The following is a 56,134-nucleotide window of genomic DNA, read 5'->3' on the forward strand; positions in this document are numbered from 1 at the left end:
TTCCGTTCAGAATGCCTTGGAGGTCGCGCACATTCTCACGCAGGCCGCGTCGGGTGATGAGGATGCTGAGCGGGGCGGGATCGGGAGGCGGCGCAACGATCTCCTGAACCTTCGGTATCCGGATCGAAGTCACATCGTTCGTCGCAACCTGCAGCGATTGTCCCTGAGGCAGGAAGCTCGCGGTCATCGGACGAAGCTCGATGCCGGAGAACAGTGCTGGCGGAGGCGCTGCTGGCGGCTGGAACAGCGTTGCGTTTTCGAAAGGCTGAGGCACCAGCGGCTGATCGGCAATCACCACATGCACGCCGCGCTCGGTCATCTGGTAAAGCATCTCGGCAAAGGCTTTCGGCATGCGCACGCATCCGTGAGATGCCGGATAATTCGGAACCGAATTGGATTCGTGCAGCGCTATGCCCGACCAGGTCAGTCTTTGCATGAAAGGCATGGGCGCAGCCGAATAGAGATTGGACTCGTGATAGACCTTCTTTTCCAGAATGGAGAAGATTCCGCTCGGCGTTGTGTGGCCACGCTTGCCTGTCGAAACCTTCGACGTCGCCACCACCTGGTCGCCATCATAGACAGCAAGCGATTGCCTGTCTTTCGATACGACGATCTGCAGGGTGCGGGCATCCGGTGCGGCAAAGACAGGCTGGGAAAGGGCGGTGGCTGACAAAAGACCAAGCCCAAGCAACAAAAACGGCTTCATAGACACAAACCAAAACGCAATACTCGTAGTGCCCAAGGTTAGACTTCGAAGTTTAAGGAAGACTTGCCGAGAGGCTGCGCCTTGTTGCTCTGATGAAAGCGTCTGTCTGCTTGGTCGTCGCCAAATGCAGCATTGCCGAAGCGGAGCGCCAGGCTCGGCTGCGGCAATGGCTGAAACGTTGACCTCTGCGGATCAATGGGCGCTCGAGGCTACCCAGTTGTGCCAGTCCTGCTCGCTGCCATGGAAGGCGTTGAGGTCGATCTTGCCGTCGACGCCATGGGAGACACCGGAGCCGGAATACTGCCAGAACAGCCATTTACGGCCGGGATAGACCTTGGACGGATGGGCAGCAACGGCCCGGAGCCAGAAGGGATAGTTGAGCAGTTCGCCGCTCAGATTGTCGCGATAGAAATCGGGCGCCGTGTAGACGATCGGACGCTGGCCGTAATGCTTTTCCAGCCTGTCCAGGAAGACCTGCATCTTGGCAAGCACCTGCTCGCGCGAGGGGCGACGCTTGCAGCTCGATTCACCGTTCCACTCCACGTCGATAACAGGCGGCAGCGCGCCGGCTTCTCTCGGGACGTTGCGGATGAACCAATCGGCCTGTTCGCCGGCCGTCCGGCACCAGTAGAAGAAATGGTAGGCACCGTGCTTCAGGCCGGCCTGCTGAGCAGCCCGCCAGTTCTTCTTGAACATCGGATCGAGATGATCGCCGCCATCCGTCGCCTTGATGTAGACGAAGTTCGCACCCTGGGTGCGCAGCGTGTCCCAGTCGATCTCGCCCTGCCAGCGCGAAACGTCGACGCCATGCACAGCGAGCTTCCGGGGCGAGGTGGATGCGCCGAAGTTGATCGGCTTGGCATCGCGGAAACGATGGCTATAGATCTGCATCGGTTGCTGCCGCAGGGCGCGGGGCATAGGGTTTGATGGCGCGAGCATGGCGAGTGGCCGCTGCAGCGGCACAGGAGCGTCGCCATCGCTCTGGTCGGAAGGCATGAGCCCCTCCGGACGCAGATTCGTCGGCATCGCGACCGCAAGAGCCTGCTGTCGCTCGACATGTGAAACCGTTTCGCCGATTTCGACCGACGGCGTCGGCCTGCTGGTCTTTGCGATGGAGCCGGTCAATTCCTTGGAGGGTGGGGCGGCCTGCGCGGCTTCGCGCTCACCTCGGGCGGCGCAGCCTGAAATTGCCAAGCAGGCGAGAAAAATGGTCGATACAGCCGATAGACGCATAGGAACCCGTACGCAAAACACAATCGACGGCGGATCCGCGCCGTTCGGAAGTTACAGAATCCGAGTCCTAATGGAAATTTACCAAAAAAGTTTGAATCCGAGCTTTCTCGTGCACGGAATCGCGCGCGTAGCGTAATTTTCTTCGATCCGGCAAAATGTCACCGACTGGTGATTATTTGTGTAAGCTACTGTTATTTATGGTGTTTGTCGCCGAATGTGTAGCCGGTCTCGACGGTCTTGTTGCCGAATTTTTCTCGCAGCTTGTCCATGGCGGCCTCGGCAGCCGCTCGTCGTGAGGCCTGTACGTCGATGAGATCGGGTGGGTCCGCGCGCCCGGCATCGCCAAGATCGGTGACGCCGATACCAATGAGGCGGAACTTCGTGCCGTCAGTCTCGTGTTCGAGCATGCGCAATCCCGTACGGAAAATCCTGTCTGCGAGTTGCGTCGGATCCTCCAGGCGACGGTTACGTGTTCGGATCTTGAAATCCGAGGTTTTCAGCTTCAGCACCACCGTCCGGCCAGCGATGCCGCTGCGCTTCAGTCGGCGCGAAACTTTTTCCGCAAGGTCGCGCAGGATCGGTACGAGGTCGTCATGGCGGGAGATATCGTCGAAGAAGGTGGTTTCGGAAGATACGCTCTTTGCCGCTTCGTTGGGATGCACGGTTCGGTCGTCGATCCCTCGCGAGAGGCGGAAAAGCCGCTGCCCGATGACGCCGTAGCGGCGCATCAGATCGCCTTCCTCCATGGCCTGCAACTGGCCGATGGTGCGGATGCCATCTCTTTCGAGCGTTGCCGCGAAGGCTTTGCCGACGCCCCAGATGGTCGTGACCGGCCTCGGCTCCAGAAAAGACAGGGCTTCATCGCGGCCGATGACGGAGAAGCCTCGCGGCTTCTGCAGGTCGGAGGCCACTTTGGCGAGGAACTTGCAATAGGAAAGGCCGATGGAGATGGTGATGCCGATTTCCTGCTCCACCCGCTTGGCGAATTTGGCGAGGATGCGGGCCGGCGGATCGTGATGGAGCCGCTGCGTGCCGTCGAGCTCGAGAAAGGCTTCGTCGATCGAAAGCGGCTGAACGAGCGGCGTAAGCTCCTGCATCATGCCTCGAACCTCGCGGCCGACGCGGACGTATTTTTCCATGTTGGGACGGATGACGACGGCCTGCGGACACGCTTCCAGCGCCTTGAACATCGGCATGGCGGAGCGTACCCCATGGATGCGGGCGATATAACAGGCGGTGGAGACGACGCCGCGCTTGCCGCCGCCGACGATGACAGGCTTATCGGCGAGCTCCGGATTGTCGCGTTTTTCGATGGACGCATAGAAGGCATCGCAATCGATGTGCGCCAATGTCAGCCCATAGAGCTCCCGATGGTAGACGAGGCGGGGGCTGCCGCAGCTCCGACAGCGCGTGCGCGTGGCCGATTGCTCGCTCAAGCAATCGCGACAGAAGCCGGAGATCTTGTCGGGCGCATGGGTCATGGAATGAGAACAAAAATTGAACATCGCCACTTTATGTTCTAAGCTTGCGAGTCTCAAGCTCGAAAACTGCCGGGGAGGCGGGAGTGCAGAATTTAATCGTAGAGCCGTTGACGCCAGGCCGATGGGACGATTTCGAGGCGTTATTTGGGCCAAGCGGCGCCTGCTATGGTTGTTGGTGTACCTATTTCCGCGTCCCGACATCGCAGCGCAAGACGATGGATGCGGCAGCAAAGAAGCAGTTGATCGAGGAACGCATCGCGGTAGGGCCGCCGCCCGGGCTTCTAGGCTATATCGACGGGCAGCCGATTGCCTGGGTGCAGGTCGGTCCACGTACCGAGCTGCCGCAATGGAATTCGCCGAAAACAGTGTCGCGTCCGCTCGATCCCGCCGATGCGGAAGACAGCTCGGTCTGGGCGGTGAGCTGTTTCTTCATAAATTCGAAGGATCGCGGCAAGGGACACAGCCATCGCATGTTGTCGGAGGCCGTGAATTTCGCCCGTGCGTCCGGCGCGCGGCTGCTGGAAGGCTGTCCGATCGAGCGTACGAAACAGTCGAAATCCGTCGGCCTCTACGTCGGCTCGCAGCGCATATTCGAGGCGGCCGGATTTTCGGAAGTTGCGAAGCGCAAGGATGGCAGGCCTCTGATGCGCTTCGTGTTCTGAGGGTGGTTTGGGCGGCGTCAGCGCGTGATATGGGCCTGGATCAGCGGCGCTGCCTGGCTCCATTCGTTGGCTTCGGGAATGCCCGTCGGCGCCGCAGGCGCCATGCGATGAACGATGGAATCAGGCTTCAGATTGATCAGGAGGCACTCCGGAACATGCTCGCTGACCGAATGCAGATTGTGGGCCATGTCATCGACGAAGGCGACGGGCATCTCGCGCCGTCGATGCAGCGAACGCACGATCGGCCCCTTCGGCTGCAGCGACGCGAGCAACGGATAGGCAAGCTCGAGCCTGTCGAGGAGCCGTCGTCTCTGCTCCCAGAACTGCGGCGGCATGGCCGTGAGGAAAACGATGTCAGCGTCTTTCGAGAATTCGCCGAGCGTGTCGACGACGCGATCGAAAGGCGTCTGCCATTGCTCCTGCGCCTCGAAGAAGGCCTCGATCAGCCGGTGAACATCCTTTTCTTCCAGCGCAGAGCCATTGGCCTTGGAGACGATGTTGCCCGTCAGCCGGAAGGAACGCGGCAGGAATTCATGGCCTTCGGCGTCGATGAAGGTCAGGAAGGGCGCAAAGAAGTGCAAGACGACGTCGTCGACATCGCAAACGATCAACGGCCGCTCCTGCAGCCGGATATGCGACACGTCGAATTCGATCGGGGCATCCATGATCAGTATTCTCCAGAGGCAAGGCCGGGCGGCGAGAAATGTACCGACGCGGCAGCGACGGCCTCCGGCGGAATGCCGCTGGCCTCGCAGAAGGCCAGCAATGTCGGTTCGTGGTTCATGAGGAAATCGAGCATGCCGGCAAGAAAGGCGGGCTCGTTGATGGCGTTGCGTACCTGTGCCGGCTCCACGCCCGTCAGTGCCAAGAAGCGGCCGAACATATCCGGTTCATTGGCCAGCCAGCCGAGTGCGGCGATCGCAGTCTCTTGCGGGTCGGCCGCGCTCTTCTTCGGGTTCTTGAAGTTACTTTGCATTTTGAAGGGTGAGTTACCTATTTTTCAACCAAATGCCGGTAGTTTGCGATTCAACTATTTCTGGAATCGGTTCCTCGCGACCCTATATTTCGAGAGAATGGATGCAATACCGGATGCAGGGACAGCTTTCCATGCCTAAGCAGGTAATGATTGTAGAAGACAATGAGCTGAATATGAAGCTCTTTCGCGATCTGATCGAGGCTTCCGGCTACACGACGATCCAGACCCGCAACGGCATGGAAGCGCTCGATCTCGCGCGCAAGCATCGCCCGGACCTGATTCTCATGGATATCCAGCTGCCGGAGGTTTCCGGCCTGGAAGTCACCAAATGGCTGAAGGAAGACGACGATCTGCACGTGATCCCCGTGATCGCGGTCACCGCCTTCGCCATGAAGGGCGATGAGGAGCGCATTCGCCAGGGCGGTTGCGAGGCCTATGTTTCGAAGCCGATTTCGGTGCCGAAATTCATTGAGACCATAAAGACCTATCTGGGCGACGCCTGATGATGGGGAAGAGCTGATGACCGCACGCATTCTGGTAGTCGACGATATTCCGGCCAATGTGAAGCTTCTGGAAGCGCGGCTGCTTGCCGAATACTTCGAAGTGCTGACAGCCGAAGACGGCTTGAAGGCGCTCGCCATCTGCGCGAATACGCAGGTCGATCTCATCCTTCTCGATATTATGATGCCCGGCATGGACGGTTTTGAGGTGTGCGAACGCCTGAAGTCCGATCCTCGCACCGCCCACATCCCTGTCGTCATGGTGACGGCGCTCGATCAGCCCGCCGACCGTGTGCGCGGCCTCAAAGCCGGTGCCGACGATTTCCTGACCAAGCCCGTCAACGACCTGCAGCTCATCTCGCGCGTCAAGAGCCTGCTTCGCCTCAAGACGTTGAGCGACGAGCTGCATATGCGCAACGAGACCGCGCGCAATTTCGGTATCGATGATCTGATGCGGGCTGGCGACGGCCGCGCCGAGGAAACCGGTCAGGTACTACTGGTCGACGGCCGCGCCAATTCGCAGGAGCGCATAATCCGCACGCTCAAGCCGATTGCCCAGGTCGTCGCGATGTCCGATCCGCAGGCCGCTCTGTTCGAGGCCGCCGAACGGCCATTTGAGCTGGTCATCGTCAATTCGAATTTCGACGACTACGACCCGTTGCGGCTTTGCTCGCAGCTTCGTTCGCTGGAGCGCACGCGTTTTCTGCCCGTGCTGCTGGTGACGGAGCAGGGCGCAGACGACATGATCGTCCGCGCGCTGGATCTCGGCGTCAACGATTATATCGTCCGGCCGATCGATCCGAACGAACTCGTCGCACGCTGCCTCACGCAGATACGCCGCAAACGCTACAATGATCGCCTGCGCGCCAGCGTACAGCAGACGATCGAGCTTGCTGTCACCGACGCGCTCACCGGTTTGCATAACAGGCGCTATCTCGACAATCATCTCAAGGTGCTTTTCGACCGCTCCTTGGCGCGGGGCCGGCCTCTCTCGATATTGATTACCGATATCGATCGCTTCAAGACTGTCAACGATACCCATGGTCACGATGCCGGCGATGAAGTTCTCAAGGAATTTGCCGCGAGAATCCGTTCCACGGTGCGCGGCGCAGATCTCGCCTGCCGTTATGGGGGCGAGGAGTTCGTTGTGGTCATGCCGGATACGCCTGCCGATACGGCCGCCGCGGTCGCAGAACGCCTACGCGCTGCGGTAGAAAATATGCCGGTGAAATTACGCGAAAACGGTGTTGCGCTTAACATCACCGCATCCTTCGGAATTTCGTGCCGTTTGGAGACAATCGAGACGCCGGAGCAGTTGATGAAGCAGGCGGACCTTGCGCTTTACGAGGCCAAAAGAGCAGGACGCAACAGGGTTGTCGCTTCAGCGGCCTAGGGATGAATGGTCGAGAAGTGCGGTTACCCATGAATATTGAGGGTATTTTTCAGGTTTTGAACAACAATTCAAAATTTTTTGTTCTTTATCCTGCGGGCATAACCACATAGCGCTGTTTTAAAGAAACGTTGCATACTTATACTTTTGAATTTGGTGGATGCCTTCGCTTTTAGGGTGCTTTTGAAATATTCTTGTTATGCCGACATATAGTTTTGTTTTGTTGATTGCTTGTTGATGAGATGTCCGCTGAAAGGTGATGGATTAACTGAATGTAATTTGTATATTCAAATGCTCTTGAATATCTGTATTCGATCTTTTCTACCAAAGGAGGCGTTATCACTTTATGCTTGATGGTTTCTTGAGTTTATTTCACTAAGACTATCGGACATTCCTTTCCACCAAAGTCATGAATTTTAACCATCCGAGCAGACAAGCATTTTTTATCATTAAGAATTTGTTGATTTTCTTTCGATTTCGCGCGAATTTAGTCCCGTAGATGAACAACCCGCAAGGGTTCCAAGATACCCCATGATGCTCAGGTCCGCCGCATCTCCTGGGTCGTGGGGTCGGTCGGCTGGCAGGCAGAAGATAACGGTTCCTCGTGCCGTTTTGCAGGCTAGCCGGCCCCCAATTTAAAACGCCGCTCTTCGTTCATCGAAGGCGGCGTTTTTCTTTTAGCCGGGCAATTGCAAGCGGCCGGTATTGCAGCAAAATCGAGCAACGCTCGCACAAGCGTCGACAAAACAAAAAAGGCGCCAACCCGAGGGTTAAGCGCCTTTTTGTAACCTGAAGTTTAGGAAACTTACTTGATCTTCGTTTCCTTGAACTCGACGTGCTTCTTAGCGATCGGGTCGTACTTCGTCTTCGTCATCTTGTCCGTCATCGTACGGCTGTTCTTCGTCGTGACGTAGAAGAAACCGGTGTCGGCCGTCGACAGCAGCTTGATCTTGATGGTGGTAGCCTTGGCCATGGTCGTCCTGCCTTTAATAAAAATGAACGCCGTGGACGGCCAGTGCGGAGGTCCACGGCGAATTCTGGCGCGAAAATACAAATCGCGCCCGAAAAGTCAACCTCTGTTGCCCATGAAAAGCAGCCGTATCCCCGAAAGGAAGACATAAAGGCCGAAGAAAAACGCCACAGCCCAGGCAAAGCCGCTGGGATTGGCGAGATCCATGGCGGTGCCGATGGTCGGCGGCCCGAGAACCATGCCGACCGCGTAACAGAAGACGAAGGCCGCATTGGCCGCGACAAGATCGACTCCGGTCAGCCGAGTCCCGAGATGGCTGAGTCCGACCGTATACATGCCCGAAACGCAGCCACCCCAGAAAAGCAGGATGATTGCGAGAATGATCCAGTTCGATGACAGCGATGGCAGCAGGAGCGCGCCGACAAGCCCGATCGTGGCCATGATCGACAAAAGGGGGCGCTTGTCGCGCATGCGGTCGGCAAGCAGACCAAGCGGAATCTGGAAGACGAAATTGCCGACGCCCATGACGGTCAGTAGCAATGCGGCCTGAGACTCGTTGAAGCCGAGACGCGTCGCATAGCTGGTGAAGAGTGATCCGCCGCCGACGGTGACTGCGCCGAACACGAAGACCGCGGCCGTCGCCGTCGGCACCAGGAAGATGTAGCGGACGAAATGCAATTCCGGCTTCTCGTCGACGATCGGGCTTTCGTTGCGGGCGATGAAGATCGGGATGGCGGCTGCCAGGATAATGCAGGCGCCGATGATGAAGGGCATCAAGCCTTCGCTGCCGACAACGGAAAAGAGCAAGGGGCCGGCCGCAAAACCGAGCGAGAAGACGGTGGAATAGAGGCCGAGCACGAAGCCGCGCTTCGAGGGCGGCGAGGCGGCGTTGATCCAGAATTCCGACAGGATGAAAAGGGTCGTGGTCGCACCATGGAAAACGATGCGCAGCGGGAACCATAAAAGCAGGTTCTCCGCATAATAGAAGCCGAGCGAGCTCAAGGCCGACAGGAAGACGGCCCAGATCATCGTCTGCACGACGCCGAAGCGGTGCGCGAGCTTCGTGGTGATGACCGCGGCCAGCATCGAAGCGACGCCCATCATCGCGGTATTGAGCCCGATCAGGCTTGAGGGAACGCCGCGTTTTTCAAGAATGATGCTCAGAAGCGGCAGGCCAAGCCCGATGGCGATGCCGACGGCGGATACAGACGCTATGGCTGCGACGAGCGAAGGCCAGTGAATTTCTTCGACATGGCCGGCCTTGTCGTTCGTCGGTTCAAGCATAAACGGATTCCTGGAGCATGAGACGGTCGAATCGATCCGGACGCGGAACATAGAAAGGCACGGCTCGGCCAAATTCAGGTGACGGGTCGGCTTTCATGAGATCGGTCAAACCCTCCGGAATGGTCCCCTTGACGCGGGGCATGTTCAGACAAGAAATGTTGCCGATGTCAAGCCGTTGCTGATGAACGAGCTCGCGCGAATGGCGAATATCGGTCGAATCGACGACGATTCCCGATAGAAGAGTGTGATGTCGCGAGACAACTTCGGCCATGGGCGCTGGCCGGCTTCGAGGGTGGGCACCTATCGTCACGAACGATCGTTCCCCTGATCCCATTCCTCCGGGCTGTCATCATGGCCGCCGAAGCCATGCATGCGCAGCGCCCATTGCAGGCCGATGACGCCACCTTTAATCGGCTGGATGATGGCAAGCGCCGCGATAACGGTGATCGGCGCCCAGATGGCGAGATGCGCCCAGAGCGGCAGCTTGAAGGTCATGTCCGTCAGCATGTAGCCGCCGACGATGAGATGGCCGAGAACGAGGATCACCAGATAAGGCGGCAGGTCGTCGGCGCGCTGGTGGGAGATATCTTCGTCGCAGACCGCACAACGGTCGACAGGCTTCAGGAAAGCGCGAAAGAGCTTGCCGGTGCCGCAGCGCGGGCAGCGGTTCAGCATGCCGCGGGAAATCGACCGCCCGAGCGGACGTTCGCTCTCGTCTGAACCACCGAAACGGATAGGAGAGTCGGATGGGCTGCCCGTCATGAATACGCTTCCTCCGTGCCGGCAGCCGTCTTCTACCTGCGGCCGCGCGGCGGTCTCGTGCCCGGTGCCTTGCGGGCCTGGTTCTTGTTGCGGCGGGTCGCCTTGTGGAAGGAACGCACCGCCGTCGGCATAGGCTTACCATCGCTCAGCATTTCGAAGCGCAACGCTCCGGCAAGCGGCACAGCTTCCGCCAGCCTCACCGTCACATCGTCGCCGAGGCGATAGCCGAGCCCCGTTCTTTCACCTGTCAGCGCCTGATGCGCCTCGTCATAGATGAAGTAATCGGTGCCGAGCGTAGATATAGGGATGAAACCGTCGGCGCCATAGTCCGGCAGGGTGACAAAGAGTCCCGATTTGGTGACGCCGCCAACGCGCGCCTCGAATTCCGCACCAACCTGACCGGCAAGGTGATGGGCGATCAGCCGATCCACAGTCTCGCGCTCGGCAGCCATGGCGCGGCGCTCGAAGGTCGAGATTTCGGCGGCGATATCGTCGAGCGACGCCTCTTCATCAGGCGTGATCCCGCCTTCGCCGAGGCCAAGCGAGCCGACGAGGGCGCGATGTACGATCAGGTCGGCATAACGGCGGATCGGCGAGGTGAAGTGGGCGTACTTCATCAGGTTGAGGCCAAAGTGTCCGATATTGTCAGGGCTGTAGATCGCCTGGCTCTGCGAGCGCAACACCATTTCGTTGACCATGGTCTGATGCGCCGTACCCTCGGCCTTGGCGAGAATGCCGTTGAAGCTGTTGGCACGCACATTGCCGCCCTTGGCAAGCGATATGCCGAGGGTCGCCAGGAATTCGCGCAGCACTTCCTGCTTGGCGAGCGTCGGCCCGTCATGGATGCGGTAGATCAGCGCTTGCTTGCGCTTCTCCAGCGTCTCGGCGGCAGCGACGTTCGCCTGGATCATCATCTCTTCGATGAGCTTGTGCGCATCGAGGCGTGGCGGCACGACGACGCGATCGACAGTGCCATCCGGCTTCAGCAGAATCTTGCGTTCCGGCATGTCGAGCTCAAGCGGCTGACGCCGGTCACGGCCCTTCTTCAAAATCTCATAGGCGTGCCAGAGCGGCTTCAATATCGGCTCCAGCATCGGCCCAGTCTTGTCATCGGGCTTGCCGTCGATCGCCGCCTGCGCCTGCTGGTAGGAAAGCTTGGCCGCACTCTTCATCATGATGCGATGGAAGGTGTGCCCCGCCTTGCGCCCTTCCTTGGAGAAGATCATCCGCACGGCGAGAGCAGGGCGGTCGACGCCTTCCTTCAGCGAGCAGAGATCGTTGGAGATGCGCTCGGGCAGCATCGGCACGACACGGTCGGGGAAATAGACCGAATTGCCGCGCTTCAAGGCTTCGCGGTCGAGCGGCGAGTTCGGGCGCACATACCAGGAGACATCGGCAATGGCGACGGTGACGATCACGCCATCCGGATTGTCGGGCGAGGGGTCCATTTCGGCGTAGACGGCATCGTCATGGTCCTTGGCATCGGCCGGATCGATCGTGATCAGCGGCAGGCTGCGCCAATCCTCGCGGTGCGACATGGTGGCCGGCTTGGCGGCATCGGCCTCCGCAATCACGGGAGCCGGAAACACGTGCGGGATACCGTGCGCGTGAATGGCGATCATCGAGATCGCCTTTTCCGAGGCGACGGAGCCGACCACAGATAGAACCTTGGCGCGAGCAAGACCGAATCGGCCGAGACGGGCCACTTCGACCTCGACCAGATCGCCATCCTTGGCGCCGCCGGTATAATCCGGATCGATCACCATTTCTTCGCCGCGCCGCTCGATCGGCATCAGCCGACCGCCGCCACCGGGTGTCTCGCGGAAGACGCCCATGGAGGCGCCCTGTCGCTTGTCGATGACCTTGATGATGCGGGCCGTATAGGCCGGACCGCCACGATCGACCGCCGGGAAGATCTTGGCGAGAATGCGGTCGCCCATACCGGCGGCCGGGGCCTTGCCCTTGCCGTTACGGCCGGCCGGCGAGGAGGATTGCTTGATCATCACAGCGGGTGCGACGCCATTTTCCTCAGCCCATTCGGCTGGGCGGCCGATCAGTATGCCATCCTTGTCGCGGGTGGTGATATCGAGGACGGCGATCGGCGGCAACGCGCCGGGGCGGATGAGCGACTTGCGGCTCTTCTGCACCATGCCTTCTTGCTCGAGCTCGCGCAGCAATTCCTTCAGCGCGACGCGGCTCTCGCCCTTCAGGCCGAAGGCCTTGGCCAGTTCGCGCTTGGAAGCCTGCTGCGGGTGGTCGGCGATAAAGCGGAGAAGCACCTCGCGCGGCGGCAATTCGCCATGGACGATAGCCATCATCGGCTCGGCGTCACCGCCTGCCTTGCCGGCGCGGCCGGGTTTGCCGGAACGACGTTCCGACGATGGATTCCTGCCGCGCGGTTCTCTGCTCACTCTGCACTCTTCTTTTTCGCTGCCGTCTTGGCCGCAGGCTTCTTTGCAGCGGCCTTCGGCTTGGCGGTCGTTTTCGTCGCCTTGGTGCCGGCTGCCGCGGTCTTCGCTTTGGCAGGCGCCTTCTTGGTAGAGCCGCCGCTCTTGCCGGCCTTGGCGGCAATCAAGGCGAGAGCTTCCTCGACGGTGATTGCCTGAGGGTCCGTGCCCTTGGGCAGCGTCGCGTTGACCTTGCCCCAGTTGACATAGGGGCCGTATTTGCCGTCACGAACGGTAATCACGCCGCCGCCATCCGGATGCTCGCCGAGCTCCTTCAGTGCTGCCGGCGTGCCGCCGCGTGCCTTGCCGCCGGCAGCCTTGCTCTGCTTTTCGGCAATCAGCGTCACCGCGCGGTTCAGGCCGACGGTAAAGACATCCTCGACGCTTTCGAGATTGGCATAGCCGCCGTCATGTAGCAGGAAAGGTCCATAGCGGCCGATGCCGGAAGAGATCATCTTGCCGGTTTCCGGATGCTTGCCGATATCGCGTGGCAGCGAGATCAGCGCCATGGCCTTCTCGTAATCGATGTCCTCGGGCTTCCAGCCGCGCGGCAGCGAAGCACGCTTGGCGTCCTTGCCATCGCCGCGCTGGATATAGGGACCGAAGCGCCCCGAACGCAGCGTCAGCTCTTCGCCTGTTACCGGATCGGCGCCGAGCGCCTTCGGCTCGTTCAACCCGTTGGATTCCGCCTCAACGCCACCTTCCGACGAAAGCTGGCGGGTGTAGTTGCACTCCGGATAGTTCGAGCAGCCGACGAAGGCGCCGTATTTGCCGAGCTTCAGCGACAGGTTACCCGTGCCACAGACCTGGCAGATACGCGGATCGCTGCCGTCTTCGCGCTTCGGGAAGACGAGTGGCGCCAGCGCGTCGTTCAGGGCATCGAGCACGTTGGTGACGCGCAGTTCCTTGGTGTCTTCGATCTGGGCGAAGAAATCGCGCCAGAAGTCGCGCAGCACGTCCTTCCAGTTCAGCTCGCCGGCGGAAATACGGTCGAGCTTCTCTTCCAGATCGGCGGTGAAATCATATTCGACGTATTTGGTGAAGAAGCTTTCGAGGAAAGCCGTCACCAGCCGGCCCTTGGCCTGTGGCAAAAGCTTGCGCTTGTCGATGGTCACATAGTCGCGGTCGCGCAGCGTCGCGAGCGTCGCCGCATAGGTGGAGGGGCGGCCGATGCCGAGCTCTTCCATCTTCTTGATCAGCGACGCTTCCGAATAGCGCGGCGGCGGTTCGGTGAAGTGCTGGGTCGAGTTGATCTTCTGCTTGGCGAGATTTTCGCGGGCATTGATTTCAGGCAGACGGCCGCCTTCCTCGCTGTCGTCGCTCTGTTCGCCGTCTTCCTTCTGGTCTGTATAGGCGGCGATGAAACCATCGAAGCGGATGACGGAGCCCACGGCGCGCAGACCGGCCTTCTTGCCGGCGTTGTCGGCGAGGATCTCGACGGTCGTGCGCTCAATTTCGGCCGAAGCCATCTGGCTGGCGATGCCGCGCTTCCAGATCAGGTCGTAGAGCCTCAGCTGGTCGTCATCGAGGAACTTGCGAATGCGATCCGGCACGCGGTCGAAATCGGTCGGGCGGATCGCTTCGTGCGCTTCCTGGGCATTCTTTGCCTTGGTGGAATAGAAGCGCGCCTTTTCTGGCAGGTAGCGGTCGCCGAACTGGTTGGCGATGGCGCGGCGTGCCGCATCGATCGCTTCCGGCGCCATCTGCACGCCATCGGTACGCATATAGGTGATGAGACCAACGGTTTCGCCGCCGATATCGACGCCTTCATAAAGCTTCTGTGCCACCTGCATGGTGCGCGAAGCCGAGAAGCCGAGCTTCGAGGAGGCGGCCTGCTGTAGCGTCGAGGTGGTGAAGGGCGGGCTCGGATTGCGCTTGACCGGCTTTGCCTCGACCGTGTCGACGACGTAGGAGGCGCCTTCCAGCAGGGCCTTCAGCTTGCCGGCTTCCTCGCCGTTGCCGATCGCACGCGGCTGCAGGCGCTTGCCGTCGGCGGAAACCAGACGAGCTTCGAATTCATCGCCGCGCGGCGTCTTCAGGAGCGCCGAAAGGTTCCAGTATTCTTCCGAGATGAAGCGTTCGATCTCGGACTCACGATCGCAGACGAGACGAAGGGCGACGGACTGCACGCGGCCGGCCGAGCGGGCACCCGGCAGCTTGCGCCACAGAACCGGGGACAGATTGAAGCCGACGAGATAGTCGAGGGCGCGGCGGGCGAGATAGGCGTCCACCAGCGGCACGTCGATGTCGCGCGGCTCGGCCATGGCGTCGAGAACGGCCTTCTTGGTGATGGCATTGAAGACGACGCGCTTCACCGGCTTACCGTTGATCACGCGCTTCTTGTTCAAAAGGTCGAGCACATGCCAGGAAATGGCTTCACCCTCGCGATCCGGGTCGGTCGCGAGAATCAGGCCGTCGGAGGATTTCATCGCGTCGGCGATGTCCTTGATGCGCTTTTGCGAGGCACCATCGACTTCCCACAGCATTTCGAAATCCTGGTCCGGCAGCACCGAACCGTCTTTGGCGGGCAGGTCACGCACATGGCCGAAGGATGCAAGAACCTTATATCCGGGTCCCAGATATTTATTGATTGTCTTGGCCTTGGCAGGCGATTCCACCACTACAACGTTCATCATCAAGTCTCTGAATACGAGGTCGCGCCGGTATAAGACGCGGGAGATACCGGGTTTTTCCGTCTTCCCGGCCTTCCGACATGGACAGGGAAATCGTCGCGGTCAAGAGGCGAAGGCGATTTTTGCGCTTGGCGCGACGATGCGATGCTTAGAATTGGTACGCGTGTCACAGTTTTCAATCCAGCATGGAGATCGACACCAGTCCGCCGGGATGGCGATGCAGCCGGCCGGCCATATCCAATTCCAGAAGAACCGAATGGATTGCCGATATCGGCAGGCCGGTGTGCCGGACGATATCGTCGATTTCGACCGGTGTCGGACCCAGCGCATCGACAATGTGGTCGCGCTCGGCATCATCGGGCGGTGTCGAGAGCGGCTTGCTCCTTTCGACAGGTGCTTCCTTGGGCCTCGGGCGGAAGAGATCCGGCTCGGCGAGCGGCCTCAGCGCCTCGACAATATCATCGGGCCGCGTCACGATCATTGCACCGTCTTTCAGCAGGCCGTTGGTGCCTTCGCAGCGCGGATCGAGCGGCGAGCCTGGAACGGCAAAGACGAGCCTGCCGAATTCACCGGCAAGCCTGGCCGTGATCAGCGAGCCGGAGCGCGTTGCCGCTTCGACGATCACGACGCCGAGCGATATGCCTGCGATCAGGCGGTTGCGGCGCGGAAAGTCGCGCGCCCGTGGCTCCCAGCCAAAGGGCATTTCGCTGACGGCGAGCCCGTTGCCGTCCCATATCTCGTTGAGCAGGTCGATATTCTCGGGCGGATAGGGCTGGTCGAGGCCACCCGCCAGTGCGGCGATGGTGCCGGTTGCAAGGCTGGCGCGGTGGGCTGCCGTATCGATGCCGCGCGCCAGGCCGGAAACCACGGCATAGCCGGCTTCACCGCAGGCGCGCGCAATCATCGCGGTGAATTTGGCGCCGCTGATCGAAGCGTTTCGCGAGCCGACCATGCCGATTGCCGGCCGTCTCGCTGCCGGCATGCTGCCCTTGACCGCAAGCAGCGGTGGGGCGCCGTCGATTTCGCGAAGGGCAGGGGGATAATCCGGTTCGCCGATACCGACGAAGCGCGCGCCAAAGCGATGCGCCGCCTCTAGCTCCCGCAGGGCATCGCGCTCGTCGGCAATTCGGATGGCGCGCATTGCGCCGCCGCGCTGAGAAAGCTCGGGTAATGCGGCAAGCGCCGTTTCGGCGGAGCCGTAATGATTGACGAGATCGCGGAAGGTCGATGGGCCGACATTGTCGGAGCGGATGAGCCTGAGCCAGGCGATTCTTTGTTTTTCGGTCAGCGCAACTCCGGTCCGTCTTGCGCTGCCTGCGTCCATTATCCCTTTGCTCCGATCTTGCCTTCCGTTCCCGCGGTCAGCCTGGCGATATTGGCCCTGTGCTTGTACCAGGAGATGACGGTCATCAGCGCCATGACGGCGGCGATCTTGTCGACGCCCAATATCCACAATACAACCGGGATGACAAGGGTTGCAACCAGTGCGGACAGCGAGGAGTAGCGGGTGGTAAAGGCGATCGCCAGCCAGACGATGGCGAAAATCAATGCCATCAGCGGTGCGAGACCTAACAGGATGCCGAGATAGGTCGCGACACCCTTGCCGCCCTTGAAGCCGATCCAGACCGGGAAGATGTGGCCGATGAAGGCCGCGAAGCCTGCAAGCACGCCGGCATCTTCGCCGAAGAAATGCGCGGTGATAAGAACAGCGGCCGTACCCTTGAAGGCATCGAGCAGCAGGGTTGCGGCCGCAAGCCCCTTATGGCCGGTGCGCAGCACATTGGTCGCGCCGATATTGCCCGAGCCGATGTTGCGCACATCGCCGAGCCCGGCCATGCGGGTCAGGAGAAGGCCGAAGGGGATCGAGCCAAGCAGATAGCCAATGACGACGGCGGCCAGCGCGGTCTGCAGGGTAAGCTGCCAAGTCCAGAAATCAGCCATCACGTCTTATTCTCCGTAAACCCTTAGGTCCGCCCTAGAGACTGTGAACCAGCGTGCCGGCGACATAGGTTGCCACCGCCCGGCCGCTCATTCTTGCATCTTCGAAGGGCGTATTCTTCGAGCGCGACAGAAGCATGTCTTTGGCGACAAGCCAAGGCTCGTCAAGATCAACAAGCGCGATATCGGCCTTGGCACCGGGCTTCAGTGTGCCGGCGGGCAGCCCGAAGATCTGCGCCGGCCGCGTCGACAGCGCATCGACAAGCCGCATCAGGCTGACCTGGCCGCTGTGATAGAGCCGGAGTGCGGCCGGAAGCAGCGTTTCCAGGCCGACGGCACCATCTTCAGCCTCACCAAACGGCAGGCGTTTCGTATCGACATCCTGCGGATCATGCGAGGAGACGATGATGTCGATCGTGCCGTCTGCCAGCGCGTCGATCATGCCTGTGCGATCGTCCTCGGAGCGTAGCGGCGGGTAGAGCTTGAAGAAGGTCCGGTATTCGCCGATGTCGTTCTCGTTCAGCGCAAGATTGTTGATCGAGATGCCGCAGGTGACTTTGGCGCCGCGCGAGCGGGCAAGGCGGATCGCCTCGGCCGATTCCGGCACGGAGATCATCGCCGCATGATAGTGGCTGCGCGTCAGCGTCGCGATGCGGAGGTCGCGCTCCAGAGGAATCAGCTCGGCCTCTTTTGGAATGCCAGACAGGCCGAGCCAGCTCGCCAGCAGGCCCTCATGCATGACGCCGTTTGCGCCGAGATATTTGTCGCGCGTTTCGCAGGAAATCACTGCGCCGAATTCGCGCGCATAGGTCATGATGCGGCGGAGAACCTGACTGTCGTGGACGCTGGAATGCGCGTCGGTAAAGACAACCGCGCCGGCCTCCCTGAGCAGGCCGATTTCCGTCATTTCCTCACCGGCAAGTCCCTTGGTGAGAGCCGCTGCCGGATAGACATTGACGACTGCCGTGTCGCGCGCCGTCTTCCTGACGAACTCGACCAGGGCGATATCGTCGATGACCGGATCCGTGTCCGGCATCATGATGAAGGAGGTGACGCCGCCGGCTGCCGCTGCACGGCTGGCGGAGGCAATCGTTTCGCGATGTTCGCCGCCGGGCTCGCCGACATGGACGCGCACATCGACCAGGCCGGGGATGGCGACGAGGTCGCTGCAATCGCGAACGGTCGCGCCCTTCGAAGCGGCGGACGCCTTAGCATCCTTGCCGGAAGCAACGATCATGCCGTCTTCGACAATGATCGCACCGATCTCATCAAGGTTGCGGGAGGGATCGATGATGCGGACGTTCTGGAGGATGATCGAGTTGCTCATGCGCCCACTCCGTCGGTGCGAGGCCCTTGGTTTTGCGAAACGAGCAGCGTCTCCATCACGGCCATGCGTACGGCGACGCCCATCTCCACCTGTTCGGCGATGACGCTTTGCGGGCCGTCGGCCACTTCGGAGGCGATTTCGACCCCGCGGTTCATCGGTCCCGGATGCATGACAAGCGCATCCTCCTTGGCGGCCTTGAGGGTCTCAGCGTCCAGACCGTAGAAGTGATAATATTCACGCACCGAAGGCACGAAGGCGCCGGACATGCGCTCGCGCTGCAGCCGCAGCATCATGACAACGTCGGCGTCCTTCAGACCTTCTTTCATCGAATGAAAGACCTCGACGCCCATGTCGGCAATGCCGGCCGGCAGGAGCGTGGCGGGTGCGACGACGCGGACGCGCGCGCCCATGGCATTCAGAAGCAGGATGTTGGAGCGCGCCACGCGCGAATGCAGCACGTCGCCGCAGATGGCCACGATGATGCGCGAGAGCTTGCCTTTGGCGCGACGGATCGTCAGCGCGTCGAGCAGGGCTTGTGTCGGATGCTCGTGCTGTCCGTCGCCGGCATTGACGACCGAGCAGGAGACTTTCTGTGCCAAGAGCGCGGCGGCACCCGCGCTCGAATGGCGGATGACCAGCACGTCTGGCCGCATGGCGTTCAGCGTCATCGCCGTATCGATCAGCGTCTCGCCTTTTTTCACGGAGGAATTGCCGACCGACATGTTCATCACATCGGCGCCAAGCCGTTTGCCGGCAAGCTCGAAAGATGATTGCGTGCGCGTCGATGCTTCGAAGAAGAGATTGATCTGCGTCAGGCCGCGAAGCGTCGACGTCTTTTTCTCGCGCTGGCGGCTGATCTTGACCGCCTCGTCAGCCTTGTCGAGAAGATAGGTGATATCCTGCTCGGTGAGGCCCTTGATGCCAATGAGGTGGCGGTGGGGAAAGAAGACCATGAACCTGCCCTCTGGATTTCGTCAGGCGGTCTATAAAGAGGGAGCGTCGATGGGGCAAGCGGGGGTGTGCGCCGAGCGCATTTGTTCCCCATGCAATTTCGCCCGAATCCCGCTACAGGAGCTATGCCGGTGGGAGCCGTAACTTCCAGTTTCCCTTTGCAACCTACTTGCTCTACAAGCGATTCATGACCCAACCGACCCGGACTGACGACCCCTTTGCCGACCTGAACCAGCCGAGCCTCTGGACCGGCATCAATGCCTATCGGTCCGATCCGCTGATCGTCGATCTCACCTCCGGCCTGCCGCGTTCGATACGGGATGAGCTGGAGCAGCATGGTCGTTTCGTCACCTCGCACGAGGCGCAGGAACTGGCGCGCATGGCAAATCAGGGCACGCCGCAGCTGCGCACCCATGGCCCGCGCGGCGAACGTCTTGATGTCGTCGAATTCCACCCGGCCTGGCATGCGCTGATGCGCCGATCCATGGCGATGGGCCTGCATTCCTCGATCTGGGATGCGCAGGCCGATCCCGAGGCAAGGGGCCAGTCGCATAAGGTGCGCGCCGCCCGCTTCTATCTGACGGCCCAGCTCGAATGCGGCCATCTCTGCCCCCTCACGATGACCAGCGCTTCCGTCGCAGCGATGATGGCGTCGCCTGCCGTGCAGAAGGATTGGGCGCCGAAGATCCTCTCGCGCAAATATGATTCCTCCAACAAGCCCGCCATGCAGAAGAGTGCCGTCACCATCGGCATGGGCATGACGGAAAAGCAGGGCGGCACGGATGTGCGTGCCAACAAGACGAGTGCCGACAAGGTCAGCGAAGGAATCTACCGGCTTTCGGGCCACAAGTGGTTCATGTCGGCGCCGATGAGCGATGCCTTCATCATGCTTGCCCAGACCAAGGACGGCATGGGCTGCTTCCTGGTACCGCGGCTGCTCGAGGATGGTTCCGCCAACGGCCTGCACTTCCAGAGGCTCAAGGACAAGCTCGGCAACCGCTCGAATGCCTCTTCCGAAGTCGAGTTCACCGATACGTTCGGCTTCCTGCTCGGCACGCCCGACGGCGGCATCCGCACGATCCTCGACATGGTGACGCTGACGCGGCTCGATTGCGCGCTGGCATCCGCCGGCATCATGCGGGCGTCCCTGGCCGAAGCCGTGCATCATGCGCGCGGCCGCAGCGTCTTCGGCAAGATGCTGGTCAATCAGCCGATCATGACGCGCGTGCTCGCCGATATGGCGCTCGATGTCGCCGCTGCGACCGCGCTCGCCTTCCGTCTGGCCGAAGCCTTCGACAAGGCCAGCGGCAGCAGCGAGGATGCGGCCTATGCCCGCGTCATGACGCCGGTTGCCAAATACTGGTGCTGCAAGATCGCGCCGGCGCTGATCTACGAAGCCATGGAGTGCATCGGCGGCAGCGGCTATATCGAGGAGCGTCCGATCGCCCGCCATTACCGCGAGGCCCCTGTCAATGCGATCTGGGAAGGCTCCGGCAACGTTATGGCGCTTGATGTGCTGCGCGTTCTCAACCGCGGCAAGGACCTGTTCGAGACCGTCTTTGCCGGTCTTGCGAGGGATCTCGGCCCGGCGGGCAAGAAGACCATCGATGTCCTGCGCGCGGCCATGGCGCTTTGCGAGCAGGATGAGGGCGCCGCCCGCTTGCTGGTCGAGCAGATGGCGCTCGCTGCCGGTGCCGCCGAGCTTTATCGCCTCGGCGCCGGCAAGATTGCTGATGCCTTCATCGAAACGCGTCTGGCCGGCGGCTGGCGCGCCACCTACGGCATGCTCGATTCCCGCTTCGATGCCAGCTACATCGTAGATCTTCTTTATCCGCCGGCCACCTAGAACTGCGCTGGCGCTCCCGACGCGGCATCCTTGATTGATGCGATACCAATAATTATTATCTATTGGTATCGGCAGAGGAATGCTTCATGGCTCGCAACACATCTATTTCGCTGGGTGATCATTTCAGCGCCTTCATCGAAACTCAGATAAAGACAGGCCGTTATGGCTCTGCCAGTGATGTTGTTCGCGCGGGCCTGCGCCTGCTCGAAGAACACGAGGCAAAGGTTAGGGCTCTGCAGGATGCATTGATCGCCGGGGAAGAATCCGGGGAGGTTGCTTCCTTCGATAACGCCGCATTCCTCAAGCGAATGCACGCGACCTATGGTGAATAGGCCTCGCAAGTACGCTCTGTCTCCGCTTGCGGTTGCTGATCTTGAAGGTATCTGGCGATATACGGTCGAGAACTGGTCGGTAAGGCAAGCCGAGATCTACCACGCTGAAATCGTTGCAGCTTTCGAGGGGGTAGCGTCCGGTCAGAAAATTGGTCGCGCTACTGATATCCGCGACGGCATATTTCAAATATGCCGTCGGCTCCCATGTGATCTACTATCTCTTGCGGGATGCAGAGATCGCCGTCATCCGCATATTGCATCGGCGGATGGATGTCGGCCGGCACCTTTGAAGAGGTATCTGCAGTTTTGATCGATGTGGCCACCCGCAATTTTTACGCCCGCCTCCAGAGGTGCTTATGATCAATCTTCGCCCGGTTCTCCCCGAGGATATCGATCAGCTCTATGCCATCTCGCTCCTGACCGGCGATGCCGGCAAGGATGCGACGCCGCTTCACCGCGATGGCCACCTGATCGGACACATCTATTCCGCGCCCTACGTCGTGCTTCATCCTGAACTGGTGTTCGTCGCCGAGGATGATGAAGGTGTTTTCGGTTATATCGCCGGTGCCTTCGATACGATTGCCTTCGACGAGCGGCTGGAGCGTGAATGGTGGCCGCATCTGCGGCAGCGCTATTCAGATCCGGAAGGTGATCCGGCGTTGTGGGACGCCGATCAGAAACGCATATCGGCGATCCACCATCCGAAGCTGGCGCCGGCTATCCTTATCGAGCGCTTCCCTGCCCATATTCACATGAATCTCCTGCCGCGAGCCCAGGGTAAGGGCATAGGAACCGCGCTTCTCGATCGCTGGGTGACAAATGCCCGCGCTAATGGCGTCAAAGGCATCCATCTTGGCGCCAATGCCGGCAATCATGGCGGCATCCGGTTCTGGTCGTCCCGCGGCTTTGTTCCTGTCGAGCTTCCGTCGGGGCTGGCACCCGAAACCACAGTGTGGTTTGGTCAGTTTCTCTAATCTGTGGATTCGTCGGCTTTGATCCGCTTGGGTTCGGCGACCTTGTTGTTTGAGGCGGCTCGGCTTGCTATTCACCGCTCGGTGACAGATTGGAGTCGAGTCGATGGCCCCCGCAAACGCTGCCGTTAAAATCCCCTTGGAAATGCCTGCCGTGGAAAAGCGCGTGCGCAATCGTGCCGCGACCCAGCAAGCGATCCTCGATGCTGCCAAGCGGCTGCTGGCGGAGGAGGGGTTCCAGAATTTCGGCATCAATGCGGTTGCCCGCGGTGCTGGCTGCGACAAGCAGCTGATCTACCGTTACTACGGCGGCTTGAACGGCCTTGTGGAAGCGATCGGCGCTGATCTCGGCAGCTGGGTCACCGATCGCATTCCCGACGATACCGGCGGCATGTTCCTTTTGACCTATGGCGATCTGATGGAGCGGCTTTCGCTGCTATTTCTCGAAGCCTTGCGCGCCGATCCCCTCATGCGCCGCATCGTCGCCTGGGAGGTCTCCGAAAACAGCGAGCAGGTGCGCCGGCTGTCCGAGGCGCGCTCCAAAGCGCTTGCCGGCTGGATCGAACGCATGCGCGGCTCGCTGGTGCCGCCCAAGGGCGTCGATGCCCAGGCGGTCAATGCCATGATCTTTGCTGCCATTCAGCACATCGTCCTAGCCGCAGCCGTCAGCGACCAATGCGCCGGTCTTGCCCTGAAAAACGGCAAGGACTGGGAGAAGGCGGCAACCGCCTTGAAGCGGATCGTGCGCGGCGTTTACGGCTGATATCGGCCATCGGGCAGGGGATATCCACAGGCCCGCTCCGCCGTTAACCTTAACAAATGGTTTACATTGCGCCGTAGCGGTTAACTCGTCACTGTTAGAAGACGATTAGTTAACCATCAAGCGTGCTGTCATGGGGTTGAGACCCGCTAAATTAGTGTTTCTCGTTACGGCGGTGATGTTCTTTGCCGTGCTCGCACTAGATATCACGCTGCCGGCAATGGTGTTGAGCGCCATGGCGCTGTCGAACTGGCTCGTCCTTTCGGCTGGCACGACGCAATATCCGCGTCGAAGAGGTACCGCATGAAGTGGTTGTTGATTTGCTGGGCCGCCCCCGTCTCGTTTCTCGGGGCATGGTATTATTTGTCGTATTACGACATGAGCTTCGGCATCTTCATGCTGACGCGGCAGATGCACGATCTGGTCTTCGATATCTACGGCAAGATCCTCGGCATTCCGCCCGAGACCATTCCGCCGCTGGTGGCGCGTGCCATCGCTTTCGACAGCCTGCTGGTCTTTGCAATCTACGGCTTTCGCCGCCGGGCAGCCATCATCGGATGGTGGAAGCGCCGTCAGGAGGCGTCCGGATCGAGCAAGGCGGCCCTGCCGAGGGCCGACAGCCTGTCCAAGGCCCCTTGAAGAATGAAGCTTGCCGCCGCCGAGTCGATGCGCTCGGCGCGCTTGGCACGCGAGACATCCATTTCCAGCAGCGCTCGCTCGGCGGCAACCGTCGAAAGCCGCTCGTCCCAGAAGATAAAGGGAAGGGCGGTCTTTTCCGACATGCTGCGCACGAAGGCGCGGGTTGCCTGAACGCGCGGTCCGGCAGAGCCATCCATATTCATCGGGAGCCCTATGACGAAGGCCGCGACCTTTTCCTTCCCGGCGAAGGCGAGCAAGGTTTCGGCATCCTGCGTGAACTTCACCCGCTTGATCACCGGGCGCGGCGTGGCAAAGCGCCGCCCGAGATCGGACATGGCAAGCCCGATCGTCTTCGTGCCGAGGTCGAGGCCGGCAATCGGCTGACCGGGCAGGAGCATCACGGCTAGATCTTCGATGGTCAGCGTCGTCATCAGGGTCTTGCTCCTGTCAAAACAAATTGAAGTCCTAACCGCTTTTCTTTGTTGCGGTTTGAGATATTTCCTAGACACCAGCCTTCCATTTCAAATCAAGTCATAAGGAGAAATCCAATGAAGATCACCTGGCTCGGCCACTCCGCTTTTCGCATTGAAACGGCCACGGCAAAAATATTGATCGATCCTTTCCTGACCTATAATCCTTCCTTTGCCGCCGCCGGCCTCAACATCAAGGATGCCGCCGCCGGTGTGACCCATATCCTGCTGACGCACGGCCATGCCGACCATGTCGGCGATGCGGTTCAGATCGCCAAGGACACCGGCGCGGTCGTTCTCGCCAATGCCGATCTTGCCTCCTGGCTCAGCACCAAGGGTGTGGAGAAGCTGGAAATGGGCAATACCGGCGGCACCGTCGGCCTCGGCGGCTTCTCGGCCACCTTCACCAATGCGCTGCATTCTTCCGCCCAGATCACCGAGGATGGCGTTTCCCACGCGCTTGGCAATCCAAACGGGCTGATGCTGCATTTCGATGACGAGCCGACGCTGTTCCATATGGGCGATACTGACATCTTCTCGGATATGGCCCTCATCAACGAGCTGCATCAGCCCGATATCGGCATCCTGCCGATCGGCGACCGCTTTACGATGGGCGGGGCCGTGGCCGCACTTGCCTGCCAGCGCTTCTTCAACTTCAAGACCGCCATTCCCTGCCATTACGGTACGTTCCCGATCATCGACCAGACCCCGGAAAAGTTCATTGCCGGCATGGAAGGCTCGAAGACCGCGGTTGCCGCACCGAAGGTGGGCGAGAGCGTTTCTGCCTGACGATACCCGTTGCGTATGGCGGGCATGGTCTTTATAGCGATAGGAAAAATCCTATCCGGAGAGTGCCATGTCCGTCGATCTCGCCACTGTCAAACGCGTCGCCCATCTCGCCCGCATCGCCGTCAATGAAGACGAAGCGCAGCGGATGATGGGCGAGCTGAACGGCATTCTCGGCTTCGTCGAGCAGCTCTCCGAAGTGAATGTCGATGGCGTCGAGGCCATGACCTCGGTTACGCCGATGGCAATGAAGAAGCGTAGCGACGAAGTCACGGACGGCAACAAGGCCGCCGACATCGTCGCCAATGCGCCGAATACCGATCAGAATTTCTTCCTGGTGCCCAAAGTCGTCGAATAACGGTTCCTTCGAGCCTTTCCGACCCGTTGCCCAATTCCAGATCTGAAGCGAAACAAAATGAGCGAACTGACCAGCCTGACCATTGCCGAAGCCCGCGACAAGCTGCGCGCCAAGCAGATTACCGCCACCGAACTGACCGAGGCCTATATCTCGGCGATCGAGGCGGCCAATGCTCAGCTCAATGCCTACGTGAAGGTGACGCCGCAAAAGGCGCTAGCAATGGCCAAGGTGTCGGACGCCCGCCTTGCGGAAGGCAAAGCCGGTGCGCTGGAAGGCATTCCGCTGGGGATCAAGGACCTGTTCGGCACGGAAGGCATTCATACGCAGGCCTGCAGCCACATCCTGGACGGTTTTGAGCCGCACTATGAATCGACCGTCACGCAGAACCTCTGGAACGACGGCGCGGTCATGCTCGGCAAGCTCAACATGGATGAGTTCGCCATGGGCTCGTCCAACGAGAGCTCTTATTACGGTCCGGTCATCAACCCATGGCGCGCCGAAGGCTCGAACCAGCAGCTCGTTCCGGGCGGCTCGTCCGGCGGTTCGGCCGCTGCCGTTGCCGCGCATCTCTGCGCCGGCGCGACTGCCACCGATACCGGCGGCTCCATCCGCCAGCCGGCCGCCTTCACTGGCACCGTCGGCATCAAGCCGACCTATGGCCGCTGCTCGCGCTGGGGCATCGTCGCCTTCGCCTCGTCGCTCGACCAGGCAGGACCGATCGCTCGCGATGTGCGCGATGCCGCTATCCTCCTGAAGTCGATGGCAAGCGTCGATGCCAAGGATACCACCTCTGTCGACCTGCCGGTGCCGGATTACGAAGCCTCGCTCGGCCAGTCGCTGAAGGGCATGAAGATCGGTATCCCGAACGAATACCGCGTCGACGGCATGCCGGAGGAGATCGAGACGCTCTGGCAGCAGGGCATCGCGTGGCTGAAGGACGCCGGCGCCGAGATCGTCAACATCTCGCTGCCGCACACGAAATATGCGCTGCCGGCCTATTATATCGTCGCGCCCGCCGAAGCCTCCTCGAACCTCGCCCGCTACGACGGCGTTCGCTACGGCCTGCGCGTCGACGGCAAGGATATCGTCGACATGTACGAGAAGACGCGCGCTGCCGGCTTCGGCCAGGAAGTGAAGCGCCGCATCATGATCGGCACCTATGTTCTCTCGGCCGGCTACTACGACGCCTATTATCTGCGCGCCCAGAAGGTTCGCACGCTGATCAAGCGCGATTTCGAGCTGGCCTTCAACGCCGGCGTCGACGCTATCCTGACGCCAGCTACGCCATCTTCGGCCTTCGGCATTGCCGACGAGGATCTCGCTTCCGATCCGGTGAAGATGTACCTGAACGACATCTTCACGGTGACGGTCAACATGGCCGGTCTCCCCGGCATCGCCGTCCCCGCCGGCCTCGACCCGAAGGGCCTGCCGCTCGGCCTGCAGCTCATCGGCAAGCCGTTCGAAGAAGAAACCCTCTTCAAGACCGCCCACGTCATCGAACAAGCCGCCGGCAAGTTCACGCCGGCGAAGTGGTGGTAAGCCAAATCCTCTTGAGACCTATGACCGCGCCGATCATGATATGGTCGGCGCGGTCATAGGAAAGCACGGTATCCGCTGAATTCTTGATGGAATAGTCACCGCACTTCATATGTGAGCGTCTACGGGCTTCTCGCTTACGTATACAACCCATGACTGATCCCTTGTCCGCGAAGCCGGATGCGCTCAGCGATATAGTTTTGTCGCGCGCGTAATTCGAAAAGCTATCCAGGATCAATCAGGTGACGGTACCTCGATCTCATGTTTCTTCAAGCTATGCATAATGAACGGCGTTAGCTTTGTCGTTATTAGGCCAGCCATCTTTTCGATGGTCTCTTTTCCTAAGACTTCGCCCTCTTTTACCCCACAGTTTGCGAATGCAGACGCCACAGCTTCTCTTAGGACGCGGTCTTTTTCGCTCTCAAAGTGGCGTTTTAACGCGCCTGGTATAACGGAGGCAAAAGCTTGTTGCATGCCCTCGCTTGATGTCATCTGGTAGTCATAAATTGCTTCAATCTCGTCGGCTGTAAAATTTAGTTCAACTTTGAGGTCGATTGTTTTCCCTGAAGAAGGATCGAGGGAATAGCAACGGTTGATCTGCTTGCCTGCATAATTTCGACCAAGACATACGACGGCACGGTGCACACCAAAATATTCGACGTATGCCAAAATCAGTCCCGTTTTCGGATTTGCCCCAACGGCAACGCAATGAAGTGGCACACCGGGTGGCCGACCGAACACTATGTCGGACGCGTGATAGTAACCAAAGCAAGGTTCAGCCTTGATATCTCTCAAATAGCTGATCGCATCAGTACATTGACCGGCGGGGAGGCCCGCGCTGTGTGCGAGGGCAAGCGCGGATTTTACGATCGATCGCCCCGCCACTTCGCCGCCAATGCCAAGATCATGTTGGACCAAACCTTGAGGGTAAGAGGTCGAAATCTTTGCGCCGGCCAAGATCTGATTAATCGGGAGCGCAGGATGTTTTCTACGCAAGCCTCGCAGCATTTTGTGGGCTTCTTCGATCGTTCGAGCTTTGATTTCTATCGCAATGCCATCTGAAGTTTCCGCTTGTGAAAAGGACGGATGCGATGGCACAAACCCTCCTTTCGCCCTCAGTATTAGCTGCTCGCCTGCAGTTGTTGTTACTCTAAGATCCGGCGTGGTACCTCTTTGCCGCTTGACGCCAAACAGCAAGCGCAAAGGGTTCAATTGTGAAATCAGCTCTCCATCCCATGTCCGCCCAGCACCGCTGTTGCAAGGTCTGCATATGAAGTCCGTCGCCTCTCGCCGTCCGCCTATCGCTTCCGGTATTATATGCTCCTTAGTCTTTTTTTCTGCCGTGATCGGCTGATCGCAGATTGCACAAAGAGGTATCGCAGTCATGGTCGCCACCCTATTGCTGAACTAGATTCTGCCACCAACGTCCAAAAACATAGGGAGCGCGACGATGTTCGGTTTAGGCGCCCCCTCAATTGGTATTCGAATTTGCTCAATGTCATGCAGCGGCCTGGAAAATGCCTCCTCCATAAGATTGGAAATCAAGTAATAGAGAAGGTCATGGATCTGCTCATTTACCGAGTTCAATTCATCCATCGCGATCTCGCTGCCGCGCTTGATGCGCTCGGCGGAGGATAAGCTTGAGGTGTGGGCCACCACTTCGGCAATCTTCATAAAGATCGCATGGAAAACGAGCGCAGATCCGGCCTGGTAGAATGTGTTAACGGGATGCTGGGCAAGGTAAACTCTGCCTTCGGATGCATCTAGAATATCGACAGCTTCAGAGAGATTGATTTTGTCGTAGTGAAATGCGGTCTTGTCGCGGATAATACGAAGTGCGGCTGTTTTCGTGCCGAAATATTTTATGAGGCTATCTAATTTTTGCTTCTGATCGCCAGATAGATTTGAAATCAAGGGATCGGGAGGATTGGCCTTCAAGAAGCGATCATCGATTATTTTCCATGTTTCAAATAGTTTTCCAGCAAGAAGCTGCATCACCGTCCACATTTGAGTTCCTTGTAGGCTGTCATGAAGATCGCCATCGCCGACACCGTTTAGACTGAACATCAGTAGACGGTTGAGAAAGGTCAACTCGTTGTGTGCATGCATACAACCCACTAGTTGATTTCGCCTGGTGGCCGAAAGTGCGGTCAATGCCTCTTGATCGAGTTGTAGCTGAATAACTTGAAACTTAGCAGTCATGTCCATCCCTCAGATTTCTATTGCACCAAGAATTCATGAAGCTTCCCTTCGACCCTAAGTTTTATAGCCTCCTTATCGCCGTCCGTCGCTGTTAGCTGTTGCGAATAATCGCCATCACACTTTGGACCGAAATACGATCATAAATTGCAGCGAGCCGCTTGGTCTCGTCCTCTGCAACCGAATCGGAAGGTCTCTTCATGCTCAAGCAAGTCACGGCGATCCTGCTCCTCAGCGTGTCATGCCCAGCGATATCGCTGGCGGCCGACAATGGGGCCATTCGATCCATTACCCTGTCCTCGGGCGGTCTGGCCCAGGTTTCGCGATCGGCCGATATCAATAGCGATGGCATGATCCGGATCGAGGTGCCGCTCGATCAGGTCGACGACATCCTCAAAAGCCTTGTGGTCAACGGGTCCGTCGGCTCGGTGGCCGGCATGGCGCTGGCGGGGCCACAGCCTCTGTCGGAAACCTTCAAGGGCCTGCCGTTCAGCCTGGAAGCGCTTTCATCCGTGCCGTCGCTGCTGACATCGATGCAGGGTGCCAAGGTGGCGGTCACCAGCGGTGGCAAGACCGTTGAGGGAAACATTCTCGGCATCGAAGCGAGGATGGCCGACGAGAAGGCACCGACGACTTACCTGCTGACCGTTATCGATAAGGATGGGGCAGTGGAGACGCTGGCGCTTGGCCAAGATGCGTCCGTCCGGTTCGACGATCCTGACGTGAGAGCAAAGCTCGCCAAGGCGACGGCGGCTATTGCCCGCGGCAAGAACGATCGTACCCGCGCCATCGATATCAAGGTCAATGGCGTGAAGAACAGCGGTGATATCAGTCTCACCTATGTCGTGCCCTCGCCGATCTGGAAAACGGCCTACAAGGTGGTCATCGATGGAAATAACAAGGCGCGCCTGCAGGCATGGACGGTGCTGGAAAATGCCAGCGGCGAGGATTGGAAGGGCATCAAGCTGACGCTGACCTCGGCCGAACCGGTGACGCTGAAGCAGGGGCTGCACCAGCTTTATTGGAGGGAGCGGCAGGAAGTGCCCGTCAACACGGCGTCGAACAATGTTCCTGATCCTGATAGCGGCGATCTCTCCAACAGGCAGCGTCTGGCATCGGGCGCCGCGGCGCCCGCACCGGCAGGGGCAATGCAGTACGCGGCCAAAAGGGCAGCGGCTGCGCCGGCCTATGAGGCCGACGAATTGGCGCGGCCGGCAGAGCCGATGCAGGTTGCCGCCGGAAACCCGGCGGCCGCGACCGAAAGCGATATTTCCGCCACCTTCGAACTCCCGGGAGCCTACGATCTGGCCAATGGCGATACCTTGTCGGTGCCGATCATGGATGCGGATGTGGAAGCCGACATGGTGGATATGTATCGGGCCGGCAGCGCCTACCGGAATCCCATCGCCGCCGTGATGCTGAAGAACACCACGGGCGTCAGCATGCCGGCGGGAATTCTGACCCTCTACGACAGCGAGACCGGCTATATCGGCGATTCCCAACTGTCTGCACTGCCGAAGGACGACACGCGTCTCGCCAGCTTCGCAACCGATCGCAAGGTATCGATCAGCGAACAGCAGACGCCGACGGAGGAGATTGCCTCGCTGAAGGTTTCCGATGGCGTGATGAATGCCACCGTTAGATATCGCCAGACGACGACATACACCGTATCAGGCGCGCTCGACGGCGAAAGGACTGTTGTCATCGAGCACCCGATCCGGGATGGCTGGTCATTCTCCTCGGCCGAAGGCTTCGGCAAGACGGCAACGCACCAGCGGCTGAAGGCGGTCGTGCCGGCGGGTGCGGAAAAAGTGCTGACGGCTGTCGACGAGCAGCTTCAGAGCAACAGCTACGCCCTCATCGATGTCGAGCCGGACATGCTGCTCGGGTGGTCGGCCTCGACCAATGACAAGGCACTCACGGACAAGCTTACAAATCTCGCCGACGCGCGCAAAAGGCAGGTCGCCATCCAGAACGAACTGGCGAGCCTCGATAGCGAAATCGAGAAAACCGTCAATGAGCAGGAGCGGATAAGGCGCAATCTCGGCGCCGTTCCTGACAATAGCGATCTGAAGAAGCGCTATTTGAAGGCTCTGGCTGACAGCGAGGATCAAATCGCCTCGATGAACGAACGGCGCGATACGGTGCAGCAGGAAAGCGATCGTCGCGGCGACAAGGTGACTGACATCATCAGGACGTTCTGATCGCCATGTCAGCGACACCTATTGGAGAGAGCCGCCTTGTCGGGCGGCTCTCGTCTTTGTTTTACCGATTATCCAGCTGCGCCCTCACCAGCTTCAGCCCCTTTTCCGTAATCCGGTAGGGATGGCCGTCGGTGGACCGGATGGCTTTCAGGCGTCTAAGCCTGCGGAAGAGTTCAATACCGAAATCGGGATAGAGCCAGCCGTCGCGTGTGTAGCAACTGGCGGTCTCGATTTTCTTTTTCTCGGTGCGTTCGAGTTCGATGCGCCCGCCCTGGGCGAGCAGGTGGAGAATGCGCTGTTCCGCGCGTGAAATATCCATTGGAGTCAGAATCCGTAATGCGCCATAGGGCGCAACAAAACGATCCGAAGCTTCCCTCATGGGAAGTCGGGGCTTCGTTTTTCAGGCCCGGCACGCAAGAGAACTTGCGAGCGAGGCCTTTACCGGGTCTGACAAAAGGTGGACATCAAAACTCCATTGATGCGCTTCTCTAAAGCAGGTTGCGCTTCATAGTCAAGCTTCAACCCGGTTTCACCTTTTACCACTAGCTAAAATGATGTGTCTCACCGCTGGCAAAAGCCTTTCGCGGGTGCTTTACTGCCTTCAAATGGCGGAGGCCCGATGATCCACATTCGCAATGCCCATGAAGGTGAAACGGCGGTGTTGGCAAGCATCGGCCTGCGCTCCTGGCAGAAGGCGATGGCCGCGATCGGCGGCACCGGCGAGCTGCTGGAAAGCGCCAGCGAGGCCTTCTCCAATTTCACCCGCAATCTCTGGCTGACGATCACGGTGATCGAGCTGAACGGCGAAGCTGTGGGATGGGCGGCACGCGAGGCGCTGGACGAGGCGATCTCCGATTTCTGGATCGATCCGGATTTCACGAGGCGCGGCCTCGGCTCGGCGCTTCTGGCGCGGATCGAAGCGGATGTGCGCGAGCAGGGGCTGGAGAAGGTTTCGCTGCAGAGCCATGCGGGCAACACCGATGCCATCGCCTTCTTCAGGGCGCGCGGCTATGAGATCCGCTGGCTGTCGATCGTCTATTCCCCGAAGCTCGACAGCGACGTTCCGACAGTCGGGCTCTCCAAATCGCTAGTCGATGACAGCGACGGCGTCTATGGTCCCGGCATATAGCACGCGGGCAGTGCCGAAAGCCTTGCGCCATCCCGCCAATTGCTCTACCTCACAAAGTTCAGAAGAACAGCATTTCAAGAGCTTCCCATGACCCTTGTCGACGTCCGCACGCCAGATCCGAAACGCTTCATTCCCGGTGCCACCGGCGATTGGGAAATCGTTATCGGCATGGAAGTCCATGCCCAGGTGTTGAGCAATTCCAAGCTCTTCTCCGGTGCCTCGACCGAGTTCGGCAAGCCGCAGAATTCCAACGTCTCGCTCGTCGATGCCGCCATGCCCGGCATGCTGCCCGTCATCAACGAGGAATGCGTCAAGCAGGCCGTGCGCACCGGTCTCGGCCTGAAGGCGCAGATCAACAATCGTTCGATCTTCGACCGCAAGAACTATTTCTATCCCGACCTGCCGCAGGGCTATCAGATCTCGCAGTTCAAGGATCCGATCGTCGGCGAGGGCAAGATCGTGATTTCCCTCGGCCCCGATCGTCAGGGCCAATTCGAGGACATCGAAATCGGCATCGAGCGCCTGCATCTGGAGCAGGACGCCGGCAAGTCGCTGCATGACCAGCACGCCACGATGTCCTATGTCGATCTCAACCGCTCCGGCGTCGCGCTGATGGAAATCGTCTCCAAGCCGGACATCCGTTCGTCGGACGAGGCGAAGGCCTATATGACGAAGCTGCGCTCGATCGTGCGCTATCTCGGCACCTGCGACGGCAACATGGACGAAGGCTCCATGCGCGCCGACGTCAACGTGTCCGTGCGCCGTCCGGGCGGCGAGTTCGGCACGCGCTGCGAAATCAAGAATGTCAACTCCATCCGCTTCATCGGTCAGGCGATCGAGTACGAAGCGCGCCGCCAGATCGGTATTCTGGAAGATGGCGGCACGATCGACCAGGAAACCCGCCTGTTCGATCCGAACAAGGGTGAGACCCGTTCTCTGCGCACCAAGGAAGATGCGCACGACTATCGCTATTTCCCCGATCCGGATTTGCTGCCGCTCGAATTCGACGACGCTTTCGTTGCGGAGCTTGCCCAGCATCTGCCGGAGCTGCCGGACGACAAGAAGGAGCGTTTCGTCCGTGAACTCGGCCTGTCGATCTACGACGCTTCCGTTCTGGTCTCGGAAAAGGCGATCGCCGATTATTTCGAAGCGGTCGCCGCTGGCCGTGATGGCAAGATGGCGGCTAACTGGGTCATCAACGACTTGCTGGGCGCCTTGAACAGAACCGGCAAAGACATTGAAGAGACTCCGGTTTCGCCCGCCCAGCTCGGCGCGATCATCGACCTTATCAAGGCCGAGACCATCTCCGGCAAGATCGCCAAGGACCTGTTCGAAATAGTGCTCACCGAAGGCGGCGATCCCGCTGAGATCGTCGAAGCACGTGGCATGAAGCAGGTCACCGACACCGGCGCCATCGAAAAGGCTGTCGACGAGATCATCGCCGCCAACCCGGATCAGGTCGCCAAGGTCAAGGCCAAGCCGACCCTTGCCGGCTGGTTCGTCGGCCAGGTGATGAAGTCGACGGGCGGCAAGGCCAACCCGCAGGCCGTGCAGGCGCTGGTCAAGGCCAAGCTCGGCATCGAAGAGGAATAGTCGGTGTTCTTTGTGCGCACCGCCAGCGAGCAGGACCTGGAAAAGGTTCGCGCTCTGCTGGGCGAAACCTGGCATGCGACCTACGACCAGATCTACGGCCCGGAAAAGGTCAACGAGTTGCACGCCTCCTGGCATTCGCCGGCTTCGCTGAAGGCGCGGCTGGCGAACAAGAACTCCGAATTCCTGGTGGCAGATGACGGCCGGACGATCGGCGGCATGGGCTATGCCGCCATGTCCAAGGAGATGACGAAAACCGTCGTGCTCTACATGCTCTATGTCAGCCCAAAGCATCAGCGGGAGGGCATCGGCCGCGACATCTTCGCGGAGCTGGAAACCTGCTTTCCGGACGCTGAGATCATGCGCCTGGAGGCCGACCCGCAGAACGAGGCAGCGATTGCCTTCTACAAGGCCCATGGCTTCGTCGAGGTCGGCCACGCGGACAATAGCGGGCAGGGGCAATCGGGTTTGCCGACGTTGATCTTCGAGAAGCCACTCGTTACGCAGTAACCGATTGGCCTTCGGCCGCACTTCCATGTTGTTCGCGGAAGTTGACGATCAGCGCAAGCAGCTCTTCGCGCGTCACATTGAGATCTGCAGTGGCTATGTAAACCCGTTGCGTTCCATCGGCATTGTCGCGGATGCGGAGTCTCGCCGCCGGCGTCGTTTGCTCGATGTGTGTTCCGGAGCGAAGCCAGAGTTTGATGCGTCGCTTGTCGCGGTGCTCGGTCAAAGTGGGATTGCCGGGAATCGTGACCGCCCCGTATATTCCGGATGCGATAAGCAACCGCATCATACCGCGAAATAAAAAGCGATTCTGCTCAGCTTGCCAACTATTGTTCTCTGTCGCCGGAGTTAGATCGATGCGTTCGATTGCTGCCCAAGGGATCGTCACATGTCCAAATCGCTTATCGGTAAGGCCTTGTGGACTGGCGACTAGAACAGTTTTTCGTGTCCAAGAGGTGATTCTATAGAAGCCAAAAAAGGCGAAGAGAGCGCTGGCTGAAAAAGCCAGGAACAGGATGAGATATGCTTCCGCGCTACCTTTTGCGACCAGGGAAATAAAGCCAAAGAGGGCTGTTAAAAAAGTGAGGAGAGCAGTCTTTAGATGAACCTCCGGCATAAAATATTCAAACGTATATGTTTTGGTCGCCGCCATCTGGCATTTCCAATCTGCGCGTGGTCGCAGATTAAGATTTAGGTAGAATGCATTGCCCTCACAAGAACTACTTATCCGCGAAGCGAAAGAATCCGACCTTCCTTCCCTGATAGGCCTCTTTGCCGCCGACACTATGGGCGGCCACGGCGATACCAGCGATCCCTCGGCCTATGACGACTATGCCAGTGCCTTTCGCGAGATAGCCTCGTCCTCGAACCAGACGCTCTACGCCGCCGAGCTTGGCGGCGAGATCGTCGGCACCTTCCAGACGATCGTCGTCACCTCGCTGCACGCCCGTGGATCGTCCGTGATGATCATCGAGGCCGTGCAGACGCGTGGCGACATGCGCGGGCAGGGGATCGGGGCGGCGATGATCAATTTCTGCATCGACGAGGCAAAGAGCCGCGGCATGCGCATGGTGCAACTGACCTCGAATGCGGCCCGCAAGGATGCGCATCGCTTCTATGAAAGACTGGGCTTCAAGCCGACGCATCTCGGCTTCAAGATGACATTGAAATGAAGCTGTTTGCCTGCTGGAATCACTGGACAAGCCGGTCCGGTGGCGGCATAAGCAAGCTATCGAATTCTGGTATCGCTCGCCCCTCAGCGGGTATCGAGGAAAAGACATGTGGAATCTCATCGTACAAACCTTCACCTGGTGGAATGGTCAGACTATGGGGACGCGCTTCGCGACCTGGCGGTTTGGCAAGCGTGTCGGCGAGGATGAGTTCGGCAATGTCTATTACGAAGGCGGCATGTCCTCCTACGGCCTTCCGAAGCGCTGGGTGATCTACAAGGGTTATGCCGAAGCTTCCGCCATTCCTCCGGGCTGGCACGGCTGGATGCACCACCGCACCGACGTTCCTCCGTCCAAGGAGAATTACGTCGCCAAGGATTGGCAGAAAGAGCATCGCGCCAACCCGACCGGCTCGCCGCAGGCCTATCGTCCGCCAGGCTCTCTCGCCGTTGCCGGCGAGCGTCCGCGCGTGACTGGCGACTATGACGCCTGGACACCGGGCAACTGAGCACGAAGGCCGGCTCGTCCTTTGGCCACAATTGGGCCTTAGGCGCGAATTATGCCGGCTGAAGCTCGGCGCCTTGACCGAGACCAAGCGGAGAGTGGCGGATATGACGTTTTTCACGCGGAGCGCTTCTTTGCGTGCAATGGCGGGAGTGGGAATTGCCCTCTTTGCCAGCATCATGGCAGCTCCCACCGCTGAGGCTGCCCGCATCGCCAACCCCGTTGCCGTTTTCTCCGGCCTTGACAAGATCACCGGCCGCATCACCACTTTCGATGTCTATGTCAACGAGACCGTGCAGTTTGGCGCGCTCCAGGTGACGCCGCGTGCCTGCTATTCGCGAGATGATACCGAGCAGCAGAAGGTGGACGGTTTCGTCGAGGTCGACGAAATCACGCTTGATCGCCGCATCCGCCGCATCTTCACCGGCTGGATGTTTGCCGACAGCCCCGGCCTCAACGCCGTCGAACATCCGATCTATGACGTCTGGCTGAAAGAGTGCAAGCAGAAGTCGGACGTGCCGCCGCCCGATACCGCCGGTGCCCGCGCGAAGTAATTGCCTCCAAGACAGGCGCTGCAGCATTGGATAGCCCGCAGAAGACTTGCTCCTGCGGGCATTATTTTTATTCTCGCTCTGGATTGGCGGCGGCTTCACCTATTGCCTGGGCATCGGCGACATCGGTCAGGTCGAAAATGATCCTGATCCCGTCCTTGGGCCTGCAGCGAAGGAAGTCGCTGCGGGTTGGATGAGCTTTCAGTCTGCCTCTATCGTGGAGAGCCTGAAGCCGCGAGCGTGAGATTGGCAGTTCGGATGCCAGCAATCGGTCGAGGCGCAGGTTCACGGCAAACTCGGTTGCTATCTCGATCTCCAGCGCAGTCCAACCGATTGCCGCTCGGATCGTCTCCTTCCGCATGATCACATCAGGCGGCTCATCGATACGCTTGGCTTTTCGCCTCAACCCGTCCAGATCGAATTCCTGCGCCCGTACCCAGTCCGGATCGCTCCGCTGCAGCGCCTCGAGCGTGGAGGGGGTGAGGTCGTGAACGGTCCGGCGCTCGAAGAGCGTCCGGTTCCAGGTCTTGTCGCAATCGGTGCATTTATAGACGAGCCAGGCGTCGAGCCGCTTGCCATTGGCATTGAGCCTGATCTTGCCGCTCGATCGGAAGGGTTTTGGAGCTCCGCAGCCACTGCAGGCGATCCATGGTTGAGGCGCTGTTTTTGGCGAAATGGTCCAACGGACCTGAAGAATATTGCACATACCGTCTTGGTCTTCCGTCTGGAAGTCCACCAAGCTGGCGGTGAGACAAGCCCGTCAGGGCGCGGTATGGCGATGTTGCGGGGCGGCTGAAGAGCTGAGACAGCGGTGGCTGCATTAGGCGCGTTTTGACAATGCCAAACCGGTCTCAGGCCATCACCCGATGGACATGAACATGCATCGGACGGCGTTGCGCCGCCCCGGTGCACTGGGTGATTTGGATGAGACCGGTATTTACGACGGCAAAGTGGAACCTCTATGCACCCACGCTCTTCGCCGGGATGGATAGCAGACCACAATCAGGATTTGAAGTCGTAAAAAACTTCAGGCGCGGATTGCCTCAGGCGTCGCTATTCCCTTTGCGGCGAAACAGACCCAGGATCTTGCGGCCGGCCGCGACGACACCCGCCAGCACGACGATGAGGCCCTTCTTCAATGCCAGAAGGGCGACGCCGAAGCTCTTGAAGAAGCCGAGAACGACTGCAAGCAGGCCAAGCTTTGCCGCAACCTTCACGCCCGCACCGGCGGCGATCATGCCCGCCATGCTGTAGGCGGCGATCTTGTCGCCATTGGTGAAGTCGGCATAGCGCTTGCCGCTGTCATATTGCACGGTGTTGATGACGTTGGGGATAGCGGCGTTGATTTCCTGCAACTGATCCAGTCCGGCGACGAAATCGAGCTCGGTGACGCCCTCGCGCCCCAGTACGCGCACGGAATAGTTCAGCGTGTGGCCAGCATTGGGATCCTTGCCGAAAATCAGATCGCGCGCCCAGTGCAGGGCATGCGTCGCCTTATCGTAATGTGGCGGTTCTGCCCAGCCGACCAGCGTGATCGGATCGAAGCCCTGCTGTTCGCGTTCGGGATTCGCTTCCTTGATCGCGTTCTGGATCTTCTTCAAAAGATCGTCGTAATCAGTCGATGCGGCATCCTCATCGGAGACATAGCCGCTGCCGTCATAATCGATGACGGAACCCCAGGAATGTGGATCGGTCGGCGGATATTTGGCCGGGAAGATCATGCCGAGCGGATTACCGACAGAACTTTCTGGATTGCCCCAGAGCTCGACCAGCACCTTCTTCGCATCCTGCGGATTGAGATAGTAGAACTGGTCGGAGACATTCAGCGTGGCATTGGCGGTGGGGATCTTGATCGCGCCCTGCTGGAAATCCAGCGTTTTCAGCACGGCACCTTCATCGCCCGCCGGTGGCTCGGCTCCGAACATGTCGTGGAATGATTTGGCGTTGGCCTGCGTCGTGATCGTCAACGCGGCCAGAAAGATAATTGCAATATGATTCTTCACTATTCTACCCTCGGCTGTTGTGCCGAACTTAGGGCAGTCCGGAGTGGAATCAATTCATCTCGGGCAGATTTCCACCGTCGGAGAAGGTGAGATTAGGCGATTCCATCGCCTTCTCCAGCATCGTGGCATAGGCATCCTTCGGTACGTCGATAGCGCCGAACGTCTTCAAATGCTCGGTGGTGAACTGCGTGTCGAGCAGGGTGAAGCCGCGTTCGCGCAGCCGCTCAACCAGATAGACGAGACAGATCTTGGAAGCATCCGCGCGGCGGGAAAACATGCTTTCGCCAAAAAAGGCCGACCCCAGCGAAACGCCATAAAGACCGCCGACCAGCCGGTCGCCGTCCCATGCCTCGACGGAATGAGCATGGCCGATATGATGCAGTGTGGCATAAAGCGAGCGGATTGTATCGTTGATCCAGGTGCTGGGGCGATTGCTCGTCTGCTCGCCGCAGGCAGCGATCACTGCCTCGAAATCCGTGTCGAAGCGAATGTCGAAGGGATGTTGACGGATCTTCTTGGCGAGGCTCTTGGAGACGTGGAACGTATCCAGAGGGATGATGCCTCGTAATTCCGGCTCGACCCAGAAGATCTCCGGATCGTCTGCCGATTCAGCCATCGGGAAAAGCCCGATGGAATAGGCGCGCAGCAAAATCTCCGGAGTAATGCCGGGACGTTTGCCGCGCGCTCCGGGCACAGGCTAGGCCGATGTTTTCGCCAGGTAGTTTTCCAGCCAATGGATATCGTAGTCGCCATTGGCGATATCCTGATTGGAAACCAGATCCTGGAAGAGCGGCAGGGTGGTCTTGATGCCGTCCACCACGAATTCGTCAAGCGCACGGCGCAGGCGCATCATGCATTCGACGCGGGTGCGACCATGCACGATCAGCTTGCCGATCAGGCTGTCGTAGTAGGGAGGGATCTTGTAGCCCTGATAGGCGCCGGAATCGATGCGAACGCCGAGGCCGCCGGGCGCATGGAAATGCGTGATCGTGCCGGGCGAGGGCACGAAGGTGCGGGCGTCTTCGGCATTGATGCGGCATTCGATGGCATGGCCATGGAAATGCACCTCGTCTTGCGTCACCGAGAGGCCGCCGCCGGAAGCGACGCGGATCTGCTCATGCACGAGGTCGATGCCGGTGATGGCTTCCGTCACCGGATGCTCCACCTGCAGGCGGGTGTTCATTTCGATGAAATAGAACTCGCCGTTTTCGTAGAGGAACTCGATGGTGCCGGCGCCGCGGTACTTCAGCTTCTTCATCGCGTCGGCGCAGATCTTGCCGATCTTCATGCGCTGCTCGACGTTGAGTGCCGGAGAGTTGGCTTCTTCCCAAACCTTCTGGTGGCGGCGCTGCAGAGAGCAGTCGCGCTCGCCGAGATGGATGGCATTGCCTTCGCCGTCACCGAATACCTGGATTTCGATGTGACGCGGCTTGCCGAGGTACTTTTCCATATAGACGGATTCGTTGCCGAAGGCGGCTGCGGCCTCCGTACGTGCCGTCGACCAGGCTTCGATCAGGTCTTCCTCGGTGCGGGCAACCTTCATGCCACGGCCGCCGCCGCCGGCGGTGGCCTTGATGAGAACCGGATAGCCGATCTCGCGCGCTGTCTTCAGCGCCTCCTCCTCGGTCTTCACCTCGCCGTCGGAGCCGGGAACGACCGGAATGCCGAGCTGCTGTGCCGTGGTCTTGGCGGTGATCTTGTCACCCATGATGCGGATATGCTCCGCCGTCGGGCCGATGAAGGTGATGCCATGCGCATCGAGAATATCGGCGAACTTGGCATTTTCCGAAAGGAAGCCATAGCCTGGATGCACGGCGTCAGCGCCGGTGATTTCACAAGCGGCAACGATTTGGTGGATGTTGAGATAGCTGTCGCGCGACGGCGGCGGGCCGATGCAAACGCTTTCATCCGCCAGGCGCACATGCATCGCGTCGCCATCGGCGGTCGAATGCACCGCAACGGTCGCAATGCCAAGCTCCTTGCAGGCGCGCAGCACGCGCAGGGCGATCTCTCCGCGGTTGGCTATGAGAATCTTCGAAATAATGGGCATGGGCCGACCTTACTCGATGACGACCAGGGCTTCGCCGTACTCGACCGGACGGCCGTCCTGAACGAGGATTTCGGTAACCGTACCGGACTTCGGCGCCGGAATCTGGTTCATCGTCTTCATGGCTTCGATGATCAGCAGCGTCTGGCCTTCCTTGACGGCCGCGCCGACCTGAATGAAGGCAGCAGAGCCTGGTGCCGGCGCCAGATAGGCGGTGCCGACCATCGGCGCGTTGACGACGTTGTCGGGATTGCGGGTCTTGCCTGCGGGAGCGGCGGCGGCCGGCGCTGCTGCAGCGGCAGCAGGAGCTGCGTAAGCGGCCGGCGCGGCAATCGGCGCCTGGACATATTGGGTCGTGCCGGCACGCGACACGCGGATGCGCAGATCTTCCTGTTCGACTTCGATCTCGGTCAGATCCGTGTCGTTGAGGATGTTGGCGAGATCGCGAATCAGCGCCTGGTCGATACCCGATTTCTTTTCAGCCATTGGATTTCTTGCCCTGTATTTTTGTTATTGGGTGATGGATTTCAGCGCATGAAGCGCCAGGATGTAGCTATAAGGTCCGAAACCGCAGATCATGCCCTTTGCAGCGGGCGCGATCATCGATTTGTGCCGGAATTCTTCGCGTGCGTGGATGTTAGAGATATGGACTTCCACGACGGGAATGGAAATGGCGCGGATCGCATCATGCAGCGCGATCGATGTATGACCATAGGCACCCGGATTGATCGCGACGCCGGCAGCCTTGTCGCCAGCTTCGTGCATCCAGTCGACCAGCACGCCTTCGTGATTGCTCTGGCGGAAATCGACAATGAAGCCCAGGCTCTCGCCTGCGGACTTGCAATCGGCTTCGATATCCTTGAGCGTCTTGCCGCCATAGATGCCCGGCTCGCGCTTGCCGAGAGCATTCAAATTGGGTCCGTTCAGGACGAAAATAGTTTGCGCCATCAGAGGTTCCGTCAAAGTGCAGCGCAACCTATAGACTCCCAAGGCTCTGTAGGAAAGCCCTGGTGCGAAGGTTGCGTGCCTCTAGGTGTGGAAACGCCGCGATTTTGGCATTTTTGCGCCATGCCATGCCGCAACGCCGTTCCGAAGCTCTTAAAAAAAACGGATAGGCCCTTTGCCTACCCGCGTTTAAGGGTGGATTTTGCGCCGTTCAGCAGCTCGTTTTGCCGCAGCTGCAAACGTTGGCGATCTTCTCCTTGATGGCATCGAGCCCGATCGCGCCGGAAACCATCTCGTTGCCGATGACATAGGCGGGCGTGCCGTTGACGCCAAGATCGGTGGCAAGCTGGTAGGTCGCCTTGATCATGTCGGTGTTCGGCGCCTTCGCCATCTCGGCGCGGATGTCCGCTTCGCTGATACCGAGCGAGGTGGCCACATCGATGGCGGTGTCCTCCGAAGCGCGGCCGTCGCTGCCCAGCAGCTTGTGATGGAACTCGCCATATTTTTCAGGCGATAGCAGGCGGAACGCGCTGGAAACCCGGGAAGCGGCAACCGAATCCTGACCGAGGATCGGGAATTCCTTCAAGACGAAACGAACATTCTTGTCCTGCTGCAGAAGCTTGTCCATATCGCCGAGCGCGTGGCGGCAATAGGTGCAGTTATAGTCGAAGAACTCAACGACGGTGATATCGCCCTTCGGATTACCGATGGCCACATCGTTCTTGGAGTTGAAAATCGCATCCTTGTTCTGTTCGATCACCTGGGCCGACTGCGCGATGCGGGCTTCGTCCTGCTTCTTTTCGAGCGCCGCCTGAGCATCCAGCAGCACCTCCGGATGCTCGACGAGATATTCCTTGATGAAATCCCCGATTTCCTTCTTCTGCTGGTCGTCCAGCGCGGCGGCCGGCTGGATGGTGGCGAAGGATGCTGTCAGGGCAATCGCCGAAACCGTCAGCAGGCTTTTGAGAGAAAAGGTCATTGGGTCCTCGTTTGGATCTGGGCGGAGACGTCATTCTCGGATGCGCAATAGCATCGTCGGGTTAACATCCGCAAATAGGCATCGACAATTTACGGTGCGTCCTTACTTCCAGAAACAGGAATTTTCACGACAAAGCCGCAATCGCAGGATTGTGAACGAGCCGATATTGCGGCAAATGTCGCTTGCCAATCCGATCCGAGAGAGAATTGACCTTGTTTTCCCTATCCAAGCGCAGCGATGTCGAACCCTTTCATGCCATGGATGTGCTGGCGGAAGCGACGCGGCGTCGCCAGGCTGGGCATTCCGTCATTTCCATGGCGGTTGGGCAACCCTCGCATCCAGCACCACAAGCGGCGTTGGAGGCGGCGCGCACGGCCCTTGGCCACGGGCGCATCGGCTATACGGATGCGTTGGGAACGCTGGCCCTGCGGCAGGCGCTTTCCGCTCACTATCAGGCACGCCATGGCTTGAGCATCGACCCGAAGCGGATTGCCATCACGACAGGCTCTTCGGCGGGCTTCAATCTCGCCTTTCTGACCCTGTTCGATGTCGGTGATAGTGTCGCCATCGCCCGGCCGGGCTATCCGGCCTATCGCAACATCCTTGCCGCACTCGGCCTCGACGTCGTCGAGGTGCCTGTCACCGAGGAAACGCAGTTTACGCTGACGCCCGAGAGCCTGGAGGCGGCGCAGGCTGCAAGCGGCAAGCGCCTGAAGGGCGTGCTTTTAGCGAGCCCCGCCAATCCCACAGGCACCGTGACGGGCAGGGCGGCGCTGAAGGCGCTGGCCGATTATTGCGCGGATCGTTCCATCGCCTTCATCTCCGACGAGATCTACCACGGGCTGACCTTCGTCGGCGAGGAGACGAGCGCGCTGGAACTGACCGATGAGGCGATCGTCATCAATTCCTTCTCGAAATATTATTGCATGACCGGCTGGCGCATCGGCTGGATGGTCTTGCCGGAACGACTCGTTCGCCCCATCGAGCGCGTGGCGCAGAGCCTTTATATTTCCGCGCCGGAACTGTCGCAGATCGCCGCCGAAGCCGCGCTCGGCGCTGGCGCCGAACTGGATGTCTATCGCGAGAGCTACGGCCGCAACCGCGATTTCCTCATGCGTCGACTGCCGGAAATCGGCTTCCGCATTGCCTCGCCGATGGATGGCGCTTTCTACGCCTATGTCGATGTCAGCCGCTTCACGAACGACAGCATGGTCTTCGCGCAAAAGATGCTGGCAGAAATCAATGTCGCCGCCACGCCCGGCCTCGACTTCGATCCCGTGGAAGGACATCGCGCGATGCGTTTTTCCTATGCGGGTTCGAATGCCGAGATCGAGGAAGCCACTGAACGCATGGCCGCCTGGTTGAAATAGATTCTGCAATCAATGGCTTGAGCGAGTTCGCGAAAGCATTTTCGCAAGCCGGGTATTTGCGTGCCCAGCGCGCGTCTTGATCGCGGAGCTCCTTGCGCTTCAGGCCTTATCTCTCGCCTGCGATCATAGCAAAATCGCTGCATCTGTTTGCACGACATGCCTTGGCATGATTGGCGAAGGCGTCCGCAGGCGGAAACGAAAAATCCGGCCGCGTTGCCACGGCCGGATTTCTGTCAAATCATTCGTTATCGAGCTTCTTAAAAGAAGCCGCGGCGCTGCCACCAGCCGGCTTTCTTCGGCTTGGTCGGCTCTCCGTCGCTTTCAGCACCTTCATTGGCGCGGGTAGATTTCACCACCGGAGCAGAGGAGGAAACGTTGGATTCGCGGTTGGCGCGGGCCGGCTTGGCTGCATCCTCAACCGCTTCGGGCGCCGCCGCGTCTGCCGAATTGTCCATAACTTCGGCGATCTCGGCAACTGCTTCGATTTCGACGTCCGCTGCAGGCGCGTCCCCGACGGTGGGCGTCTCGACCGGCGATGCCTCGACAGTCTTTGCCTTGCGGCGACCGCGGCCCTTGGTGGGCTTGACGTCTTCGATGACGACGGCTGCCGTTTCGACCGCTGCCATGGCGGGCTGCGCCTCGACGGCGGCTTCGCCTTCGACAACCGCGATCTCGGCCACCGTTACGGTTGCTTCGTCGCCGTCTTCGGCATCATTCTCATCAGCTTCGCCGGAATCGGCTTCCTCGCCTGCGGCAGTCTGTTCGTTGCCTTCGTTTTCACGATTGCGTCGGCCACCACGCTTGCCGCGACGACGGCGCTTGCGCTTCTGCTGTGCGTCATCGTCGCTGCCGGCAGATGCGGCGTTTTCCGCACCGGCATCAGCCTCATCGTCGTCACCTTCTTCTCCGTCCGCATCCTCGGCGACATCGGCCGCCGAGCCTGCCTCGGAAACCGGAGAGGCTTGGGTATCGTTGCCACGGCCACGACGCCGGCGACGACGCTTGCGCTTGCGGTTGCCGTCATTGCCTTCGGAGCGGGCAGCAGGCTGTTGCTCGGCACTCACAGCCTTTTCTTCCAGCTCCTCGTCTTCCTCCTCGTCCGCTTCGATGACGATATCGTCGTCATCATCGTCCGGAATGGCAGCGAAGTTGAACAGGCTTTCGATCTTCACCGGATTGGCGACTGGCTCGCCACGATCGATCGCGAAGTGCTGTGTGCCAACGGCATTGTCGGCATCGATGACGATTGCGACGCCGAAGCGGCTTTCATAATCGATGATCGTCTGGCGCTTGTGGTTGAGCAGATAGAGCGCAATGTCCGGGGTCGTGCGCACGGTGATGTCGTGCGTCGTGTTCTTGAGCAGATATTCCTCGATGCCGCGCAGGACGTGCAGGGCAACGGAAGATTGCGAGCGAACGTGGCCGGTGCCGCCGCAATGCGAGCAGATCTGCGTCGTGCTTTCGAGAACCGAGGCACGGATGCGCTGGCGCGACATTTCCAGAAGACCGAAATGCGAGATGCGGCCGACCTGGATACGGGCGCGGTCGTTCTTCAGGCATTCCTTCAGCTTCTTCTCGACAGCGCGGTTGTTGCGCTTTTCTTCCATGTCGATGAAGTCGATGACGATCAGGCCAGCCAGGTCACGCAGGCGAAGCTGGCGCGCGATTTCCTCGGCAGCTTCCAGGTTCGTCTGGAGCGCGGTATCCTCGATCGAGTGTTCGCGGGTCGAGCGGCCGGAGTTGACGTCGATCGAAACCAGCGCTTCCGTCTGGTTCATGATCAGATAGCCACCGGAACGCAGCGTTACCTGCGGCTGCAGCATGCGGTCGAGCTGCGCTTCGATGCCGGAGCGCGAGAAGATCGGGTGAATGTCGCGGTAGGGCTGAACCACCTTGGCGTGGCTCGGCATCAGCATCTTCATGAAGTCTTTCGCTTCACGATAGCCTTCTTCGCCGGCAACGATGATCTCGCCGATATCCTTGTTGTAGAGGTCGCGGATCGAGCGCTTGATCAGGCTGCCTTCTTCGTAGACGAGGCAAGGCGCGGTCGAGGCCAGCGTCAGCGTGCGGACGTTTTCCCAAAGGCGCATCAGATATTCGAAGTCGCGCTTGACCTCGACCTTGGTGCGGTTGGCGCCGGCGGTGCGCAGGATCACGCCCATACCCTGCGGCACTTCGAGCAGCTTGGCGATTTCCTTCAGGCGCTTGCGGTCCTGCGGATTGGTGATCTTGCGGGAAATGCCGCCGCCGCGCGCCGTATTCGGCATCAGGACCGAATAGCGGCCTGCGAGCGAGAGATAGGTGGTCAGCGCTGCACCCTTGTTGCCGCGCTCTTCCTTGGCCACCTGCACCAACAGGATCTGGCGGCGCTTGATGACTTCCTGAATGCGGTACTGCTTGCGGGGCTTGCGCTGGGCGCGATCGGGAACTTCTTCCATCGCGTCTTCGGCGCCGACGGATTCGATCACTTCCTCTTCGTGGTCATGATCGTCATCATCGTCGTCGTCATCGTGGCGGCGCTTGGAGGTCGCGACGTCTTCGGAGATCGAATCGGTTTCGACCATCGCCGCCATTTCGCCGGACGGACCTTCTTCTTCCTCGCTCGGCGCATCGACGGCAGCCGTTGCTTCGGGAGCGGGCGTTTCTTCGGCGGGCGCGTCCGCTACTGCCTTCTTGCGGCTGCGGCGCGGCTTTGCCTTTTTGGCCGGAGCTGCTTCTTCGGCGGGCGCGGTTGCCTCTGCGGCAGGGGCCTCTTCGCCGATCGCAGCCGGCACCTCGGCTTCTTCGCCTTCCTTCGCCACAATGCCGATATCGGGCTGTTCCTGCTGCGAAAGATCGAGCGCCGTCTCGACATGCTCGACATCGTCGTCGCGGCGATGCTCTTCGGCCTCGGCCTTCAGCAGCGCCTGACGATCGGCAAGCGGGATCTGGTAGTAATCGGGATGGATTTCGGCAAAGGCCAGGAAGCCGTGCCGGTTGCCGCCGTAATCCACAAAAGCGGCCTGAAGCGAGGGCTCGACCCTCGTTACTTTTGCAAGATAGATGTTGCCGCGAATTTGCTTCTTGTGCTGTGACTCGAAGTCAAACTCTTCTATGCGGTTCCCGCGAACGACAACGACGCGCGTCTCTTCCTCGTGAGACGCATCGATAAGCATTTTGTCTGCCATGAAAGCTGTGCTCCTCGGCGCAGACAACCGGATGGGGGCCTGCCTGTCGCTGGGACAAGCCGGATATGATCCGCAATTGTTGCACCGGATAATGAAAGTCGCGATTGGTTCGGTGATGACAGCATCCAGACGACAGCCGGGGCATCATTTCCCTGGGGTCTGTTCACTTTCTGAAAAAGCTGCTGCGGTAGCATCCGTAACCAAGCGAGATCGACTATGCCTTAGACCCACAAATGGGTCCGATGAATGTGCTCTCTAAAGAGCGTTTGGTGGCTCTCCACCGATGAATTTCCCGTGTGAAACCGGAAATTCAGATATCCACTATTTCGAGCAGAAGTCCTGCAGACGTCGGATGAATGCCGCTTATTGGCGCCTGGTACTCGAGGCGGCTGCCTTTGCGACGACTCTATCCCGTCAACACTTCTACCCTAATATGCGTTGTATGTTTTATCTGTCACAATAGCAAGGGAAAAGCCAAGTATGCCATAATATTGATGGATTCGTCGGATGATGAGGACGCGGGAGGGTGTCTTGTCGATTCGTCTCCCGGCGCATCATCGATGCAGCCATCAGGTCAAACCTGGTTCCCGTTATTGGGACTTCAAAAACAACGTCGAAACCAATATGGGGCGCGTTGGGCACTTGGTAAAGGGATTGCGGCATGTGGCGGAGAGTGGCGTGAGGGCTTTGCGATTTGCGGCAGCGGCCTTCGCCCTGGTGATTCTGGTTTCGGTCTCGGCATTTGCGCCCGCAGCGGCGGCGGATGATTCCGTGCTCGCTTATGGCGCCCGCATTGCCGGTGACGATGCCCGCACGCGTATCGTCATCGACCTAGATCGGGCTCCGACCTTCACGGTTCACTACCTTGACAATCCCGTCCGCATCGTCGTCGATCTCCCGGCGACCGCATTCGGCTTTCCGGCCGCCAATCTCAAGCCGACCGGCCTCTTCAAGGATATTCGCTACGGCACGATGGATGCGGACAGCGCCCGCATCGTGCTGACGGCAAAGAAACCGGTAAAGCTGGTCACGGCCAAGGTGCAGGCCGATGAAAGCGGCAAGGGGCAGCGCCTCGTGCTTGATGCCGAGATGCTGCCGGCCGAACAATTCGCAGAGCTGGTGAAGAAGCAGAACTGGACGAGCGACGATACCGCCAAGGATGTCGGTCCGGTCGAGCCGACGCAGAAGGCCGATCCGAATGTATTCCTCGTTGCAGTCGATGCCGGTCATGGCGGTATCGACGCGGGCGCGACCGGTACGGACGGCGTCACGCAGGAAAAGGACATCACTCTCGCATTTGCGAAGATGTTTGCCGACAAGCTGAATGCGCAGCCCGGCATCAAGGCGTTCCTGACGCGCGACAAGGATCAGTATCTATCCCTGTCCGAACGCGTGACGATCGCCCGACAGAATCGCGCCTCGCTCTTCATTTCGCTGCATGCCGATACGCTGAAGCAGAAGGATATTCGCGGCGCGACCGTCTATACCATCTCGGACAAGGCGTCGGACCGGCTCGCCGGTGAAGTGGCCGATCGTGAAAACAACTCCGATCAAATCGCCGGCGCCGAGGCTCAGACGCAGCCGGCCGCCGTCAACGATATTCTGATGGATCTGACGCGCCGCGAGACCCAAGCCTTCTCCATTTCGCTGGCGCAGGATGTGCTGTCCTCGTTCAACGGCCAGATCTCCATGATCAACAATCCGCATCGCCATGCCGGTTTCCAGGTTCTGACAGCGCCGGATGTACCCTCGATTCTGCTCGAACTCGGCTTTCTCTCCAACAAGGAGGACGAGAAGCTGCTGCTCGATCCAGACTGGCGGCAGAAGGTTGCCGACCGGCTGACGGAGGCGGTGAAGCAATATCGCGTATCGATTATCGCAAACGGCGGCTGAGTGCACCGGATGGGGCGAGGCCGTGGCTTCCATGTAACAGCGATGCACTTTAGAATTGGATGAAATTGGAATACCGGCGGCGAGCCCTATTTTGCTCACATTCCCGCCGTTACAGCGAAGTATCATTTGCTCGCGTATGAAGCATGGCTTTGTCCCATTGCCGTCTTGCATTCACGCCGCGAGCGTGCAAAACGCCCGTGATTATGCGATGATCTCGCGCACGTGCCGCATGAAGAACAAGCACCGGTAGTATCAGATGATCAGATTGATTGGATATTTCTTTGGCCTCGGCTGCCTCCTGTTTCTGGGTGCAGCGGCTGCGGCTGCCATCTATCTGAGCGTGGTCTCGAAGGAACTGCCCGATTACGAGGTGCTTGCCAAATACGCGCCGCCGGTAACGACGCGCATTCACGCCGGCAACGGCGCGCTGATGAAGGAATATTCGCGCGAGAACCGGCTTTTCGTGCCGATCCAGGCCATTCCCGATCGCGTCAAGGCGGCCTTCCTTTCCGCTGAAGACAAGAATTTCTACAACCATCCCGGTGTCGATGTCGGCGGTCTCATCCGCGCCGTGGCCGTGAACCTGCAGAATATCGGGTCCGGCCGCCGCTTCGTCGGCGCCTCCACCATCACGCAGCAGGTCGCCAAAAACTTCCTGCTGTCCGCGGACCAGACCTTCGACCGCAAGATCAAGGAAGCGATTCTCTCCTTCCGCATCGAGCAGGCCTACAGCAAGGACAAGATCCTCGAGCTCTACCTGAACGAGATCTATTTCGGCCTCAATTCCTACGGCATCGCCGGCGCAGCGCTCACCTATTTCGATAAGTCGGTCAACGAACTGACCATCGCCGAATCGGCTTACCTCGCATCGCTCCCGAAGGGTCCGTCGAACTACAATCCCTTCCGCCGCGCAGAAGCAGCGCTCACCCGCCGCAACTGGGTGATCGATCGCATGGTCGAGAACGGCTATGTCAGCCAGAGCGACGGCGAAGAGGCGAAGAAGCAGCCGCTCGGCGTCGTTCCGCCGAAGAGCGGTCCTTCGCTCTTTGCTTCGGACTATTTCGCTGAGGAAGTTCGCCGTCAGCTGATCGACCAGTATGGCGAGAAGGCCCTTTATGAAGGCGGCCTTTCCGTTCGCACGTCGCTCGATCCGCAAATGCAGCTCGAGGCCCGCAAGGCGCTGCAGGATGGCCTGGTCGATTATGACGAGCGTCGCGGCTATCGCGGCCCGATCAAGCAGATTGCCACCTCGCAGGATTGGGGAGCCGAGCTCGCGAAGGTTCCAAGCCTGAGCGATGTGCCGGAATGGCAGGTCGCCGTCGTCCTTTCCGTATCGGATCAGGGTGTCGATATCGGGCTGCAGCCGCGCGTCGATGCCGCCGGCAAGGTATCGACGGAGCGGACGCGTGGCACGATCGCTCCCGCCGACATGCGCTGGGCTTATCGCTCGGCCGGCGGCAAGTCGGTCAAATCGCCAAGTGGCGTTTTGAGCCCCGGCGACGTGATTTACGTGCAGAAGAGCGGCAATGCCGATTCGAGCAGCTATCGCCTGCGTCAGCCGCCGAAGGTGCAGGGTGGTCTTGTTGCCATGGACCCACATACCGGCCGCGTGCTTGCCATGGTTGGCGGCTTCTCCTACGCGCAGTCAGAATTCAATCGCGCCACGCAGGCCAAGCGCCAGCCGGGCTCGTCGTTCAAGCCCTTCGTCTACGCGGCCGCCATGGATAACGGCTATACGCCGGCCTCGGTCATTCTGGACGATCCGCTGCAGATCACGCTCAGCAATGGCGATGTCTGGAAGCCGACGAACTACGAAGGCGAGGGCGGTGGCGTCCATACGCTTCGTTTCGCGATCGAACATTCGCGCAATCTGATGACGGTGCGTCTCGCTTCCGACATGGGCATGCCGCTGGTTGCCGAATATGCCGAGCGCTTCGGCATCTACGACCATATGAACCCGGTGCTCGCCATGTCGCTCGGTGCCGGCGAGACGACGGTCCTGCGCATGGTTTCGGCCTATTCGGTCATCGCCAACGGCGGCAAGCAGATCAAGCCGACGCTGATCGACCGTATTCAGGACCGTTATGGCAAGACCATCTTCAAGCATGAGGAGCGCGTCTGCGACAATTGCAACGTCAGCGCTTGGCAGAATCAGGACGAGCCCGTCATCGCCGACAATCGCGAACAGGTGCTCGATCCGATGACGGCCTATCAGGTTACGTCGATGATGCAGGGTGTCATCATCCGCGGCACGGCCGCCGGCAAGATCAAGCTCAACACTGACGTTGCCGGCAAGACCGGCACCACCAACGACGAGAAGGACGCCTGGTTCGTCGGCTTTACGCCGAGCCTCGTTGCCGGCCTCTATATCGGCTACGACACGCCCGCTACGCTCGGCCGCGGCGGCACGGGCGGCGCGCTTGCCGCGCCGATCTTCAACGAATTCATGCAGGCTGCCACCAAGGATGAGGCGCCTGAGAAGTTCCAGGTTCCGGCCGGCATGACGATGGTTGCGGTCAACCGCGCGACCGGCATGGCCGCCCAGCCCGGCGAACCGAATGCCATCATGGAAGCCTTCAAGCCCGGCACCGGCCCGGCCACCAGCCTGCAGGTCATTGGCGGCGGCGATGCTGCTGCGCAGGTGGCGCCTGAGGAAATTCTGCGGACCTCGCCGCAGGCGAACCAGGCTGTCACCTCCGGATCCGGCGGCCTCTTCTGATCCGACCCTATTTGTCTCATCGACATGCCGCGGGGCTTTACACCAGCGGCATGTATATCTATGTCACCAGCACTCCTAGAGCATTTCCGGGAAAAGTGCGCAGCGGTTTTCCATTAGGAATGCGTCAAGAAACAAAAGATTGAGCGTTTTCGCGATTCGAAGATAAGCGGAAGAGCTCCAGAATTGGATGACCGCTTGTCTTGAGCGGTGAACTGAAGAAGTGGGATTATGCGAGCCGAAATCGAGAAAGTAGTCGATGAAACCAAGCAGGCTATCACCCTGCTGAGGAGGCATCTTTGACTGGGACCAGGCGATAAGACGACTGGACTGGTTGAATAACAAGTCAGAGGATCCGACCCTCTGGAACGATGCTGCTGAAGCGCAGAAGCTGATGCGCGAGCGCCAGCAGCTTGACGATGGCATCAGCGGCGTGCGTGCGCTGGAACAGCAGCTTGCCGACAATGTCGAGCTGATCGAGCTTGGCGAAGAAGAGGGTGACGCCGATGTCGTCCGCGAGGCGGAAGAAGCGCTCAAGGGCTTGAAGGCGGAGGCCGCGCGCCGGCAGGTGGAAGCCATGCTTTCGGGCGAGGCCGACGGCAACGACACCTACCTCGAAGTCCACTCCGGCGCCGGCGGCACCGAGAGCCAGGACTGGGCGAACATGCTTCTGCGCATGTACACCCGCTGGGCCGAACGCCAGCGCTTCAAGGTGGAGCTGTTGGAAGTTCATGACGGCGAAGAAGCCGGAATCAAGTCCGCGACGCTGCTCGTCAAGGGGCACAATGCCTATGGCTGGCTGAAGACCGAATCGGGCGTGCATCGTCTCGTGCGCATCTCGCCCTATGACAGCAATGCGCGCCGTCACACTTCGTTCTCGTCGATCTGGGTTTACCCAGTCGTTGACGACTCGATCCAGATCGAGATCAACGAAAGCGATTGCCGCATCGATACTTACCGTTCGTCGGGCGCCGGCGGCCAGCACGTTAACACGACCGATTCGGCTGTGCGCATCACGCATATCCCGACCGGGATCGTCGTGCAGTGCCAGCAGGAGCGTTCGCAGCACAAGAACCGCGCCAAGGCGTGGGACATGCTGCGCGCACGCATGTACGAGGCCGAATTGATGAAGCGGGAAGAGGCAGCCAATGCCGAAGCCGCCTCGAAGACGGATATCGGCTGGGGTCATCAGATCCGCTCCTATGTCCTGCAGCCCTACCAGCTGGTCAAGGACCTGCGCACCGGCGTTGCCAGCACGGCACCTGGCGACGTTCTCGACGGCGATCTCAACGAGTTCATGGAAGCAGCCCTAGCGCATCGCATCAGCGGTGCTGCCGATGCCGTCATCGACGACGTCGAATAAGGTCGCATCCGTTCACGCATGAAAAAAGCCCCGGAGACGGGGCTTTTTTCATGCGCATTCTGCCGGGCTGCTCCCGCCTCCTTGGCTTGGCGCAGATATCTTGCTCAATCCGAGAATTGTTCCGCCAGAATCCTGTCAGACCAGGACCTGTCCGGATCGGATAGAATGCGAGCCGTCGTATCTTCGCTTTGGCGGATCTGAATGCCGAGGACCGATTTGACTTCGGTATTGTCGGCGGCGGCGTTGACCGGACGTTTCTCCGCTTCGAGCACGGTGATGTCGACCGTCACCTTGTTCGGCAGTAGCGCGCCGCGCCAGCGGCGAGGACGGAAAGCGCTGACGGGCGTCATGGCAAGTAGCGGCGCTTCCAGCGGCAGGATGGGGCCATGGGCGGAAAGATTGTAAGCTGTGGAGCCAGCCGGCGTCGTCACCATCAGCCCGTCGCAGATCAGTTCCGGCAGGCGGACCCGCCCGTCGATTTCGACCTTCAGCTTTGCCGTCTGATAGGACTGGCGAAATAACGAGACTTCGTTGATGGCGAGCGCGACGCAGGAGCTGCCATCGGCATTGCGCGTCGTCATCTGCAGGGGATGAAATGCGTTTTCGACGGCCGCCTCGATGCGCTCTGCCAGACCATCCGTGCGGTAGTCGTTCATCAGGAAGCCGATCGATCCACGGTTCATGCCATAGACGCGTTTGCCCGTATTCATCGTCTTGTGCAGCGTCTGCAGCATGAAACCGTCACCGCCGAGGGCGACGACGATATCGGCATCTTCCTGCGATGTCTGGCCGTAGAGGCGAGTAAGCTCCTGCTGCGCCGCTTGGGCCTCTGGCGCGGTGGAGGCGAGAAAACAAACGGATTGAAGACTGCGCGACATGCAATGTCCTTTGAATGGCGATTCTACGTAATGTCATTCCCTTGCCGCGACAAGACGTTTCGCTCGAACTGGTGAATCGCCGATCCCCAGCTTTGACGCGGATCGACCGATTTTCCCTTTACAGGATTTCAAAATCTGTTACTTGGCATGCCCATACGCCCTTGTAGCTCAGTTGGTAGAGCACCTGATTTGTAATCAGGGGGTCGCGGGTTCGAACCCTGCCGGGGGCACCAGATTTTTTCCTGAAAATTGCCGATCGTTTCATCTCCGGTATGGAAAACCGGCGGCAGCGACATAATATCTCGTTGCTAACGAGCTCCGAACGCTCGTAACAATCATCAATATTATATCCGTGTGCCTGGAACCATATGCCGAGCAAGCCCAACAAGCCTAAACTCGAACACTCCGAGCTTTCGGGTGAATTCACCGACGATGGCGTGACCGTCCTGGTCGATATCTTTCGTCCGGCCGGCACCAATGCCGACTGGCGGATGGAGGTCATCACGCCGGAAGAAGATCTGATCGAATGGGAGGAGCCCTTCGCGACCGACCGCGAGGCATTCGATGAGTTCCTGGCGACGATCGCTCGCGATGGAATCAGGTCGTTCTTCGACGAAGCTGACCCTGCCATTCACTGATCGCCCGTAAGCTCATTGGCGGCGATAGATGCGTTCGGAAAGAGCAACCTGTCGAAGGGGCTCGAACTCACATGGAAATGTCGGCCAATATCGGAAACGCGGCTATGTTTGCGATACGGCAGGCAGCGGCATGGCTCGGCTGCCTTATCTGCGGACCAGCAGCAGCGGTTCGCCTTCCTCTTCTTCGGACTTCTGGAAGCTGCCATCGGGCTTCATATCGAAGGAGAGCGAGGAGCCGTCATTGCCCAGCATGACAAGCCCGAAACCTTCTGTCGCCCAGAGAGAGAGTTTGAGATCGCCGACCTCGCTGGTGCAGTCGCCGCCTGGTGACATCTTGGCGGTGCCGTCCTGATCCTTGTCGGTGGTGAGTGTGATATCGCAGACGGGCTTGCCGTCCGGTGTCTGGATGCGCCAGGCGCCGGCAAGGCTTTCGGTGGTCGGCACGTGATCGACGTCCTCGAGTGCTGGGAGCAGCCAGGTCGGGTCGCCGCCTTCGCTCTCCCAGGGAGAGCCTTCCTCCTGCTGGAAGCGCATGAGCGGCTTGCCCTCGGCATCGGCGATGGCAAGCGAACCATCATCGGTGAAATTCCAGATCTTGGCCTTGGCAAGAGCGGGCAGGGGCGTCGCGCAGGCATCCGCGCCGGTAATTTCGTAGCCGCCGGAAACAGTGTTCGTTCCGAAGGTCAGGCGGCAGCCCTTGGCGCCGTTTTCGGGGGCGACGAGCCATTGGCCGGCTTGCGCCTGGACCATTTCGTCATCGGCTGCACGCGCCGGCTGGACCATTGTCAAAGCGAGAGCGACGGAAACCGTCGCTGGACCGAGAAAACGGATCAAGGCAAATTCTCCCAACGTGCTGCGACAGCCTGAGCCGCCGCTATGATTTGAGATAGGACCGCGTCGCATATAGCGCGATCGCGGCTGCATTCGAGACATTGAGCGATTTGATGGCGCCCGGCATGTCGAGTCGCGCCAGGGCGCTGACCGTTTCCCGCGTCTTCTGGCGCAGGCCCTTGCCCTCGGAGCCGAGCACGAGGGCGATCTTGTCGCCGCTGAACGTGCCTTCGAGCGGTGCCGGGCCTTCCGAATCAAGCCCGATGGTCGTGAAGCCGAGCCGATGCAGTTCGCCGAGTGCATCCGCGAGATTGGTGATCTGTATATAAGGTATGAGTTCCAGCGCGCCCGAGGCCGATTTTGCCATCACGCCCGATTCGGTCGGGCTATGGCGCTGCGTCGTGATGACCGCACCCGCATCGAAAGCAACGGCCGAGCGCATGATGGCGCCGACATTGTGCGGATCCGTCACCTGATCGAGAACGAGCAATAG

Annotated in this window: 55 protein-coding genes, 1 tRNA gene and 1 pseudogene (2 of these 57 only partly in view); 26 read left to right on the forward strand and 31 right to left on the reverse strand. The window is 59.7% G+C overall.

The annotated features are described in order from the left end of the window. The 3 genes from GA0061103_RS11280 to GA0061103_RS11290 form a co-directional block, all read right to left on the reverse strand. Window positions 1–706: the 5' portion of a L,D-transpeptidase family protein gene (locus GA0061103_RS11280; protein WP_092710959.1), read on the reverse strand. The gene continues 566 nt to the left of window position 1, outside the view; only the first 706 of its 1,272 coding nucleotides appear in the window; the start codon lies at window positions 704–706; its stop codon lies beyond the left edge, outside the window. 192 nt (window positions 707–898) lie between these two features. Beyond that, window positions 899–1,939, reverse strand: a complete 1,041-nt coding sequence (locus GA0061103_RS11285) for a glycoside hydrolase family 25 protein (protein ID WP_092710962.1) — start codon at window positions 1,937–1,939, stop codon at window positions 899–901. A 191-nt stretch (window positions 1,940–2,130) separates the two neighbouring features. Then, window positions 2,131–3,420, reverse strand: a complete 1,290-nt coding sequence (locus tag GA0061103_RS11290) for a DNA polymerase IV (RefSeq protein WP_092711262.1) — start codon at window positions 3,418–3,420, stop codon at window positions 2,131–2,133. A gap of 83 nt (window positions 3,421–3,503) precedes the next feature. Between GA0061103_RS11290 and GA0061103_RS11295 the strand changes: the two genes are divergently transcribed. Next, a complete protein-coding gene (locus tag GA0061103_RS11295; RefSeq protein WP_092710965.1) occupies window positions 3,504–4,082 on the forward strand; it encodes a GNAT family N-acetyltransferase in 579 nt (192 codons plus the stop codon). A gap of 17 nt (window positions 4,083–4,099) precedes the next feature. Here the strand turns inward: GA0061103_RS11295 and GA0061103_RS11300 are convergent, their stop codons facing one another. Further along, window positions 4,100–4,747 carry a hypothetical protein gene (locus GA0061103_RS11300; RefSeq protein WP_092710968.1) on the reverse strand — a complete coding sequence of 216 codons (648 nt, stop codon included), beginning with the start codon at window positions 4,745–4,747 and terminating at the stop codon, window positions 4,100–4,102. 2 nt (window positions 4,748–4,749) lie between these two features. Then, on the reverse strand, window positions 4,750–5,058 hold the full coding sequence (locus GA0061103_RS11305) for a DUF3572 domain-containing protein (protein WP_092710971.1): 309 nt from the start codon (window positions 5,056–5,058) through the stop codon (window positions 4,750–4,752). A gap of 131 nt (window positions 5,059–5,189) precedes the next feature. Between GA0061103_RS11305 and GA0061103_RS11310 the strand changes: the two genes are divergently transcribed. Together GA0061103_RS11310 and GA0061103_RS11315 are read left to right on the forward strand one after the other, a co-directional pair. After that, window positions 5,190–5,561 carry a response regulator gene (locus GA0061103_RS11310; RefSeq protein ID WP_028754034.1) on the forward strand — a complete coding sequence of 124 codons (372 nt, stop codon included), beginning with the start codon at window positions 5,190–5,192 and terminating at the stop codon, window positions 5,559–5,561. Window positions 5,562–5,577: 16 nt separating this feature from the next. After that, window positions 5,578–6,951, forward strand: coding sequence for a PleD family two-component system response regulator (locus GA0061103_RS11315; protein WP_092710974.1), 1,374 nt, complete (start codon window positions 5,578–5,580; stop codon window positions 6,949–6,951). Between the two features lie 802 nt (window positions 6,952–7,753). Here GA0061103_RS11315 and rpmG read toward each other — a convergent pair. The 10 genes from rpmG to GA0061103_RS11365 form a co-directional block, all read right to left on the reverse strand. Next, window positions 7,754–7,921 (reverse strand): 50S ribosomal protein L33, encoded by a 168-nt coding sequence (gene rpmG, locus GA0061103_RS11320; RefSeq protein WP_003587245.1) that lies wholly within the window; start codon window positions 7,919–7,921, stop codon window positions 7,754–7,756. Window positions 7,922–8,017: 96 nt separating this feature from the next. Next, window positions 8,018–9,202, reverse strand: a complete 1,185-nt coding sequence (locus GA0061103_RS11325; protein WP_092710977.1) for an MFS transporter — start codon at window positions 9,200–9,202, stop codon at window positions 8,018–8,020. Beyond that, on the reverse strand, window positions 9,195–9,473 hold the full coding sequence (locus GA0061103_RS11330) for a hypothetical protein (protein WP_092710980.1): 279 nt from the start codon (window positions 9,471–9,473) through the stop codon (window positions 9,195–9,197). Before GA0061103_RS11330 ends, GA0061103_RS11325 begins: the two co-directional genes overlap by 8 nt. A 35-nt stretch (window positions 9,474–9,508) precedes the next feature. Next, entirely contained in the window at window positions 9,509–9,964 is a 456-nt protein-coding gene (locus GA0061103_RS11335; protein ID WP_092710982.1) for a DUF983 domain-containing protein, read from the reverse strand. Window positions 9,965–9,996: 32 nt separating this feature from the next. Beyond that, complete coding sequence (rnr, locus tag GA0061103_RS11340; protein WP_092710985.1) at window positions 9,997–12,375, reverse strand: ribonuclease R; 2,379 nt, start codon at window positions 12,373–12,375, stop codon at window positions 9,997–9,999. Next, window positions 12,372–15,044 carry a type I DNA topoisomerase gene (gene topA / locus GA0061103_RS11345; RefSeq protein ID WP_092711264.1) on the reverse strand — a complete coding sequence of 891 codons (2,673 nt, stop codon included), beginning with the start codon at window positions 15,042–15,044 and terminating at the stop codon, window positions 12,372–12,374. The genes rnr and topA overlap by 4 nt, the downstream gene beginning before the upstream one ends. Before the next feature lie 175 nt (window positions 15,045–15,219). Beyond that, entirely contained in the window at window positions 15,220–16,368 is a 1,149-nt protein-coding gene (gene dprA, locus GA0061103_RS11350) for a DNA-processing protein DprA (protein WP_092710988.1), read from the reverse strand. After that, on the reverse strand, window positions 16,368–16,985 hold the full coding sequence (gene plsY, locus GA0061103_RS11355) for a glycerol-3-phosphate 1-O-acyltransferase PlsY (RefSeq protein ID WP_092710991.1): 618 nt from the start codon (window positions 16,983–16,985) through the stop codon (window positions 16,368–16,370). The genes dprA and plsY overlap by 1 nt, the downstream gene beginning before the upstream one ends. Before the next feature lie 34 nt (window positions 16,986–17,019). After that, entirely contained in the window at window positions 17,020–18,309 is a 1,290-nt protein-coding gene (locus GA0061103_RS11360; protein ID WP_092710993.1) for a dihydroorotase, read from the reverse strand. Next, window positions 18,306–19,262, reverse strand: coding sequence for an aspartate carbamoyltransferase catalytic subunit (locus GA0061103_RS11365; RefSeq protein WP_092710996.1), 957 nt, complete (start codon window positions 19,260–19,262; stop codon window positions 18,306–18,308). Before GA0061103_RS11365 ends, GA0061103_RS11360 begins: the two co-directional genes overlap by 4 nt. 185 nt (window positions 19,263–19,447) lie before the next feature. Here GA0061103_RS11365 and GA0061103_RS11370 point away from each other — a divergent pair, with 185 nt between their 5' ends. From GA0061103_RS11370 to GA0061103_RS11395, 7 genes and pseudogenes are all read left to right on the forward strand, one after another. Beyond that, window positions 19,448–21,106 (forward strand): acyl-CoA dehydrogenase family protein, encoded by a 1,659-nt coding sequence (locus GA0061103_RS11370; protein ID WP_092711266.1) that lies wholly within the window; start codon window positions 19,448–19,450, stop codon window positions 21,104–21,106. 86 nt (window positions 21,107–21,192) lie between these two features. Next, window positions 21,193–21,438: a type II toxin-antitoxin system ParD family antitoxin gene (locus GA0061103_RS11375; RefSeq protein ID WP_092710999.1), complete on the forward strand. Its 246-nt coding sequence runs from the start codon at window positions 21,193–21,195 to the stop codon at window positions 21,436–21,438. Then, window positions 21,428–21,728 (forward strand): annotated as a pseudogene (locus tag GA0061103_RS35610) (type II toxin-antitoxin system RelE/ParE family toxin). The gene GA0061103_RS11375 and the pseudogene GA0061103_RS35610 overlap by 11 nt, the downstream one beginning before the upstream one ends. A 66-nt stretch (window positions 21,729–21,794) precedes the next feature. Continuing rightward, window positions 21,795–22,412, forward strand: coding sequence for a GNAT family N-acetyltransferase (locus tag GA0061103_RS11385; RefSeq protein WP_092711002.1), 618 nt, complete (start codon window positions 21,795–21,797; stop codon window positions 22,410–22,412). Window positions 22,413–22,515: 103 nt separating this feature from the next. Then, window positions 22,516–23,172, forward strand: a complete 657-nt coding sequence (locus tag GA0061103_RS11390; protein ID WP_092711005.1) for a TetR/AcrR family transcriptional regulator — start codon at window positions 22,516–22,518, stop codon at window positions 23,170–23,172. A 154-nt stretch (window positions 23,173–23,326) separates the two neighbouring features. Beyond that, window positions 23,327–23,476, forward strand: a complete 150-nt coding sequence (locus GA0061103_RS35030) for a hypothetical protein (RefSeq protein WP_162747619.1) — start codon at window positions 23,327–23,329, stop codon at window positions 23,474–23,476. After that, window positions 23,473–23,808: a DUF6105 family protein gene (locus tag GA0061103_RS11395; RefSeq protein WP_092711007.1), complete on the forward strand. Its 336-nt coding sequence runs from the start codon at window positions 23,473–23,475 to the stop codon at window positions 23,806–23,808. Before GA0061103_RS35030 ends, GA0061103_RS11395 begins: the two co-directional genes overlap by 4 nt. Here GA0061103_RS11395 and ruvX read toward each other — a convergent pair. Further along, window positions 23,742–24,239, reverse strand: a complete 498-nt coding sequence (gene ruvX, locus GA0061103_RS11400; protein ID WP_092711009.1) for a Holliday junction resolvase RuvX — start codon at window positions 24,237–24,239, stop codon at window positions 23,742–23,744. The two genes, GA0061103_RS11395 and ruvX, sit on opposite strands and share 67 nt — an antisense overlap. A gap of 117 nt (window positions 24,240–24,356) precedes the next feature. Here ruvX and GA0061103_RS11405 point away from each other — a divergent pair, with 117 nt between their 5' ends. The 3 genes from GA0061103_RS11405 (at window position 24,357) to gatA (ending at window position 26,961) form a co-directional block, all read left to right on the forward strand. Next, window positions 24,357–25,067: a metal-dependent hydrolase gene (locus GA0061103_RS11405; RefSeq protein ID WP_092711012.1), complete on the forward strand. Its 711-nt coding sequence runs from the start codon at window positions 24,357–24,359 to the stop codon at window positions 25,065–25,067. A 67-nt stretch (window positions 25,068–25,134) separates the two neighbouring features. Continuing rightward, window positions 25,135–25,422 carry an Asp-tRNA(Asn)/Glu-tRNA(Gln) amidotransferase subunit GatC gene (gatC, locus tag GA0061103_RS11410; RefSeq protein ID WP_092711015.1) on the forward strand — a complete coding sequence of 96 codons (288 nt, stop codon included), beginning with the start codon at window positions 25,135–25,137 and terminating at the stop codon, window positions 25,420–25,422. Window positions 25,423–25,479: 57 nt separating this feature from the next. After that, window positions 25,480–26,961 (forward strand): Asp-tRNA(Asn)/Glu-tRNA(Gln) amidotransferase subunit GatA, encoded by a 1,482-nt coding sequence (gatA, locus tag GA0061103_RS11415; protein ID WP_092711018.1) that lies wholly within the window; start codon window positions 25,480–25,482, stop codon window positions 26,959–26,961. A gap of 231 nt (window positions 26,962–27,192) precedes the next feature. Here gatA and GA0061103_RS11420 read toward each other — a convergent pair whose 3' ends face one another. Continuing rightward, entirely contained in the window at window positions 27,193–28,344 is a 1,152-nt protein-coding gene (locus GA0061103_RS11420) for an HNH endonuclease (RefSeq protein WP_092711020.1), read from the reverse strand. A 21-nt stretch (window positions 28,345–28,365) separates the two neighbouring features. After that, complete coding sequence (locus GA0061103_RS11425; RefSeq protein WP_141694425.1) at window positions 28,366–29,160, reverse strand: hypothetical protein; 795 nt, start codon at window positions 29,158–29,160, stop codon at window positions 28,366–28,368. Between the two features lie 197 nt (window positions 29,161–29,357). Here GA0061103_RS11425 and GA0061103_RS11430 point away from each other — a divergent pair, with 197 nt between their 5' ends. Further along, window positions 29,358–31,361, forward strand: coding sequence for a DUF4139 domain-containing protein (locus GA0061103_RS11430; RefSeq protein ID WP_092711026.1), 2,004 nt, complete (start codon window positions 29,358–29,360; stop codon window positions 31,359–31,361). A gap of 61 nt (window positions 31,362–31,422) precedes the next feature. On the opposite strand, the gene GA0061103_RS11435 is transcribed toward GA0061103_RS11430, so the two are convergent. Continuing rightward, window positions 31,423–31,680: a YjhX family toxin gene (locus GA0061103_RS11435; protein WP_092711029.1), complete on the reverse strand. Its 258-nt coding sequence runs from the start codon at window positions 31,678–31,680 to the stop codon at window positions 31,423–31,425. Between the two features lie 300 nt (window positions 31,681–31,980). On the opposite strand from GA0061103_RS11435, the gene GA0061103_RS11440 reads away from it, so the two are divergent. The 3 genes from GA0061103_RS11440 (at window position 31,981) to GA0061103_RS11450 (ending at window position 34,590) form a co-directional block, all read left to right on the forward strand. Next, window positions 31,981–32,490 carry a GNAT family N-acetyltransferase gene (locus GA0061103_RS11440; RefSeq protein ID WP_092711031.1) on the forward strand — a complete coding sequence of 170 codons (510 nt, stop codon included), beginning with the start codon at window positions 31,981–31,983 and terminating at the stop codon, window positions 32,488–32,490. Window positions 32,491–32,577: 87 nt separating this feature from the next. Next, on the forward strand, window positions 32,578–34,083 hold the full coding sequence (gene gatB / locus GA0061103_RS11445) for an Asp-tRNA(Asn)/Glu-tRNA(Gln) amidotransferase subunit GatB (RefSeq protein ID WP_092711034.1): 1,506 nt from the start codon (window positions 32,578–32,580) through the stop codon (window positions 34,081–34,083). Window positions 34,084–34,086: 3 nt separating this feature from the next. Beyond that, window positions 34,087–34,590, forward strand: coding sequence for a GNAT family N-acetyltransferase (locus tag GA0061103_RS11450; protein WP_092711037.1), 504 nt, complete (start codon window positions 34,087–34,089; stop codon window positions 34,588–34,590). Here the strand turns inward: GA0061103_RS11450 and GA0061103_RS11455 are convergent. Then, window positions 34,580–35,239 carry a hypothetical protein gene (locus GA0061103_RS11455; protein ID WP_092711040.1) on the reverse strand — a complete coding sequence of 220 codons (660 nt, stop codon included), beginning with the start codon at window positions 35,237–35,239 and terminating at the stop codon, window positions 34,580–34,582. The genes GA0061103_RS11450 and GA0061103_RS11455 overlap by 11 nt on opposite strands. Window positions 35,240–35,291: 52 nt before the next feature. On the opposite strand from GA0061103_RS11455, the gene GA0061103_RS11460 reads away from it, so the two are divergent. The 3 genes from GA0061103_RS11460 to GA0061103_RS11470 all read left to right on the forward strand — a co-directional run bounded on the left by GA0061103_RS11460 (window position 35,292) and on the right by GA0061103_RS11470 (window position 36,814). Continuing rightward, on the forward strand, window positions 35,292–35,759 hold the full coding sequence (locus GA0061103_RS11460; RefSeq protein WP_092711043.1) for a GNAT family N-acetyltransferase: 468 nt from the start codon (window positions 35,292–35,294) through the stop codon (window positions 35,757–35,759). A 106-nt stretch (window positions 35,760–35,865) separates the two neighbouring features. After that, window positions 35,866–36,264: an NADH:ubiquinone oxidoreductase subunit NDUFA12 gene (locus GA0061103_RS11465; protein ID WP_092711046.1), complete on the forward strand. Its 399-nt coding sequence runs from the start codon at window positions 35,866–35,868 to the stop codon at window positions 36,262–36,264. Window positions 36,265–36,367: 103 nt separating this feature from the next. After that, window positions 36,368–36,814 carry a DUF2155 domain-containing protein gene (locus GA0061103_RS11470; protein ID WP_092711049.1) on the forward strand — a complete coding sequence of 149 codons (447 nt, stop codon included), beginning with the start codon at window positions 36,368–36,370 and terminating at the stop codon, window positions 36,812–36,814. Between the two features lie 67 nt (window positions 36,815–36,881). On the opposite strand, the gene GA0061103_RS11475 is transcribed toward GA0061103_RS11470, so the two are convergent. The 7 genes from GA0061103_RS11475 to GA0061103_RS11505 form a co-directional block, all read right to left on the reverse strand. Further along, the gene (locus GA0061103_RS11475; protein WP_167376570.1) at window positions 36,882–37,517 is read right to left on the reverse strand and encodes a DUF1062 domain-containing protein; all 636 of its coding nucleotides are present in this window, start codon (window positions 37,515–37,517) and stop codon (window positions 36,882–36,884) included. Window positions 37,518–37,854: 337 nt separating this feature from the next. Beyond that, the gene (locus GA0061103_RS11480) at window positions 37,855–38,814 is read right to left on the reverse strand and encodes a DUF2167 domain-containing protein (protein WP_092711052.1); all 960 of its coding nucleotides are present in this window, start codon (window positions 38,812–38,814) and stop codon (window positions 37,855–37,857) included. 49 nt (window positions 38,815–38,863) lie between these two features. Beyond that, a complete protein-coding gene (gene aat / locus GA0061103_RS11485; protein WP_092711055.1) occupies window positions 38,864–39,508 on the reverse strand; it encodes a leucyl/phenylalanyl-tRNA--protein transferase in 645 nt (214 codons plus the stop codon). Window positions 39,509–39,511: 3 nt separating this feature from the next. After that, window positions 39,512–40,864 carry an acetyl-CoA carboxylase biotin carboxylase subunit gene (gene accC / locus GA0061103_RS11490; RefSeq protein ID WP_083961301.1) on the reverse strand — a complete coding sequence of 451 codons (1,353 nt, stop codon included), beginning with the start codon at window positions 40,862–40,864 and terminating at the stop codon, window positions 39,512–39,514. 9 nt (window positions 40,865–40,873) lie between these two features. Beyond that, window positions 40,874–41,347: an acetyl-CoA carboxylase biotin carboxyl carrier protein gene (gene accB, locus GA0061103_RS11495; RefSeq protein WP_092711058.1), complete on the reverse strand. Its 474-nt coding sequence runs from the start codon at window positions 41,345–41,347 to the stop codon at window positions 40,874–40,876. Between the two features lie 24 nt (window positions 41,348–41,371). Further along, window positions 41,372–41,809 (reverse strand): type II 3-dehydroquinate dehydratase, encoded by a 438-nt coding sequence (gene aroQ / locus GA0061103_RS11500; RefSeq protein ID WP_092711062.1) that lies wholly within the window; start codon window positions 41,807–41,809, stop codon window positions 41,372–41,374. A gap of 208 nt (window positions 41,810–42,017) precedes the next feature. Next, window positions 42,018–42,785, reverse strand: coding sequence for a DsbA family protein (locus GA0061103_RS11505; protein WP_092711065.1), 768 nt, complete (start codon window positions 42,783–42,785; stop codon window positions 42,018–42,020). A gap of 212 nt (window positions 42,786–42,997) precedes the next feature. On the opposite strand from GA0061103_RS11505, the gene GA0061103_RS11510 reads away from it, so the two are divergent. Beyond that, window positions 42,998–44,155 carry a pyridoxal phosphate-dependent aminotransferase gene (locus GA0061103_RS11510; protein ID WP_092711268.1) on the forward strand — a complete coding sequence of 386 codons (1,158 nt, stop codon included), beginning with the start codon at window positions 42,998–43,000 and terminating at the stop codon, window positions 44,153–44,155. 257 nt (window positions 44,156–44,412) lie between these two features. Here the strand turns inward: GA0061103_RS11510 and GA0061103_RS11515 are convergent, their stop codons facing one another. Beyond that, entirely contained in the window at window positions 44,413–47,322 is a 2,910-nt protein-coding gene (locus GA0061103_RS11515; protein WP_092711068.1) for an Rne/Rng family ribonuclease, read from the reverse strand. Between the two features lie 642 nt (window positions 47,323–47,964). Here GA0061103_RS11515 and GA0061103_RS11520 point away from each other — a divergent pair. The 3 genes from GA0061103_RS11520 to prfB all read left to right on the forward strand — a co-directional run bounded on the left by GA0061103_RS11520 (window position 47,965) and on the right by prfB (window position 53,294). Then, window positions 47,965–49,215 (forward strand): N-acetylmuramoyl-L-alanine amidase, encoded by a 1,251-nt coding sequence (locus tag GA0061103_RS11520; protein WP_425349490.1) that lies wholly within the window; start codon window positions 47,965–47,967, stop codon window positions 49,213–49,215. 256 nt (window positions 49,216–49,471) lie between these two features. Beyond that, the gene (locus GA0061103_RS11525; RefSeq protein WP_092711074.1) at window positions 49,472–51,934 is read left to right on the forward strand and encodes a penicillin-binding protein 1A; all 2,463 of its coding nucleotides are present in this window, start codon (window positions 49,472–49,474) and stop codon (window positions 51,932–51,934) included. Window positions 51,935–52,162: 228 nt separating this feature from the next. Beyond that, window positions 52,163–53,294, forward strand: a protein-coding gene (prfB, locus tag GA0061103_RS11535) for a peptide chain release factor 2 (RefSeq protein ID WP_113345064.1) whose coding sequence is annotated in 2 segments (ribosomal slippage) — window positions 52,163–52,231 and window positions 52,233–53,294 — 1,131 coding nt in all. Because the reading frame shifts where the segments join, the coding sequence is not laid out codon by codon here. 104 nt (window positions 53,295–53,398) lie between these two features. On the opposite strand, the gene GA0061103_RS11540 is transcribed toward prfB, so the two are convergent. Continuing rightward, window positions 53,399–54,172, reverse strand: a complete 774-nt coding sequence (locus tag GA0061103_RS11540) for an NAD kinase (protein ID WP_092711106.1) — start codon at window positions 54,170–54,172, stop codon at window positions 53,399–53,401. 157 nt (window positions 54,173–54,329) lie between these two features. Here GA0061103_RS11540 and GA0061103_RS11545 point away from each other — a divergent pair. Together GA0061103_RS11545 and GA0061103_RS11550 are read left to right on the forward strand one after the other, a co-directional pair. Beyond that, window positions 54,330–54,405, forward strand: a tRNA-Thr gene (locus GA0061103_RS11545). Between the two features lie 135 nt (window positions 54,406–54,540). After that, entirely contained in the window at window positions 54,541–54,810 is a 270-nt protein-coding gene (locus GA0061103_RS11550) for a hypothetical protein (RefSeq protein ID WP_092711108.1), read from the forward strand. A gap of 144 nt (window positions 54,811–54,954) precedes the next feature. Here GA0061103_RS11550 and GA0061103_RS11555 read toward each other — a convergent pair whose 3' ends face one another. Both GA0061103_RS11555 and rlmB read right to left on the reverse strand, forming a co-directional pair. Continuing rightward, entirely contained in the window at window positions 54,955–55,644 is a 690-nt protein-coding gene (locus tag GA0061103_RS11555) for an AprI/Inh family metalloprotease inhibitor (protein WP_092711110.1), read from the reverse strand. Between the two features lie 40 nt (window positions 55,645–55,684). Next, window positions 55,685–56,134 carry the end of a 23S rRNA (guanosine(2251)-2'-O)-methyltransferase RlmB gene (rlmB, locus tag GA0061103_RS11560; RefSeq protein WP_092711112.1) on the reverse strand. 459 nt of this gene lie beyond the right edge of the window, so 450 of the gene's 909 nt are visible here — the last part of the coding sequence; its start codon lies beyond the right edge, outside the window; its stop codon occupies window positions 55,685–55,687.

Source organism: Martinezella multihospitum, from assembly GCF_900094585.1.
Lineage (GTDB): Bacteria > Pseudomonadota > Alphaproteobacteria > Rhizobiales > Rhizobiaceae > Rhizobium > Rhizobium multihospitium.

Bases quoted from the DNA above. Each gene is read 5' to 3' on its own strand.
- GA0061103_RS11285 (WP_092710962.1), bottom strand. From the start codon at position 1,939: ATGCGTCTATCGGCTGTATCGACCATTTTTCTCGCCTGCTTGGCAATT.
- GA0061103_RS11290 (WP_092711262.1), bottom strand. From the start codon at position 3,420: ATGACCCATGCGCCCGACAAGATCTCCGGCTTCTGTCGCGATTGCTTG.
- GA0061103_RS11300 (WP_092710968.1), bottom strand. From the start codon at position 4,747: ATGGATGCCCCGATCGAATTCGACGTGTCGCATATCCGGCTGCAGGAG.
- GA0061103_RS11305 (WP_092710971.1), bottom strand. From the start codon at position 5,058: ATGCAAAGTAACTTCAAGAACCCGAAGAAGAGCGCGGCCGACCCGCAA.
- GA0061103_RS11310 (WP_028754034.1), top strand. From the start codon at position 5,190: ATGCCTAAGCAGGTAATGATTGTAGAAGACAATGAGCTGAATATGAAG.
- GA0061103_RS11315 (WP_092710974.1), top strand. From the start codon at position 5,578: ATGACCGCACGCATTCTGGTAGTCGACGATATTCCGGCCAATGTGAAG.
- rpmG (WP_003587245.1), bottom strand. From the start codon at position 7,921: ATGGCCAAGGCTACCACCATCAAGATCAAGCTGCTGTCGACGGCCGAC.
- GA0061103_RS11325 (WP_092710977.1), bottom strand. From the start codon at position 9,202: ATGCTTGAACCGACGAACGACAAGGCCGGCCATGTCGAAGAAATTCAC.
- GA0061103_RS11330 (WP_092710980.1), bottom strand. From the start codon at position 9,473: ATGGCCGAAGTTGTCTCGCGACATCACACTCTTCTATCGGGAATCGTC.
- GA0061103_RS11335 (WP_092710982.1), bottom strand. From the start codon at position 9,964: ATGACGGGCAGCCCATCCGACTCTCCTATCCGTTTCGGTGGTTCAGAC.
- topA (WP_092711264.1), bottom strand. From the start codon at position 15,044: ATGAACGTTGTAGTGGTGGAATCGCCTGCCAAGGCCAAGACAATCAAT.
- dprA (WP_092710988.1), bottom strand. From the start codon at position 16,368: ATGGACGCAGGCAGCGCAAGACGGACCGGAGTTGCGCTGACCGAAAAA.
- plsY (WP_092710991.1), bottom strand. From the start codon at position 16,985: ATGGCTGATTTCTGGACTTGGCAGCTTACCCTGCAGACCGCGCTGGCC.
- GA0061103_RS11360 (WP_092710993.1), bottom strand. From the start codon at position 18,309: ATGAGCAACTCGATCATCCTCCAGAACGTCCGCATCATCGATCCCTCC.
- GA0061103_RS11365 (WP_092710996.1), bottom strand. From the start codon at position 19,262: ATGGTCTTCTTTCCCCACCGCCACCTCATTGGCATCAAGGGCCTCACC.
- GA0061103_RS11370 (WP_092711266.1), top strand. From the start codon at position 19,448: ATGACCCAACCGACCCGGACTGACGACCCCTTTGCCGACCTGAACCAG.
- GA0061103_RS11375 (WP_092710999.1), top strand. From the start codon at position 21,193: ATGGCTCGCAACACATCTATTTCGCTGGGTGATCATTTCAGCGCCTTC.
- GA0061103_RS11385 (WP_092711002.1), top strand. From the start codon at position 21,795: ATGATCAATCTTCGCCCGGTTCTCCCCGAGGATATCGATCAGCTCTAT.
- GA0061103_RS11390 (WP_092711005.1), top strand. From the start codon at position 22,516: ATGGCCCCCGCAAACGCTGCCGTTAAAATCCCCTTGGAAATGCCTGCC.
- GA0061103_RS11395 (WP_092711007.1), top strand. From the start codon at position 23,473: ATGAAGTGGTTGTTGATTTGCTGGGCCGCCCCCGTCTCGTTTCTCGGG.
- ruvX (WP_092711009.1), bottom strand. From the start codon at position 24,239: ATGACGACGCTGACCATCGAAGATCTAGCCGTGATGCTCCTGCCCGGT.
- GA0061103_RS11405 (WP_092711012.1), top strand. From the start codon at position 24,357: ATGAAGATCACCTGGCTCGGCCACTCCGCTTTTCGCATTGAAACGGCC.
- gatC (WP_092711015.1), top strand. From the start codon at position 25,135: ATGTCCGTCGATCTCGCCACTGTCAAACGCGTCGCCCATCTCGCCCGC.
- gatA (WP_092711018.1), top strand. From the start codon at position 25,480: ATGAGCGAACTGACCAGCCTGACCATTGCCGAAGCCCGCGACAAGCTG.
- GA0061103_RS11420 (WP_092711020.1), bottom strand. From the start codon at position 28,344: ATGACTGCGATACCTCTTTGTGCAATCTGCGATCAGCCGATCACGGCA.
- GA0061103_RS11425 (WP_141694425.1), bottom strand. From the start codon at position 29,160: ATGACTGCTAAGTTTCAAGTTATTCAGCTACAACTCGATCAAGAGGCA.
- GA0061103_RS11430 (WP_092711026.1), top strand. From the start codon at position 29,358: ATGCTCAAGCAAGTCACGGCGATCCTGCTCCTCAGCGTGTCATGCCCA.
- GA0061103_RS11435 (WP_092711029.1), bottom strand. From the start codon at position 31,680: ATGGATATTTCACGCGCGGAACAGCGCATTCTCCACCTGCTCGCCCAG.
- GA0061103_RS11440 (WP_092711031.1), top strand. From the start codon at position 31,981: ATGATCCACATTCGCAATGCCCATGAAGGTGAAACGGCGGTGTTGGCA.
- gatB (WP_092711034.1), top strand. From the start codon at position 32,578: ATGACCCTTGTCGACGTCCGCACGCCAGATCCGAAACGCTTCATTCCC.
- GA0061103_RS11455 (WP_092711040.1), bottom strand. From the start codon at position 35,239: ATGGCGGCGACCAAAACATATACGTTTGAATATTTTATGCCGGAGGTT.
- GA0061103_RS11465 (WP_092711046.1), top strand. From the start codon at position 35,866: ATGTGGAATCTCATCGTACAAACCTTCACCTGGTGGAATGGTCAGACT.
- GA0061103_RS11470 (WP_092711049.1), top strand. From the start codon at position 36,368: ATGACGTTTTTCACGCGGAGCGCTTCTTTGCGTGCAATGGCGGGAGTG.
- GA0061103_RS11475 (WP_167376570.1), bottom strand. From the start codon at position 37,517: ATGTGCAATATTCTTCAGGTCCGTTGGACCATTTCGCCAAAAACAGCG.
- accC (WP_083961301.1), bottom strand. From the start codon at position 40,864: ATGCCCATTATTTCGAAGATTCTCATAGCCAACCGCGGAGAGATCGCC.
- accB (WP_092711058.1), bottom strand. From the start codon at position 41,347: ATGGCTGAAAAGAAATCGGGTATCGACCAGGCGCTGATTCGCGATCTC.
- aroQ (WP_092711062.1), bottom strand. From the start codon at position 41,809: ATGGCGCAAACTATTTTCGTCCTGAACGGACCCAATTTGAATGCTCTC.
- GA0061103_RS11505 (WP_092711065.1), bottom strand. From the start codon at position 42,785: ATGACCTTTTCTCTCAAAAGCCTGCTGACGGTTTCGGCGATTGCCCTG.
- GA0061103_RS11515 (WP_092711068.1), bottom strand. From the start codon at position 47,322: ATGGCAGACAAAATGCTTATCGATGCGTCTCACGAGGAAGAGACGCGC.
- GA0061103_RS11525 (WP_092711074.1), top strand. From the start codon at position 49,472: ATGATCAGATTGATTGGATATTTCTTTGGCCTCGGCTGCCTCCTGTTT.
- GA0061103_RS11540 (WP_092711106.1), bottom strand. From the start codon at position 54,172: ATGTCGCGCAGTCTTCAATCCGTTTGTTTTCTCGCCTCCACCGCGCCA.
- GA0061103_RS11550 (WP_092711108.1), top strand. From the start codon at position 54,541: ATGCCGAGCAAGCCCAACAAGCCTAAACTCGAACACTCCGAGCTTTCG.